The organism is Mesorhizobium sp. WSM4817 (genome assembly GCF_055811135.1).
In genome coordinates, this window is the sequence record NZ_JBVVQQ010000001.1 from 38,149 (window position 1) to 95,819 (window position 57,671).

Below are 57,671 nucleotides of genomic sequence, written 5' to 3' on the forward strand. Positions count from 1 at the left end.
CCCTTTCCGCCCCCCCCCCCCCCCCGGGGGCCCCCCGGGGGGGGGGGGGCGAAAACCATTTTTTCCAACCAATTGTGGTTCGGGGGGGGGGGGCCGCCCCCCCCCCCCCCCGCTCCGCTTCGCGGATCGACCCTCCCCACAAGGGGGAGGGTAAGCTCACTCCGCCGGCCGGTTGTCCGCCGGATACGGCGTGCGGACCAGGATCGCCAGGCCGACGCCGAGGAACAGCACGATTACAGCCATGCCGAGCCGTTGCGAACCGCTTACCCAGCCTATGGTCGACACCAGAAACGGCGCGAGGAAGCTGGTCGCCCGTCCGGCCAGCGCATAGATGCCGAAATAGCGACCCGATTCGGCCGCGGTGACGCTACGCGCCATGTAGGAGCGTGACGAGGCTTGTACTGGCCCGAAGGCAAGGCCGATCAGCAAGCCGTAAAGAATGTAGGCCTTTTCCGCCGCCGTGCCGAACAGGCCGCCCGAGTCGGCGGTGGAGAGCTGTAGCATCCCGAGCAGCGTGAAACCCGGTCCGGTCGAGACGATGCCGATTGTCGCGACAGACAGCATAACCAGCGAAATCATCACCACGGCCTTGGAGCCGAGCGCCGTGTCGAGACGGGCGGCGATCCAGCAGCCGACGATGGCAACGACGTTGAGGATGATGCCGAACAGGCCGATCTCGGTGATCGACCAGGCGAACATCCCTGCCGCGAAAAGTCCTCCCAGCGCAAGCAGCGCATTGACGCCGTCTTGATAGATCATGCGGGCGACCAGGAAGCGGAAGATGCCGCTGCGCTGGCGCACTTCGGCCAGTGTCGACTTCAGCTCCGACAGCCCCTCGCGCACCGCCGGCCCGATCGGAATGCCTTTGGCGGCATCCGGGGTAAAGAAGAACATCGGCAGGATGAACAGCAAGTACCAGCCAGCCGACAGTGGTCCGGTCGCCCGAGCGTCCTCGCCGAAGATCGGGTCGAGACCGAGGAGCGGGTCGAGACCGACGATCGTCTTGCCGGTCTCCGGCAAACCCGCCATGAAGGCGACGACGAAGATCAACGCGATCATGCCGCCGAGATAACCAAGACCCCAGGCCATGTTTGAGATGCGGCCGATTTCGCTCTTCGGAACCAGGCGCGGCATCATCGAATCGTTGAACACCGTCGAGAATTCCGCCGCCACCGACGCCAGCGAAAACAAAGCCGCGATAAGAAACAGATTTGAGCCCGGCGCGGCAAACCAGAGCAAACAAAGACTCGTGATCTTGATCGCAGCAAAGCACGCGATCCACGGCTTTCGCGGGCCGGTCTGGTCTGCGATCGAGCCGAGTATGGGCGACAAAACGGCAATGACCAGTCCCGCCGCGGCGATGCTCCAACCCCAGACCGTCAGGCCAAGTAGATGCTGGGATTCGACGTAAGCTTCAACTGCGGCTGGACCGGCTGCCTCGGCAGCTTGCATGGCAGCCGGATCCAGAACCATGCGCGAAGCGAAATAAGGGCCGAAGATGAAGGTGGTGATGACCGTGAAGAACGGCTGTGCTGCCCAGTCGAACAGCATCCACCCCCAGATGCCGCGTTCCGGCGCTCGCTGCACTGCTACCTCGGCCATATTCCCTCCTGCCCCGTTCGCTTGGCCCGCGACCGGCGCCATGTCTGCATGTTTCCGGTGCTCACGCAAATGACAGGGGTCGCGCCGCCCCTCATTGCCCTGCCGGGCATTTCTCCCCGTATAGGGACGGGGAGAAAGACATTGTCATCGGCGGTTTCGCGAACGGCTGCCGTTGCAGAAAAGGCGCTGGCAGTGCAGCAAGTTCCTTCTCCCCGTCACTATACGGGGAGAAGGTGGCGGCAGCCGGATGAGGGGCAGCGCCGGCCTTGTGAAGCGAACAGCTCACAGCGCTGTCAGGTCGCTGATCAGCCCCGATGCCACCGACAGCCGCGACACGGTGATGTCGCCGCCCTCGGTCAGCGCCTGCAGCCGCTCGCGGATGCGCCCGACCCTCTCGCCGCCGGCCTCCAGCCATGCCGCCACCGGGTCCGCCGCCCCGGCATGGCCGGTGAGCGCCGCCACGGCGATGCCGCGCCTGGCTGCGCCGATCGTGTCGGTGGCGCGGAAAAGCGCCAACTGATCGTAGTAGTCGGACGGCGCGATCGAGCGCGCCGCATCCTCGACGCGCGGAATGCGGAAGGCATCGCTGACCGCGAAAAACGCCTTCGCGGCGGCGATGATGTCGGCATTCGCCGTTCGGGCCGTCAGCGCGATGTCAGGCACGACGCCGGCCACATCGGTCAGCGCCAGATGTTCTGCCAGCTGTTCGGGCGCGCCGCCCTTGGCCAGACCATGCCGCCGCTCCTCTATCCGCTCGCGCGAGAAGGCCGGAAGCAGCGAAGGGAGCTTCGGCTCCAGTGCCTTGCGGGCGTTCTGCAATTCGGCGATCCGTTGGCCCAGCGGAGCGGTGCTGGTATCGTTCTTGAGATACCAGCCGCTGGCGACATAGGTAAGCCGACTGACGGCTTGATAAAGGTCGAGCTGCACCTGCCCGTCGATCTGGTTGTCGAGCGCGTCGATCTGGCGATAGAGCGCCGGCAAGCCAAAGCCGTCGCGCACCACAGCGAAGGTCCGGACCACGTCGGCCGCGCTGCGACCGGTTGCTTCCTGCAGCCTGTTGACGAAGGGTGGGCCGCCGCGATTGACCAGATCGTTGGTGACGACACGGGCGATGATTTCGCGGCGCAGGCGATGGCCATGGATTTCGGCCGCGAATTTCTTCGCCATACGGTCCGGAAAATAGCCCATCAGGTCACGGTCGAAATGCGGATCGTCCGGCACGTCGCTGGCGACGATGTCGGAAAACAGCACGATCTTGGCGTAGGCCAACAGCACGCCGAGCTCGGCCCTGGTCAGCGGCTCGCCGCGCGCCTCGCGCTCGGCAAGGGCTGCCGGCGACGGCAGAGCTTCGACATTGCGGTCGAGCAGGCCGCGCGCCTCGAGCGCTGCCATGAAACGGCTCTGATGGGCGATATCGGCAAGGCCGCGCTTGCGGGCAAGGGACAGCGCCAGCGTCTGCTCGTAATTGTTGGACAGCACCAGCGCGCTCACCTCGTCGGTCATTTCGGCGAGAAGCTTGTTGCGCGCTGGGCGGGTCAGCGCCCCCTTGCGCATGGCGGAAGCCAGCGCGATCTTGATGTTGACCTCGACGTCGGAGCAGTTGACGCCGCCCGAATTGTCGATGGCGTCGGAATTGCAGCGCCCGCCATTCAGCCCGAACTCGATGCGAGCCCGCTGCGTCGCGCCAAGATTGGCGCCCTCGCCGATGACCTTGGCGCGCACTTCGAGCGCAGTCACCCGAATGGCATCGTTGGCGCGATCGCCAGCGTCCTGGTTGGTTTCCGTCGATGCCCTGAGATAGGTGCCGATGCCGCCGAACCACAAAAGGTCGACCGGCGCCTTGAGGATGGCGCTCATGATCTCGACCGGCGAGGCGGTCGTCTTGCCGAGGCCGATCGCCGCGGCCGCGGCCGGCGGCAGCGTGATCGATTTCTGGCTGCGCGAGACGATGATGCCGCCTTCGGACAGTTTTGTCTTGTCGTAGTCCTGCCAGCTCGAACGGGCGAGGGCGAACATGCGCCGGCGCTCGGCCATCGAAACCGCCATGTCAGGAGCGGGATCGATGAAGATGTCACGATGGTCGAAGGCGGCGATCAGCCGGGTCTGCTCGGACAGGAGCATGCCGTTGCCGAACACGTCGCCCGACATGTCGCCGACGCCGACAACGGTGAAGGGTGTGGTCTGGATATCGCGGTTCATCTCGCGGAAATGCCGCTTGACCGCTTCCCAGGCGCCCTTGGCGGTGATGCCCATCTTCTTGTGGTCGTAGCCGGCCGAGCCGCCGCTGGCGAAGGCGTCGTCGAGCCAGAAGCCATGCTTCTCGCTGATGGCATTGGCGGTGTCGGAGAAGGTCGCCGTGCCCTTGTCTGCGGCGACGACGAAATAGGGGTCGTCCTGGTCGCGCCGCACGACCTCAGCCGGCGGAATGACGCCGTCCAGGCCGATATTGTCGGTGATCGACAACAGGCTGGAGACGTAATTCTTGTAGGCGGACGCGCCGGCTTCGAAGATGGCGTCGCGGCCGGCGCCCATCGGCAGCTTCTTCGGATAGAAACCGCCCTTGGCGCCAACCGGCACGATCACCGCGTTCTTGACCTGCTGCGCCTTGACCAAACCGAGCACCTCGGTGCGGTAGTCCTGGGCGCGGTCCGACCAGCGCAGGCCGCCGCGCGCGACCGGGCCGAAGCGCAGATGCACGCCCTCGACCTCGGAGCCGTAGACGAAGATCTCCCGCCACGGCCGCGGCGCCGGCAGGCCGTCGACCGCTTGCGAATCGAGCTTGATCGCCAGCGACTGGCCCTTCTCCTTCAGATCGGGAACGAAATGATTGGTGCGCAGCGAGGCTTCGATCAGGTTGAGGTAGCGACGGACGATGGTGTCGTCGTCGATGTTGGGAACCTCTTCCAGCGCATCCCTGATCTTGGCCTTGAGGTGCCTGGCCGCGACCGCCCCGTCCGTCTGCGCCGTCGGTCCGAGGCGGGCGACGAACAGCTCATGCAGGCCACGCGCGATCTCCGGATAGCGGTTGAGCGCGGCGGCAATGAAATCTTGGCTCTGTGGGATGCCGGCCTGCTGCAGATAGCGGCCGTAGGCGCGCAGGATGGAAATCTCGCCCGACCACAGGCCGGCGGTCTGGGCAAGGCCGTTATAGCCGTCATTGTCGATGTCGCCGCGCCAGACGGAAAGGAACGCGTCTTCGAACAGCGCGCCGCGGTCGCCAAGGTCGATTGGCTTGCCGTAGCTGTTTTCGAGTTCCATGTCGTGGATGAAGACCATGCCCGGCTGATCAGTATTGATCATGTCGGAAGCCTCGTCCCCGACCTCGAAGGTGCGCTCGCTGATAACGCGGAAACCGATGTTCTCCAGCACCGGCACCCGTCGCGACAGCGCCACCGGGCTGCCATGGTGATAGATCTTCAGCGCCGCCTGATGCGGTTCCTGGTTGGCATGACGATAATAGTCGATGGCGATCGGATTGGCCGCGCTGATCCTGGCGATGCGCCCGGCATCGGCCAGCGCCTCCGCCGGTGAGAAGCTGTCGCGATAGCTTCCCGAGAAGCGCGAGGCGATCGCCGTGAGCGCCGCATCGGCGCCGGTCTCTTCGGCGGTCTCGCGCAGAATGTCGTCCCAGGTCCGCACGATGGCGCGGATCGCTGCCTCGATCGTCGCCTGGTCGACCTTCGGCGTCCTGCCGCCGGAACGGCCGATGATGAAGTGGACACGAGCCAGCCCGCCTTCCGGGAAGGCTGGGTAGTAGGCCGAAAGCCGGCCCTGGAACATCGTCTTCAGATAGGTGCCGATCTTCTCGCGCACGACGCTGTCGTAGCGGTCGCGCGGCACGAAAACGAGGATCGAGACGAAACGGTCGAACTGATCGGCGCGCACCAGCGCCCTGACGCGCGGCCGCTCGATCAGCCCCAGAATGGCTTCGGCGTGCTTGCGCAGGATCGGCACCGGAACCTGGAACAGCTCGTCGCGCGGATAGCTCTCAAGCACGTTGATCAGTGCCTTGCCGGAGTGGTCTTCAGGGTTGAAACCGGATTTGGCGATGATGGTTTCGGCTTTCGACCTGAGATAGGGGATCTTCATCACCGAGCGCGTGTAGGCAGTCGAGGTGAACAGGCCGACGATGCGCAGCTCGCCGGCAAGCACGCCCTTGGCGGTGTAGGTCTTGACGCCGATGTAATCGAGATAGATGCGGCGGTGCACCGACGATTTGGCATTGGCCTTGGTGACGATCAGCGGTTCCGGCCCGTGCAGGAAGGCGCGGATTTCCGGCGTCGTCGACACCGCTTCGGTGCCGCGCCGCAGCACCAGCACGTCGGGATCGGAGAGGATGCCGAGGCCGGGCTTTTCGGTGCGCTCCAGGGTGCCGCTCTTCTCGCCGCCGGTATATTTGAACTCGCGCATGCCGAGGAAGGTGAAATTGTCGTCGCGCAGCCATTCGAGGAGGGCGATCGCTTCGGTGACGTTGGCCTTGTCGAGCGGCACCGGAGCGTAGCGGAACTCGGAGATTGCCTGGTCGAGGCGGGCCAGCATCGGCTTCCAGTCGGTGACGGCGGCGCGCACCTGGCCCAATATTTTCTTCAGCCGGTCAGCCAATGCCTCGGCCTGCTCGGACGAAACACGGCCGATATGGACGTGGATGACGCTCAGCCGTTCATGACTGTGATCGCCCTTGGCGAAGCCGCCATCGCCGAGGATTTCGTCGACGCCGCTCTTGTCGTGCCTGACGACGATGACCGGATGGGTAACCAGCAGCGGTTCGCCAGCGCTCTCGGTGATCTCGCCGAGGATGGAATCGAACAGGAACGGCATGTTGTCGTTGACGACGGTGATCACCGTCATCGGCCTGCCCTGGCGCACGACACCGGAATCAACCTCTATGGCGACGACGCAATCGCCCTTCTTGTGCCTGGCGACGGCGCGTCCGGCGAGATCGGCGGCGCGTTCGAGGGCGGTGACCTCATAGGCGGCGACATCTTCGGCCGGCGCACGGGCCAGCAGGTAATCGGCAAGCCTGCCGGGTTTCTCGCTGCCCTTGGCCGTGCTTATCTTTTTCAACTGGCTTGCAGATTTCAGGCCGGCCATGTCGCTAAATCCCTCCCTCATATGTTTTGCGACTATGGTAGCAGATGACCGATATTTGGCGACAAAGGTTTGACCGCTTGCGACGAAATGTCGGGATTCGCCGGTGGGTCACCGAAAATGAGGAGAAAATCCGCCATAAAAGACAAAATCATCGCACTTGACCTCGCGCCTGCGGAACTGAGCGAAGCGACGAAAGCCTATTTCGCCAAATGCGAGGAGAAGCTCGGCCTCGTTCCCAATGTGCTTTTGGCCTACGCTTTCGATGAGACGAAGCTGCGCGCCTTCACCGACATACCACGCGATGGCGCGGTGAGAGCATGGCGGTTGCGAGCCAACCGGACCTCACATTAGTGATTCGCATTCTCGTTGCTTGTTTTTCGGTTTGGTCCGATGATCGTCCTGCGGCGTGACCGCATGTCGGTTTGACGCCCGCCGATCAACGGAAGATCAACGGAGGAGAACATGGCGAAATTTCTCTATGTCTATCACGGCTCCGGCAAGATGCCGACCGACGACGCCGAACGGCAAGCGGCGATGGATGCCTGGAACGGCTGGTACGGCAAGCTTGGCTCGGCCGTGGTCGACGGTGGCAATCCGGTCGGCATGTCGAAGACCGTGCTGCCCGGCGGCAAAGTCGAGAACAATGGCGGCAGCAATCCGACCGCTGGTTACACAATCATCGAAGCGAACGACATCGACGATGCCGTCGCCAAGGCCAAGGATTGTCCTATCCTGAAGGACCCGGGTTTCAGCGTCGAGATCGCGCCGATCATCGAAATGGGCTGACGCACCGGCTCAGGATCGAGCCGCAATCGCCGCCGCGGCACCGGCCATGGTGGTGGCGCTGACGCGGTTGGCGATCTTCATCGCCCGCCTGCTCTTCAAGAGTTTTCGCGCCTGCGCTGCCGCCAGCACCCAGGCCAGATCGATGGCGACCAGAACCACGGCCATGGTCAGCGTCAGCTCGATCCAGCCGACGACCGTCACTGAGGCGAGATCGATGATGGTCGGCAGCAGCGCCAGGTAGAACATCATGATCTTGGGATTGCCGAGCGTCACCGCCATGCCGGCAAAGAACAGTTTGACGGCCGACTCCTCGCGCGGCATCTCGCCTTCGCGCGCCTCGACCGGGGCCGTCCACATCTTCCAGGCGAGGTAGGCGAGATAGGCGACGCCGACCCATTTCAGCACGACGAAGGCAAGATGGAAGGTCTGCGCCACCACCGCCAGCCCGAACACCGCCAGCGACAGCCAGATGGCCTCGCCGATCCACATGGCGAGCAGGAATGGAAACACGTCGCGAAAGCCCTTTGCGATAACCCGCGCCACCAGGGCGGCAATCGAGGGGCCGGGCGAGCCCGCGGCGACGAAAAGGGCGGCGGCGAAGATCAAAAGCGAGGTGACGTGCATGTGAGTGCCTTCGAGCGTCAGAGAGCCCAAGGATACCGGATCAGCGGCGGTTTGGCACCCCCTGCAGCTTGCAGAGAACTTTGCCCTCTGAACAGGCGTCGGCGCTGCCCCTCATCTGGTTGCCGCCATCTTCTCCCCGTCAACGGGGAGAAGGGCGCTGTCATCGACGGTTCCGCCAATTACCAGCGTTGCAAGAAATGAACGCCGAGGGTGCGCTCAGCGGTCTTCTCCCCGTTCACGGGGAGAAGGTGCCGGCAGGCGGATGAGGGGCAGCGCCGACCCCTTCAATGAGACGTCGCCTTACGCCGCGCCGACCACTTTCGCCGATTTCTCAAAACGCTTGCGCTCGTTCGGGTCGAGATAGAGCTTGCGCAGACGAATGGTCTTCGGCGTCACTTCGACCAGCTCGTCGTCCTGGATCCAGGCCAGCGCGCGTTCCAGCGTCATGCGGATCGGCGGCGTCAGCTTCACCGCCTCATCCTTGCCGGCAGCGCGGATGTTGGTCAGCTTCTTGCCCTTCAGCACGTTCACTTCGAGGTCGTTGTCGCGTGAATGGATGCCGATGATCATGCCCTGATAGACCTTGACGCCCGGATCGATGACCATCGGGCCGCGGTCTTCCAGGTTCCACATCGCATAGGCCACTGATTCACCCTGCTCGTTGGAGATCAGCACGCCATTGGTGCGGCCCGGCAGCTCGCCCTTGTAAGGCTCGTAGGCATGGAACAGCCGGTTCATGACTGCTGTGCCGCGGGTGTCGGTCAGCAGTTCCGACTGGTAGCCGATCAGGCCGCGCGTCGGCGCGTGGAAGACGATACGCTGGCGGTTGCCGCCCGACGCGCGCAATTCGACCATCTCGGCCTTGCGCTCCGACATTTTTTGCACGACGACGCCGGCATGCTCTTCGTCGACGTCGATGACGACTTCCTCGACCGGCTCGAGCAACTCGCCGTTCTCGCCCTTCTGCATGACGACGCGCGGCCGCGACACGGCAATCTCGAACCCTTCGCGGCGCATCGTCTCGATCAGCACGGCAAGCTGCAATTCGCCGCGGCCGGAGACGAAAAACGAATCCTTGTCAGGCGATTCCTCGATTTTCAGCGCGACATTGCCTTCGGCCTCGCGCAGCAGGCGGTCGCGGATGACGCGGCTGGTCACCTTGTCGCCCTCGGTGCCGGCCAGCGGGCTATCGTTGACGAGGAACGACATCGTCACGGTCGGCGGATCGATCGGCTGCGCATGCAGCGGCTCGGTCACCGACAGGTCGCAGAACGTGTCGGCGACGGTGCCCTTCGACAGGCCGGCGATGGCGACGATGTCACCCGCCTGCGCCTCGTCGATCGGCTGGCGCTCGAGCCCGCGGAAAGCCAGGATCTTCGAGATACGGCCGGTTTCGACCTGGGTGCCGTCATGATGCAGCACCTTGACCGCCTGGTTGGACTTCAGCGTGCCGGATTCGATGCGGCCGGTGATGATGCGGCCAAGGAACGGATTGGCTTCCAGGATGGTGCCGATCATCCGGAACGGGCCGGGGTGGACGGTCGGCGCCGGCACATGCTTGATGACGAGGTCGAACAGCGGCGCCAGACCCTGGTCCTTCGGACCTTCGGGGTTTTCCGACACCCAGCCGTCGCGGCCCGAACCGTAAAGGATAGGGAAGTCGAGCTGCTCGTCGGTCGCGTCGAGCGTTGCAAACAAGTCGAACACTTCGTTGACCACCTCGACGTGGCGGGCGTCCGGCCGGTCGATCTTGTTGATGACGACGATCGGCTTCAATCCGACCTTGAGCGCCTTGCCGACGACGAATTTTGTCTGCGGCATCGGCCCTTCGGCGGCGTCGACCAGCACGATGGCTGAATCCACCATCGACAGGATGCGCTCGACTTCACCGCCGAAATCGGCGTGGCCGGGGGTGTCGACGATGTTGATTCGGGTGTCCTTCCAGTCGACCGAGGTCGCCTTGGCCAGGATGGTGATGCCGCGTTCCTTTTCGAGGTCGTTCGAATCCATGGCGCGTTCGGCAACGCGCTGGTTGTCGCGGAACGAGCCGGACTGTTTCAGGAGCTGGTCGACGAGGGTGGTTTTCCCATGGTCGACGTGCGCGATGATCGCGATATTACGAATTTTCATGTTGTGGTCTCGGGAGCGTTGCAGGCAGCAGGCCAAAAGGCGCTGCCTCTTTCGGTTGGGCGGCTCATACAGGGTTTTTCGCAATTGCGAAAGAGGAGGCGTGCCACCAAATAGATGGTCACCAAATCTTAAGCGTCTTGGTGTGAAATTGAATTATTAACCAAAGCGGAACCTTTCACGGTCGGGACAGTTCAAATTTCATGAGCAAAACGGGCATCAGATACCGGCCAATCGTTGCATGGGCTGCGCTCGCCGTTCTGCTTGCGGCAGGCGTGGCACAGTCGGCCGCGACGTCGAAGGAGCCTGCCCCGCCGTCCGACACCCGAACGGCGGAGCAGTTGTTTGCCGACGCTCCCGATGGCGTCGACCCGGTGGTGACCGGGCCGGTCAGCGCCGCCTTCAAGCAAAGGCAGGAGGCCGCCAACTGCGACAGCGCTGTTTGGCCCAATATTCCGACCGTTTGCTATCCAGACTGACGACCGCCGACGGCGGTAGTCATCCCGAGATACCGTTCCGCTGCGATCCTTCACGCCCCCCTCTGCCCTGCCGGGCATCTCCCCCACGAAGGGGGAGATCGGACGTCGCCGCCGCTTTCGCCAACCTCCAACGTTGCAGGCGCGAGCGGAGCGCCCAAGCTGCCAATCTCCCCCCATGTGGGGGAGATGTCCGGCAGGACAGAGGGGGGCGCTGTCCCGCCTGCGTTTTGGCCATTGTTGAACCCAGTCCCCTCACGCCGAATGCACCGGGTCGAGCGTGACCTTGTAGAGTTCATTGTCGTCGCGATCCATCAGCCGTACCGTCATCTGTTCAGTGGCGCCATCGATGTCGACGAGGCCGAAGAACTGCAGGCCGGCCGAGGGTGGCAGGTTCTGCCCCTGCTCGGCGGTTGGCGCCTTGATGAATTTCAGCTCCGGGCCGAAGGTCATGTCGAAATCATTGGGTCCATAGGTGCCGGCATGGAGCGGACCCGAGACGAATTCCCAGAACGGATTGAAGTCCTGGAACTGCGCCTTGTCGGGATTGTAGTAATGCGCCGCCGTGTAGTGCACGTCGGCGGTCAGCCAGACGGTGTTGGTGATGCCGGCATTCTTTATGTAGCGAAGGAGGTCGGCAATTTCCAGTTCGCGGCCCTTGGCCGGGCCATTGTCGCCATTGCTGACGGCCTCGGCGCCGGCCTTGTTGGTGGCGTCGTTCCAGACGACGAGACCAAGCGGCATGTCGGCGGCGATGATTTTCCAGGTCGCGTTGGAGTTTGCCAGTTCGCGCTTCAGCCACTTCATCTGCTGTTCGCCGAGGATGCGCGATTGCGGCGTCACCGTATCCTGCATGCCAGGACCGTTGGCGCCGCGATAGGAGCGCATGTCGAGGAAGAACACGTCGAGCAGCGGCCCGTAGGCGATCTTGCGATAGACGCGGCCCGGTTCCGACGGCTCGTAGCGGATCGTCGTCATCTCGTGGAAGGCACGTGCCGCGCGTGCCGCCAGCACATGGATGTTTTTTTCCGAGTAGCGGTCGTCGGCGCTCAGGTTCTTCGAATCCGACCAGTTGTTGACCACCTCGTGATCGTCCCACTGGTAGAAGGTCGGGCAGATGGCGTTGAGCCCCAGCACGTTCTTATCCATCATGTTGTACTTCCACTGGCCGCGGTACTCGTCCAGCGTCTCGGCAACCTTGCGCTTTTCGTCGATGAGGACCTTGTTCTTCCACTTGCTGCCGCCGGGCAGCTCGACCTCGTCCTTCATCGGGCCGTCGGCATAGATGGTGTCGCCGGAATGCAGGAAGAAGTCGGGCGTATGCTTGCCGATCGTGGCATAGGTCTTCATGCCGGTGTCGTCGATGCCCCAGCCCTGGCCGGCGGTATCGCCCGACCAGGCGAAGCGGATGTCGCGTTTCGAGGCCGGCGCCGTGCGGAAGCGGCCGACGATCGGCTCGGAGACGGCGTTGATGTCGGCAAGATCGGCCGCGACCATGCGGTAGAAGATGTCCTGGTCGGAGGTGAGGTCGGTGAGCAGCCGCTTTACCGTGTAATCGCTGGCCGGCGACGTATCGAGCGGCGCAAGGCGCAAGGGATTGGCGAAATTCTCCGTCGACGAGACTTCGAACATGACGCGCGAAGGGCGGTCGGTCCGCGTCCACACCACGCCACTGGCTGCGTCGACATCGCCCGACTGGATGCCATGGGTGAAGGCGGGCCGCTGATTGGCGCGCGAATAATAGGGAAGCGCGAGGCCCGATACGCCGACGAGGCCGGCGGCGCTCGCCGACGTGACAAAAGCGCGGCGCGAAATCTTGTTCATGGCTGTCTCCTGGATGGCTTAAACATCGCCGCCAAGGTCCAGCGTCAATGTTTCACGCACATCTCGAAACCATGAAGGTTTTCTGACGATCAACAGGCTGGCGAATCTCCCCCCTCGAGGGGGAGATGTCGCCGAAGGCGACAGAGGGGGTCGTGTCGCGTGGAGCGCCAACCTCCTGCGTCTGCGATAAGGGGCCGAGCCCGGTCGGACCGACCCCCTCTGGCCGCTTCGCGGCCATCTCCCCCTCAAGGGGGGAGATTAGCGCTCGGCCGTCACAGCTCAAGCCGCCTGCGGGTTCGGCTCGAAGGCCGGACGGCTGGTGTTGATCAACAGCGAGATGCAGGCTGCGGCTATTGCCGTCATGCCGGCGATGAGGAAGGCAAGTTCGTAATTGCCCTGCAATTCACGCATGGTGCCGCCGAAGAAGGCGGCCGCCGCTGCACCCACCTGATGGCCGGCGACGATCCAGCCGAAGACGATCGGCCCGCTGCGGTCGCCGAACGCCTCGTTCGACAGCCTGAGCGTCGGCGGCACGGTGGCGATCCAGTCCAATCCGTAGAGCACGGCGAAGATGATCAGGCTGGTCGACGAAAAGCCGGAATAAGGCAGATAGATCAGCGACAGGCCGCGGATGCCATAATAGACGCCGAGCAGCTTGCGCGGGTCGAAACGGTCGGTGAGCCAGCCCGACAGCGTCGTGCCGATCAGGTCGAAGATGCCCATCAGCGACAGCAGGCCGGCGGCTTGCACCTGGCCGATGCCCATGTCGCCGCAAAACGCGATCAGGTGCGTTCCGACCAGTCCGTTGGTGGTGAAGCCACAGATGAAGAAAGTGGCGAACAGATACCAGAACACCCGCGTGCCGGCGGCACGACGCAGCGTGCTGAGCGTGTGGGTGAGGAAATTGCCCTGCGAGGCCGGCGGAACCGGCGGCACGTCGTCGACGTCCGCGCCGTAGCGCACCATGCCGATCGCGGACGGCCGTTCCGGCACCAGCAGCCAGACCAGCGGCACCAGGCAGGCGGTGGCGACCGCAATGGCGATGGCGACAGGCTTCCAGCCGCCCGACTGCGCGAGCGCGGCGAGCAGCGGCAGGAACACCAGCAGGCCGGTGGCGGCCGAGGCCGACATCAGCCCCATCACCAGGCCGCGATTGGTCTTGAACCAGCGATTGACGATGGTGGCGCCGAGCACCGTGGCGACCGCGCCGGAACCGACGCCGGAGAATACGCCCCATGTGAGAAGCAGGTGCCAGGGCTGGGTCATCAACAGGCTGAGCGCCGTCGAGCCCGACATCAGCACCAGCGACGCCAGCAGCGTGCGGCGCAGCCCGATCCGTTCCATCAGTGCCGCGGCAAACGGCCCGGTCAGGCCGTAGAGGAAGATGCCGATGGCCGCGGCGAGCGAGACGACATCGCGCCGCCAGCCGAAACTCTCCTCCAGCGGCAGCATCATGACGGCCGGCGCCGACCGCAGGCCCGCCGCGATCAGCAGGCACAGGAAAATGACGGCCACTACGACGAAAGCATAGCGCTGGCCAAACGGGCGGGATCGAGCTATCATGTTACTGACCGGTACGTTTCAATGCATGGGAGCATACGTACCGATCGGTAACATTGTCAAGCAGGCAACGGCACGTCCAAGAATGAAAAGCATTGAGCCAACGATCAAAGCGGATGAGCGGCCCCGCGCGGGCGAAAAAATCCTTCGCGTTGCCCGCGACCTGTTCTACCGGCAAGGCATCAGGGCGATCGGCGTCGACGAGATCGTGCGGCGCGCTGGCGTCACCAAGCCCAGCCTCTATCGCAGCTTTCCCTCCAAGGACGAATTGGCCGCGTCCTATCTGCGGCAATACGACCTCGAGTTCTGGGCCCGCTTCGACGCGGCGGTGGCTGCCCATCCCGGCAATCCGCGCGCGCAGATCGCCGCCTTCCTGACCCGCATCGGCAAGCGCACGCAAAAGCCCGACTATCGCGGCTGCGGCATGACCAATGCGGCCGTCGAATATCCCGAACGTGGCCATCCGGCCCGGGTGGTGAGTGAGGCCAACAAGCAGGAATTGCGCCGACGCCTGCGCGCCATGGCGGCGGCGATGGGTGCCGGCGACGCCGAGACGCTGGGCGACGGGCTGCTGCTTCTGATCGAAGGCGCCTACATCAGTGGCCAACTGTTCGGGGCCGGCGGACCGGCGAAGTCCGTGGCCCGCAACGCCGACCTGCTGATCGAAGCGAGCTTGAAGAAATAGCGATTAACGATACCGTGCGGCAGCCCCGAAACGGAGTTGCCCGCGATGCGTGCTCTTTTGCTGATCCCGCTTGCCCTCGCTGGCCTCTGCCAGCCTGCCCGGGCCGGCGACATTTCCAGCGCCTACACCGATCTCGACTGGAAGAAGGACTGCGTGACCTACGCGCAAGCGGAGGAAGGCGACGGCGACTGGGCCAGTCTCGCCTGTTCGGGCTATCGCGGCTACCCGGTGCTGATCGCCTACGACGACGCCCGCGAATCGCTGTTTTATGGTTTTCCGCCCAGCGACATGACCGCAGTCTGGGAAAGTTTTGTCGCCTTCAACACGGCCGCATCCAAACTCGAGTGGCGCATCGAGACGAACGGCGATCGCGCCGTCCCGTTTGCGGTCATCCATCGGCGCTCGATCAGCAATCCCGAGGTGGAGAACAAGCCGACCGACGTGCTGATCGTCGCCAAGGTCGCCCAGCCGGAGACCTATGAAGGCTGCACCGTCGGCCTGGTGCTGGCCACCGGCAACCCCGGCGCCAACGACCAGGCACGCAAGCTCGCCGACGAGAAGGCGCGGACCTTTGCCTGCGGCAAGGACAAGCGCGTGGTTATCGGCAACGCGCCCGCTTTCGGCCGCGTCGACAATTAGGAGCGCGTCGCATTGAAAAGTAACGTCGGTCAGCGCTGCCCCTCATTGCCCTGCCGGGCATTTCGCCCCGTATAGTGACGGGGAGAAAGACGCAGCCATCAATGGTTTCGCCAATTACCACCGTTGCTGAATGGGCGCCAAGGTCGAGGTCAGCGGGCTTCTCCCCGTTCACGGGGAGAAGGTGCCGGCAGGCGGATGAGGGGCGGCGCTACGCCAGCAGTTTGCTCGCAACTTCAGGCGTTCGGCTACTACTTGCTTGCCTTGGCCCGTTCGATCGCCTCGACGATCATCTTCTTGGCGTAGGCGGCATCGTGCCAGCCCTCGATCTTGACCCATTTGCCGGGTTCGAGATCCTTGTAGTGCTCGAAGAAGTGCTGCACCTGCTGGCGGGTGATGTCGGGCAGGTGCGTGTATTCGGTGACGTTCTCGTAGCGCAGCGTCAGCTTGGGCGAAGGCACCGCGATGATCTTTTCGTCGAGGCCGGAATTGTCTTCCATCACCAGCACGCCGATCGGCCGCACATTGATGACGCAGCCCGGCACCAGCGCCCGCGTGTTGCAGACCAGCACGTCGATCGGGTCGCCGTCACCCGACAGCGTGTGCGGCACGAAGCCGTAATTGCCGGGATAGCGCATCGAGGTGTGCAGGAAGCGGTCGACGAACAGCGTGCCGGCCTCCTTGTCCATCTCGTACTTGATCGGCTCGCCGCCGATCGGCACCTCGATGATGACGTTGATGTCCTCCGGCGGGTTCTTTCCGATGGCGATGGCTTCGATACGCATGGCTTTGTCCCTCTTTCGATTGGAAACCGATAGCGGGCAGCGGCGCATGGTGCAATGCGGCGAATGGTACTGAAATCGGCTGAGGGTGCTGGCGAGAGGCGTGTCGAGCCGTCATTCCCAGACGAAGGCGACCTTCTTCAGAGCCTTCTGCTCGAAAACCTCGACTCCCTCGGCGACGTCGCGGCCGCCGGCGCCGGCATAGAAGGTGAGCGCGTTCTGGTTGTCCTCCAGCGCCCACACCACCATGCCTTTCAGCCCGTGGTCTGCCAGTCGCGCCCGTGCTGCCGAGAATAGCCGGCTGCCGAGCCCGATGCCCTGATATTCCGGGCGCACGTAAAGTTCGTAGATCTCGCCCTGCTGCTTGAGCTCGCGGGCGCGGTTCTTGCCGATCGTGGCGTAGCCGGCAACCTTGCCGCCGATCTCGACAACCAGGACGGTGGCGGCGCGGCGGATGGCGTTCGCCCACCAGTCGGCGCCGCGGCGGTTGATCATCGATGTCAGCGTGCGATGCGGGATGATGCCGGAGTAGGCGCCGCGCCAAGCCAGCAGGTGCACGTCGGCGATGGCGCCTGCGTCGCGCGGCTCGGCTTTCCTGATGTCGATGCTCAGCGTCTTCATGATTGGTTAACCATAAACCCGCATCGCCCGATTGCAAGAGTCCGGTCAGCCGCTCCCAAGCTTTCGCACAGACGATAGACGTGCCGTTGAGTGCTGAAAAAACCGTTCGTAGCGACTCAGATTTCGACCAGATGATCGTCGAGTTCGTTGCTGTCGCCGGAAGAAACCGGGAAATGCTCGGCCAGCACCGCACCCGTCGCTTCGATCGCCTTGATAAAGCCGTCGGCGAGACGATGGTCGCGGGCATGCGCGGTAAGGTCGCGGACGACGCCGTCCCAGACATGCTGGCCGACACGGCTGTCGATGCCGCTGTCGGCGATCACTTCGGCGTAGTGCTCGGCGATCGAAACGAACACCAGCACGCCGGTGCGCGCCGTGGTGCGGTGGACGTTGCGGGCGAGGAACTGCTTTATCGCATTGGCGTGCGCGGCCTGGTAGCGCAGCCGTCTCGGCACCAGATGGATGCGCAAGCCGGGCAGCGCCCACAACAGCACAAGCACCGAGGCCATCGCCAGAAGCTGGGCAATGACGAAATGCGGCAAGCGGATCGACAGCCACCACGCTTCCAGCCCGTAGCTGACGGCGAGGCTAACGACGAGCATCGCCAGCGTCGCCATGAAGGCCGCCGGAAAGAAATAGCCGTCGCTGGCATAGGCGACCACGCAGTAGATTTCGCCGTCGGTCTTCGATTCGGCGACGCGGATCGCTTTCGCGATGCGGTCATGGTCCTCGGGGCTGATCGGTCGAGTTGCCATGTCGTGTCTCACCAGCTTCCTGAAGATCCGCCGCCACCGGACGAGCCGCCGCCGCCCGAAAACCCGCCACCGCCTGAGCCTCCTCCGCCCGACGACCAGCCGCCCCCGCCGGACGACCAGCCGCCAGAAGATTGCCGGCCCGGCTCGAAAATCATGCCCAGCCAGCGATAGCGGCCGGGGCCGAGTTTCCGGCCGAAGATCGGCGGCAGGATCGAGGCGGCGATGCTGCCGAAGAAGATGATCGCCCAGATGCTTATGAAGATCGCAAAGAACAGATCGTCGGTGTTGAATGGCGGCTGCTGGTTGCGGGTCCCGCGCGCTTCCAGCTCTTCCGGATTGCCTTCCAGCACCATGACCATGTCGTCGACGGCCTTCATTATGCCGCCGGAGAAATCGCCGGCGCGGAAGGCCGGCACCATGTCGTTTTCGATGATCAGCCTGGTGTGCAGGTCGGTAAGCGTGCCTTCCAGCCCGTAGCCGACCTCAATGCGCATCTTGCGGTCGTCTTTGGCGACCAGCAAAAGCACGCCATTGTCCTCGCCGGCCTGGCCGAGCTTCCAGGCGCGGAACAGCCGGTTGGCGTAGGGCTCGATTTCCTCGCCGTCGAGGCCAGGAAGCGTCGCGACGACGATCTGGTCAGAGCTCTTGGCCTCGAAATCCGCAAGCTTCCGGGTCAGCGCCGCTTCGGTTGCGGCGTCGATGATGCCGGCATTGTCGACGACCCGCCCGGTCAGGGCAGGCAATTCGGCGGCAAGGGCGGTGAGGGGGAGGAAGAGGGCTAAGTAGAGAAAGGCTAGAGCAACCGGCAGGAATGCAAGGCTTGCGTTCCGTCCCACCCCCCTTGAGGGGGAGAGCAGGACAGAGGGGGGTGGGACGGAGTACAAGGTCAATGGAACTGCGCTCGCTAAGCGCCGATCACCCGCCCTGCTGCGTGCCGAAATCGACCTTCGGCGTCTGCATCTTGTCTTCCTCGATGGTGAAATTGGCGAATGGCTGATTGTCGCGGAACCACAGGGTCGCCCAAATCACCGACGGGAAGGTCCGCAGCGTCAGATTATACTCCCGCACCGCCTCGATATAGTCGCGGCGGGCGACCGAGATGCGGTTCTCGGTGCCTTCGAGCTGCGCCTGCAGCGCCAGAAAATTCTGGTTGGCCTTGAGGTCGGGATAATTCTCCACCACCGCCAGCAACCGCGACAGCGCGCTGGTCAGGCCGGCTTGACTGTCCTGGAATCTCTTGACCGCTTCCGGATCGCTCAGCGTGTCGGGCGTCACCGTCACCTGCGTCGCCTTGGCGCGCGCCTCGACCACGGCATCGAGCGTATCCTTCTCATGCGCCGCATAGCCCTTGACCGTCTCGACCAGGTTGGGAATGAGATCGGCGCGGCGCTGGTACTGGTTCAGCACCTGGCTCCATGCGGCCTTGGCGTTTTCCTCCGCCGTCGGAATGGTGTTGTAGCCGCAGCCGGCCAGCAGCGGCAGCACGATCGCCATCATCAGCAAGGCTGGCAGGTTGCGGAAGACGAAAGGGGAGGAAAGGGCAGGCATGGAAAAATCCCTCAACAAGACTGACGGGCGAAGCATTACCACAATCCGCGCGCAAGAACATGACCTCAACCTGGGGCGCTGCTGGTGCTTTGGCATTCACTCTCAGGCCCTGTGATTGACCGGGCGAACAGGTTAAAGTCGCTGCGAAAACAGGGCATAGCCATGGCGGGACGCCAGGACAGCGACGACGAATCGCGCCGCATCATCGAGCGCGTGGCAAGTGAAACCGACCCGGCCTCGTCCGTTGCGCGGACCGCGAAGGGTGCGCGCGATGACGTCACTGCTGCAGACGCCGACCGGGCGGACCCGATCGAATATTGGGGCACGCGCATCGGCCGGGCGCTGGGGCTCATTGTCGGCATTGGCCTGTTGATCTGGCTCGTGCTTTTCATCATCCAGAGTTAGGAACCTCGTGAGCACCGAAGAATACGACGCGCCGCGCGCGGTTATCGTTATTTCCAGCCATGTCGCGCGCGGCTCGGTCGGCAACCGCGCCGCGGTCTTTGCGCTGGAGACGCTGGGCTTTCCGGTGTGGGCGGTGCCGACCGTCATCCTGCCCTGGCATCCGGGCCATGGACGGGCGACGCGCATCGTGCCGCCGCTCGATCAATTCAGGGCGCTGATGGCCGATCTCGAGCGCGCCCCGTGGCTGGGCGAGGTCGGCGCGGTGCTGTCCGGCTATCTCGGCGAAGGCGGCCAGGCCGACGCCGTCGCCTCGCTGGTCGGCGCGGTCAAGGCGAAGACGCCGGACGCCGTCTATATCTGCGACCCGGTGATGGGCGATTCGGGCGGGCTCTATGTGCCGGAGACGACCGCCATTGCCATGCGCGACCGGCTGATGCCGATTGCCAACATCGCCACGCCCAACCGCTACGAGCTGGAATGGATGGCGGGAGCGCCGCTGCCCGACCTCAAAGCGGTGATGGCGGCCGCCCTTCATGCCGGGCCGTCGACCATGCTGGTCACTTCGGCGCCGGCGATGATGGCCGGCGGCACCGGCAATCTGCTGCTCAACGGCAACCAGGCGCTGCTCGCCGAGCATCGCCTCATCGACAAGCCGCCCAATGGGCTCGGCGACCTGACGGCGGCCGTCTATCTAGCGCGCATCCTGTCCGGCCAGCCGGCGATCAAGGCACTGCAGTCGACTACGGCCGCGGTCTACGAGATCCTGGCGCGCACCGCCAAGCGCGGCGGCGACGAATTGCAGCTCGAAACAGACGCACAGAGCCTGTCGCACCCGATGGCCATGGTGCAGCTTCGCCATCTCCTGCATCCGGGGCGGGACAAAAGAGCGTGACTATCGTCGGCGTCGACGGCTGCAAGGCCGGCTGGATCGCCGTTCGCCGCGATCCGGGCGCAGCTCCCTCGGCAGCCGTTTCTCCAAGCTTCGCAGCACTGCTCGACGCATTGCCGGCCGATGCGACAGTCGCCGTCGACATGCCGATCGGCCTGCCCGATGTTTCACAAAAGGGTGGCCGCGGGCCCGAATCGCTGGTGCGGCCGCTGCTCGGCAACAGGCAATCGAGTGTCTTCGCCATCCCCTCGCGTGCGGCGCTTTACACGCATACGGACGGCTTCACCACGATCGAGGCCTGGTATGCCGCGCATCGCCAGGCAAGCGAAGTGGCCAAGGCGACCTCCGATCCGCCGCGCGGCGTCTCGATCCAGGCTTTTGGCATCTTTGCCAAGATCCGCGAGATCGATGCCGTGCTGATCGCGCGTCCCGAACTGCGCCGCCGCGTCTTCGAATCGCATCCGGAAGTCGCCTTCTGCCGGCTGAACGAGGATCAGGCGATGCGCTTGCCGAAGAAGATCAAGGGCGCCGTCAACCCGGCCGGCATAGCGGAACGCAAGGCGCTGCTTTGCCGGCACGGTTATGCCAGGGTCTTTCTCGACCGGACGCCGCCGCGAGGCGCTGCTGCCGACGACTTTCTCGACGCCGCAGCGATGATGCTGATCGCCGGCCGCATCGCCAGCGGCGAGGCAAGGCCATTTCCGGATCCGCCGCTCGCCGACCGATTTGGCATCCCTGTGGCGATCTGGGCATGAATTTCTTGGTCCCGTCTATCGGCGAGGCAATCGCATTGGCGAAAGGCAACCACGTCCTTCGCGATTCAGCATTGCTCGCGACCGGCTTTTGCCGCTAGAGCCTTCCTGACCCAAAGAGCTGCCGCCTAACCCGGAAAGGCTCCAGACGCCGCCAATGCCTCATCTCCCTGACCATCTGCTCACCGGCTACCGCAATTTCATGAACGGCCGCTATCTCGCCGAAAGCGGACGCTACCGCTCTCTTGCTCGCGAGGGCCAGGCCCCCGAAACGATGATCATTGCTTGCTGCGACTCCCGCGCGGCCCCCGAGGCGATCTTCGACGCTGGCCCCGGCGAACTCTTCGTGCTGCGCAATGTCGGCAATCTGGTGCCGCCCTATGCGCCCGACGACCAGTTCCACTCGACCTCGGCGGCGCTCGAGTTCGCCGTGCAGAGCCTCAAGGTCAAGAACATCGTGGTGATGGGCCATGGCCGCTGCGGCGGCATCCGCGCGGCACTCGACAGTACCGCCGCGCCGTTGTCGCCCGGCGACTTCATCGGCAAGTGGATGAGCCTGATTGCGCCGGCGGCCGAGACCGTTTCGTCCAGCACCTTCATGACGGCGACCGAGCGGCAGACCGCGCTCGAGCGCATTTCGATCCGCTATTCGATCGCCAATCTCAGAACCTTTCCCTGCGTCTCGATCCTGGAAGGCAAGCGACGGCTGTCGCTGCACGGCGCCTGGTTCGACATCTCGACCGGCGAACTCTGGGTTATGAACAAGGACACCGGCGACTTCGAGCGGCCGGAGATGACGTAGGAGGGTTGCATGGCATGCCGTTCGATCGCTTTGGCCGCAGCGGCGCTGCTGTTTTCAGTCATATCCGCCGGCGCCGACGACGGCGCGCTCATCGGCCGCTGGTATGCGGCGCTACTGGTCGCCGATCGCACGGAACTGTCGGATCTGCTTGCCGACGACGTCCGGATAAAACTCGACGACCTCGGCGTCGTCCAGACCAAGCAGGAATTCATCGCCTCCATCGACGACTGGGAGGGCGCCGTCGCCGGGGCTGAAATCCGGCATCGGATCGAGAAGACCGAAGGCGGCGTCATCACGGTGATCGCCTGTTATGATTTCCCCAATAACGACGTGCTGATGCAGGAAACCTTCGCGATCGCCGACAACCGCATCACTGCCAGCTCGCAGGCGGCGATCGCAGAAAACTGCGATAGCTACTGACCAGCCGCGATATTGCGTGCGGCAAGCCGGCGCCTTACATCGGTGACGATCCGCCTCATCCCGCCACGCAGCGAAAGCCCCTCGCTTAACGGAAGAATGCCCATGCCGTCCGCCGTCGACCTCGCCGCCCATCCGCTGACCACCTGGCAAGGACCGCTCGGCCTGCCCGATTTCACCCGCATCGGCGACGGCGATTTTTCCGGGGTTTTCGATGCGGCATTGGCGGCGCATGAGGCCGAGATCGAGGCGATATCAGGCAATGCCGAGACCCCGACCATCGAGAACACGCTTGCAGCGCTCGAGCTTGGCGGCGAGGCGCTCGACCATGTCTCGTCGATCTTCTGGTGCCGGGCCGGCGCCCACACCAACGAGGCAATCCAGGCGCTTGAGCGCGACATCTCGCCAAAGATGTCGCGGCATTTCTCGGCGATCTCGATGAACGAGAGGCTGTTTGCCCGCATCGACGAGCTCTACCAGCGCCGCGACGCCCTGAAACTCGATGGCGAAACGCTGCGGGTGCTGGAAAAGACCTGGAAAAATTTCGTCCGTTCCGGCGCCAGGCTCGACGCTAAGGGCAAGAAGCGGCTGGCGGCGATCAATGAGGAGTTGTCGTCGCTCGGCACGAATTTCGGCCAGAACCTGCTTGCCGACGAGCGCGACTGGGCGCTGTTCCTCGACGCGGCCGACCTTGCCGGCCTGCCGGAATTCCTGAAAAGCGCGATGGCCGAGGCCGCCGAGATGCGCGGCCAGAAGGGCCGCTATGCCGTCACCCTGTCGCGCTCGATCTACGAGCCGTTCTCGACCTTCTCCGAACGCCGTGACCTGCGCGAGATTGCCTTCAGCGCCTTCACCATGCGCGGCCAGAACGGCGGCGCCACCGACAACACCGCCGTGGTGCGCGATATGTTGCGTCTGCGTGCCGAAAAGGCGAAGCTGCTCGGCTACGCATCCTACGCCGCGCTGAAGCTCGACGACACCATGGCAAAGACGCCGGAGGCGGTGCATGCGCTGCTCGACCCGGTCTGGGAAAAGGCGGTGGAAAAGGCCGCAAGCGATCAGATCGAATTGCAGCGGCTGGCGGCCGAGGCCGGCAGCAACGAAGAATTCGCCGCCTGGGACTGGCGCTTCTATCAGGAGAAGCTGCGCGCCGAGAAGTTTGCCTTCGACGAGGCCGAGCTGAAGCCCTATCTGCAGCTCGACCGCATCATCGACGCCTGTTTCGACGTGGCGACAAAATTGTTCGGCATCAGCTTCGAGGAGAAGAAGGGCATTGCCACCTGGCATCCGGACGCACGTGTTTTCGTCGTCAGGAATGCCGACGGCAGCGAACGCGGGCTGTTCCTGGCCGACTATTTCGCGCGGCCCTCGAAGCGCTCCGGCGCCTGGATGAGCGCGCTGAAATCCGGCCACAAGCTAGGCGATGGCTCCAGGCCGGTCATCTACAACATCATGAATTTCGCCAAGCCGCCGGAGGGCGAGGCAGCACTTTTGTCGGTTGACGAGGCCAAAACCCTGTTCCACGAATTCGGTCATGCGCTGCATGGCATGCTGACCGAAGTCACCTGGCCGTCGGTCGCGGGCACCTCGGTCAGCCGCGATTTCGTCGAACTGCCCTCGCAGCTCTACGAGCACTGGCTGACGGTGCCGGCGGTGCTGGAAAAGCATGCGCTGCATGTGAAGACCGGCAAACCGATGCCGAAAGCGCTGGTCGATAAGATGCTGGCGGCGCGCACCTTCGGCGCCGGCTTCGCCACGGTCGAGTTCACCGCCTCGGCACTGGTCGACATGGCCTATCACGCGCGGCCGGATGCGCCGGACGAGCCGCTTCGTTTCGAAGCCGAAACGCTCGAGAAGCTCAACATGCCCGACACCATCGCCATGCGCCACCGTACCCCGCATTTCGGCCACATCTTTGCCGGCGACGGCTATTCGGCCGGCTACTATTCCTACATGTGGTCGGAGGTGCTCGACGCCGACGCCTTCGCCGCCTTCGAGGAGACGGGCGACCCGTTCAATCCGGCGCTGGCCGAGCGGCTCAGGAAAAACATCTATGCCGCCGGCGGCTCGAAGGACCCGGAAGAGCTCTACACCGCCTTCCGCGGCAAGATGCCGTCGCCCGAAGCGATGATGATCAAGCGCGGGCTGATCTGAACGCCGAGGCGCCAATCTTGTCCCTCGTAGGCAGGGCAATCGCATTTGGATTCTTGCGAAAGTGGACCCCCACCCTAACCCTCCCCACAAGGGGGAGGGAACGCAGCCGCGCGCCTTTAACTTCCCCTTTGGCGCCGAAAGGCAGGCAATTTGCCGAGGGCAGCGCCAACGGAAGTCTCCCTCCCCCTTGTGGGGAGGGTTAGGGGTGGGGGTACATCGTAGAGCGAAAGCCTCGGCTTTCCACCTGCGACAGCCCTGCCCCTGTGGGGGGAGATGCCAAGTCTTGGCAAAGAGGGCAGGACTGAAACGGTTCAAGCGCTGCAGAGCGCCTCGATCCCTTTCGCCAGCGCAGCCGGATCGCCTGAAATGCGCAGCGTCTTTAGCCGGGCCGTGCCGCCGGCGGCGACCGAGACGGCCGATCGCGGCACTCCCAGCGCCTTGGCGACCAGTCGTTCGAGCGCTTGGTTGGCGGCGCCGTTTTCCGGCACGGCGCGGACCCGCGCCTTCAGGTGGCTTCGCCCGTCTGCCGAGATATCGATACCTTCCAGCCTGTCCATCGCCGCTTTCGGCGTCAGCCGGACGAACAGGTCGACGCCGTCGTTACGCGGGCGAAACGGCCCGATCATGAAACGCCTGGTCAGACCAGCGACAACACCGTGGTGAGCAGGAACTGCCGCAGGAAGAACAGGATCAGAAGCAGGATGATCGGCGAAATATCGATGCCGCCGAGATCGGGCAGGAAGCGGCGGATCGGACGCAGCGCCGGCTCGGTCAGCCGGAACAGCATGTTGCTGACGCTATCGACGAACTGGTTGCGCGAGTTGACGACGTTGAAGGCGTAGAGCCAGGAGAAAATCGCCGAAGCGATGATGATCCACCAATAAATGTCAAGCGCCAGGACAATGGTCTGAATGAGGGCTATCATGCCGGTCTCCGATTGTTGCCGACATGTAGCCATTGCAGGCGGAGGCGGCAAGAGCCAGCTTCGCGGCACGGCAGGCCGGTGGCTGGCCGCTCGGCTTTTGGGCAAAACGCCGTCTTGACAGGAAACCGCCGCGCCCGATAAATGCGCCCATTCCGCTGGACGGGGCTGTAGCTCAGCTGGGAGAGCGCGTCGTTCGCAATGACGAGGTCAGGAGTTCGATCCTCCTCAGCTCCACCAGCGGAAATTTACTCCAGTAAAATCAAGAAGATAGCTGTAGCGGCGCACCCCGAACGCGCTCTGGCGGGCTTTGAGCTTGGGGCTTTTAAACCTGACCATCAAGCCATTCTCGCAGATCGGGGTCCTCGTGACCTTCAGGGATAGGCGGTCTCGTTCTGACGTACCAGATCACGCCAAATCCAACTGCCGCCCACGCGCCAGCAACCACGAATGTGATGATGTCAGTCACTTCAAACCCCTAAGCCCAACCGACATTTAGCTCGACCGAAATCGCTCCACAAGAGCGAAATCAGGTCTTGCCGAAGTGGGCTGGCGCCCGCCTGGGGGAGTCATGCTGTTGTCAGATGCCCAAATCAGCCGCATCTTTGCAGCGGCCCGAGCATGGTCGATCAGTGCTTGCCAGCGGATCGCGCCGGCGACCTGATCCATGGCGAACTGATCGATCTCGCTGCTGTCGGGGGTTGGCAGGCCAGATGAGCTGTAGCGGTCCATCTCCCGGATGTGAACATCGGCATCGCTGACGCGTTTAGTGGCAGGAGGGCGGAGGCACCAGGCAAGCGAAGGAGGCTGGAATGCCGGAAGCGAACGGCCGTTACGCACTGGGCTTCACCACACTCGAACACGAAGTCGACCAGCTGCCATTGAAGGTGGAGGGGGCGTTGCCGCCCTGGCTGACCGGCAGCCTGCTTCGAACCGGGCCGGCGAAATTCGAGGTCGGGCAGCAGGCTTATACGCATTGGTTCGACGGTCTCGCCATGCTCCACGCCTTCGACTTCCGCCATGGCGCGGTCCGCTATTCCAACCGCTTCATTCGCTCGCAATCCTATTGCGAGGCGATGGAGAAGGGCCGCATCGCGCGCGGCGAGTTCATGACGGATCCGTGCCGCACGATTTTTGGCCGCGTCATGGCGATCTTCAGCCCAAAGCTGACCGACAATGCAAACGTCAATGTCTCCGTGCTGGCGGGCGAGGTCGTCGCGCTGACCGAGACGCCGATGCCGATCCGCTTCGATCTGCACACGCTCGAAACGCAGGGCAGGCTCCGATTCAGTCAGGGCATCAAGGGACAGATGTCGACTGCGCACCCGCACAGCGACGGCGAGCGCGGCTATTCCTACGTCATCGAGATGGGGCGCAGCAGCACGTATCGCCTTTTCGTCGACGAGAAGGACGCGCAGCGTGTCCTGGCCGAATTGGCCGTTGATCGGCCGAGCTACATGCATTCCTTCGGCATGTCGGAACGCTATTTGGTGCTGACGGAGTTCCCGCTTCGGGTGAACCCGCTCAAGCTCGCTTTCTCCGGCAAGCCCTTCATCACGAATTATCGCTGGCAGCCGGAGTTCGGCACGTTGTTAACGGTAATCGATAAGTCGACCGGCGCTGTCGCCGTCCGTGCCAGGGCAGCGCCGTGCTTCTGCTTTCATCATGTCAATGCGTTCGAGGCGGACGGCGCGCTGCTGGTGGACCTTCTCGCCTATCCCGATGCGAAGATCATCGATGACCTGCGCCTCGACCGGCTGCGCATCGGGGCGCAAATCAACCCGACCTCGACCTTGACGCGGTACCGCATTCCGCTCGACGGTAACAGCTCTGGGGCTATCGAGATCGTGCCGGAGCCACTCTGCGACACGCGTATCGAGTTGCCGCGCATCGACTATTCCCGCCGCGCAGGCAGGCCGTATCGCTGCGTATGGGGAACAGGGCAAAGTGAATCGGACAGTTTCCTTGACACCATTGCCAAGATCGAGCTTTCAGCAACTGCGCCGGCAACGGTGACGACCTGGGCCGAATCGGGCTGCTATCCCGGCGAGCCTGTATTTGTGGCGCGGCCGGCGGGCGGAGAGGAAGACGACGGCGTCCTCTTGTCCGTCGTGCTCGATACAGGCGCGGGCACGTCATTCCTGCTTGTGCTAGACGCCGCGACGCTTGCCGAACTCGCCCGGGCCTCCGTACCGCATCACGTCCCCTTTGGCTTTCACGGCAACTATTTTGCGCCCCTGGACCGACCTGCGCACTGACCGATGCCAAGTGCCGGCCACCGCCGGCATGGTCGGCGCCTCCCAGGCCTCGCTCGCCGCATCGACAATGGCCTCGACATCGCTTCAAGCGCATGGTTGATCTGCTGGCTTCCATATCTGTGAAAACGGAAACCTTGTCCCGGGAGGAGGAATGGAGTTTCGGTTGGAAGGCAAGGTGGTGCTGGTCACCGGTGCGACGCAAGGCATCGGCCGGGCGATCGCCGAGGCGCTGGCGCGTTCTGGTGCCGGCGGCCTGCTGGTCACCGGCCGCGAGCCCGTGCGCGGCAGCGAAGTGGCGACGTCGCTCTCCCAGGCCGGCACGCCAACCGCATTCGTCGCCGCCGATCTGGCGGATACCACGGCGCCGGCGCGGCTGGTTGACGAATGTATCAGTCGCTTCGGCCGTATCGATGCCTTGGTCAACGCCGCCGGCCTGACCAACCGCGCCTCATTCCTCGATGCCGATTTTGACGACTGGACGGCGCTGTTCGCCGTCAATGCGCGGGCGCCGTTCTTTCTGATGCAGGCGGCCATCAGGCAGATGCGCAAGCAAGGTCAGGGCGGCGCCATCGTCAACATCCTGTCGATCAACGCGCATTGCGGCTCGCCCGAACTCGCCGTCTATTCGGCCACCAAGGGCGCACTCGCGACGCTGACCCGCAACGCCGCCAACGCGCACCGTTTCGACCGCATCCGAGTCAACGGCATCAATGTCGGCTGGACCGACACGCCGGCCGAACGCATCATGCAGGCCGAGACGCTGGGGCATGGTCCGGGCTGGATCGACGCCGCCAATGCATCGCAGCCTTTCGGGCGCCTGCTGGCGGCCGACGAGGTGGCCAACCTCGCCGTCTTCCTGCTCTCCGACGCGTCCGGGCCGATGACCGGCGCGCTGATCGACCAGGAGCAATGGGTCGTCGGGGCGAACCGGTGACGGTTTTCGCATCGCCCGAAACGCCAAGTCCGGCACTGCTTAGCCGGCTTCCTCCCGCCGTGCAGAAGCCGTCCTACGACCGGACGGCGCTGGCCCCCGGGCATCGCCCACATCCGGCGTCGGCGCCTTCCATCGCTGCTTTGCCGGCGGCGGGGGAATGGCCTGGCGGACCGGATCGCCGCCAATGATGATGTCCCACGACGGACTGCTCTGCGACGATCCGATGGCATTCGTCAGACAGGTTTGCGCATTGCCGGCGGCCACACGGTTGAAGCGGCCTGCACAATCGGCATAGTAGGCCGGTCGTGAACCACGGGAGGGCCACATGAAGCTCGGACTGCTCACCGCACCGTTTGCCGACACCCCGCTCGGCGAGGTCGCCGACTGGTCAAGTTCTGCCGGCTTCGAGGCGCTCGAGATCGCCTGCTGGCCGAAATCCTCAGGCGCTGCCCGGCGCTATGCCGGCACCAGCCATATCGACGCCGCCTCCACCTCGGCCTCGCAGGCCAAGGAAATCACTGCTGCACTGGCGGAAGAGAACCTGGCGATCTCGGGCCTCGGCTTTTATCCCAATCCGCTGCATCCCGATGCCGCCCACCGCAAGGCCGTCGTCGATCATTTGAAGAAGGTGATCGTGCTGGCCGGCCATATGGGCGTGCCGGTGGTCAACACCTTCTGTGGCGGCGACGCCTCGAAAACCATCGACGCCAACTGGCAAGAGGCACTCAAACTATGGCCCGCCATCATTGCCCATGCGCGCGACAACGGCGTCAAGCTGGCTTTTGAGAACTGCCCGATGATCTTCAGCTATGACGAATGGCCGGGCGGCCACAACATCGCCTATTCGCCCTATATCTGGCGCCGCATCTTAGACGCCTGGGGCGGCGACGTCGGCATGAACTTCGACCCGTCGCATCTGGTCTGGCAGATGATCGACCAGGCCCGCTTCATCAGGGAATTCGGCCCGTACATGCTGCATGTCCATGCCAAGGACCTGATGATCGACCATGATGGGCTTTACGAGCGCGGTATCCTCTCGGCCGGCATGGGCTGGCAGGTGCCGCGCATGCCGGGGCTTGGCGATGTCGACTGGAATGTGATCTTCTCCGGCCTCTACCGCGCCGGCTACGACGGAGCCATCATCATCGAACACGAGGACCGGCGCTTTGAAGGAAGCGACGATGAGGTCAAGCGAGGCTTTCTGCTCGCCCGCGACGTGCTGCGCCCCTTCGTGAAATGAACCCTCTTTTCGAACAGAACTGAAACAAGGTGGAGGAAGACTGAAATGAAAAAATATCTGGCAATGGTCCCGCTGCTTGCCGGCGCGGCGTTTCTGGCTTCGGTGGGCGTCTCGTCCGCTGAAGCCAAATACACGATCGGCGTCTCCAACACGGTGCAGGGCAATGGCTGGCGCGAGGAGATGATCTGCGCCATCAAGGCGCAGGCGCTCGCCTCCGGCGAGGTCACCAAGCTCAACATCGCCCATCGCAACACCGACGCCGCCGGCCAGCTCGAAGACATCCGCAACCTGATCAGCGCCAAGGTCAACGCCATCGTCGTCAACCCGGCCGATCCCGCCGGCATCAAGTCGGCGCTCGAGGAAGCCACCAAGGCCGGCATCGTCGTCGTCGCCGTCGACCAGGCGGTCACGGAGCCCTCGGCCTACATCATCTCCAACAACCAGGAGCAGTATGCCTATCTCGGCGCCAAATGGCTGTTCCAGCAGATCGGCGGCAAGGGCGACGTCGTCTACATGCGCGGCGCCGCCGGCGCCTCGGCCGACAGCGACCGCGACAAGGGTTTTAAAAAGGCGCTTGCCGAATTCCCCGACGTCAAGGTCGTGCATGAGGTCTTCACCGGCTGGCAGCAGGACCAGGGCAAGCAGCAGATCCTCGATTTCATCGCCACCGGAGCGCCGTTCAACGGCATCTGGACCTCGGGCATCGACAATGTGATCGTCGACGCGCTGGTCGAGTCGCAGACGCCGCTGGTGCCGGTGGTCGGCGCCGACAATGCCGGCTTCGTCGGCCAGCTGAACTCGGTCGAAGGCCTCGTCGGCGCGGCGGTGACCAACCCCGGCTCGATCGGCGGCGCCGGCGTGACCTTGGCGCTGCAGATCCTGAACGGCAAAAAGCCGGCAGAGCAGACCGTTCTCGTCGAGCCGCAGCTGTGGGAGAACGTCACCGCGGAGGGCAAGGCCAAGCTGAAAAGCGCCGCCGATCCGTCGCTGAGCCCGGAATGGCCGGTCTCGATCTCCATTCCGGAGTGGACCACCTACACCAAGGAGCAGATCATCGCCTGCAAGGGCCCGGGCGAGTAATTCGCTGGCTTGAATTGGCTGGCGCTCTACGGCGCCCCCCTCTGTCCTGCCGGACATCTCCCCACGAGGGGGAAGATCAGCCGTCACCAAAGGCCTTGGCCAATCTTCGGCGTTGCAAGAAGAGAGCCGGTGTCAAAGCTGCCAATCTCCCCCCTTGTGGGGGAGATGTCCGGCAGGACAGAGGGGGGGCCGTAGAGCGCCAGCAAGAGAGTTTCTGGAACGAAAGCAACGCGATTTTGAGCACCAACCCTCTCCTCGACGCCACCGGCGTCGTGAAAACCTACGGCGCCGTGGTGGCGTTGCGCAATGCGTCGCTGTCGGTTCTGCCGGGCGAGGTTCACGCTCTGATGGGCGCCAATGGCGCCGGCAAATCGACGCTGGTCAAAATCCTGACCGGCGCCATCCGCGCCGATGCCGGGCATATCCTGATCCGCGGCGAGACGCGCGACGTGCGCTCGCCTGCCGATGCGCGCCGCGCCGGCCTGCTTCCCGTCTATCAGGAACCGTCGCTGATCCCCGATCTCGACGTCGCCTCCAACCTTCGCCTGACCGACACGCCGGTCGAGCCGTTCCGCGCCTGGGTGCGCGAACTCGGCATTCCCGACCTCGACGTCCGCGACACCGCGCGCGACATCCCGCTGGCCGTGCTGCGCGTGCTCGATCTGGCGCGTGCGCTGGCGGTCGAGCCCGACGTGTTGCTGCTCGACGAGATGACCGCCGCTCTGCCGGCAAACCTTGCCGAAAAGGTGCTTGAGGTCGTTCGCCGCCAGGGCGACAGCGGCCGATCGGTGATCTTCATTTCCCACCGCTTTGTCGAAATATCGGCGCTTTGCGACCGTGCCACCGTGCTTCGCGACGGCGAGACCGTCGGCGTCGTCGACATCGAGCCGGGCGTCGAGGAGCGCATCGTCGAGATGATGCTCGGCGCCAAGGTCGAAAAGACGCGAATGGCGGCGCGCCAGGCGAGCCAGGCCGCTTCGCCGAAAATCAGCCGTCCGCGGCTCGGCGTGGCGAACCTTCGTGTCGGCACCAAGCTCAACGACGTGTCGTTCGACCTGGCCAACGGCGAGGTCGCGGGCGTCGTCGCGCTCGAGGGCCAAGGCCAGGACGAGCTCTTCGCCGCGCTCGCCGGCTCGATCCGCCCGTCCGGCGGCACCATCGAAGTGGACGGGCAGCCGGTGAAATTCGCGCATCCGGCCGATGCGATCCGCGCCGGCATCGCCTATGTGCCCGGCGACCGCACCGAAGCTTTGACCATGCAGCGCTCCGTGCGCGAAAACATCGCGCTCCCGTTCAGCGCCGCCTTGCGCAACTGGGGACCGATCAACATGGCGCAGGAACGCTCCAGGGTCGTCAGCGCGATCGAGCGTCTGCAGATCGACACCCGCGCCCAGCGCGAGGTGCAGCGGCTGTCCGGCGGCAACCAGCAGAAGGTGACGATCGCCCGCTGGATCGCCGCCGAAGCACACACCATCCTCTGCTTCGACCCGACGCGCGGCATCGATGTCGGCACCAAGCAGGAGATTTACAAGCTGCTGCGCGAACTCGCCGACCAAGGCAAGTCGGTGCTGTTCTATACATCCGAACTCGAGGAGGTGCAGCGTGTCTGCGATCGCGTCATCGTCATCTTTGGCGGGCGCGTCGTCGACGTCTTCCCCGTCGAACTCGCCGACGAGCCGGCGCTGATGCGCGCCGCTTACGGCTTGCCGCGCGGCGCCAAGGTGGACGTCGGCATCCTTGCCGATATCCACTCGAGCCCGGTGGCGAAGCCTTGACCCGCTTCGTCCGCCGTCAGGGCTGGGTCGCCGGCCTGCTCGTCCTGTTCGTGGTCCTGTTGGTGATCACCAGGCTCATCCAGCCAGGCTACGGCAGCGGCGATTTCGGCTCGCTGGTGCGCGCGGTGCTGCCCTACGCCTTTGCCGTGGCCGCCCAGACGATTGTCGTCATCGCCGGCGGCATCGATCTTTCCGTCGGCGCCATGATGGCGCTGACCAGCGTCACCGCCGCCTCGATGATGGACGGCGCCAGCGAGGAATACGCGCTTTTCGTCGTGCCGTTCGTGCTGGCGATGGGGCTGGTGCTAGGGGCTGTCAACGGCATGCTGATCGTCGTCACCCGCGTGCCCGATATCGTCGTCACGCTGGCCACCCTGTTCGTCCTGCAGGGCGCGGCGCTGCTGGTGCTCGGTGCGCCCGGCGGCGCGGTGGCGGAATGGCTAAGGGCGACCATCGTCGGCACGGTCGCGATCCCGGGCTTGCCAGAAATCTCTGCCTGGATACCGAAGGCGCTGGTGCTGCTGGTCGTCTGCCTGTGCATTATCTGGATACCGCTCAAGCGCTCAAAGCTCGGCCTGTCGATCTACGCCATCGGCAGCAGCGAGCTCGCCGCATTTCGCAGCGGCGTGCCGGTCGCGCGCACCAAAATCATCGCCTATGCCCTGTCGGGGCTTTTCGCTGCCATGGGCGGGCTGGCGCTGACCATGAGCACAGGCATCGGCGCCCCTATTCCCGGCCCCTATCTTCTCGCCAGCGTGGCGGCGGTGGTGCTCGGCGGCGTCGCGCTTGGCGGCGGCAAGGGCGGCCTGCTCGGCCCGATCGTCGCCGTCTTCGTGCTGCGGCTGGTGCGCACCGACCTGACGCTCTTGGCCATCGATCCCAACGTCACCGCAATCATCGAGGGCGCGATCATGGTCGCCGTCGTCATGTTCGGCGCCTTTATTACGATGAGGGGGCGGCAATGATGAGCAATGGCGCAAGGCTGGTTTACGGAGTCGGCGATCCACGGCGCCCCCCTCTGTCCTGCCGGACATCTCCCCCAGTTGGGGGGAGATTGGACGGCGCGACGGCTTTCGCCAATTGTCGACGTTGCAAGAATGAGCGAGGCGCCGAAGCTGCCAATCTCCCCACCCGTGGGGGAGATGTCCGGCAGGACAGAGGGGGGCGCCGTAGAACGCCATCCTCTCCCGGCATCGCGCCACCCCAATCGCGAGCAACCTCATGAGCACAACCGCGATCCAACCCGTCCCCTTCGGCCGCCGCCTCAAGCGCTTCATGGCCGACCGGCCGCTGATCCCGCTGATCATCCTGCTGGTCATCCTGGTGGTGGTCCTGCAGATCCTGCGCCCCGGCATCGTCAACGAGCGCTGGCTCGCCAACACCGTCAAATTCGCCATTCCGCTGGCAATTCTGGCCGGATGCCAGACCATGACCATGTTGACCGGCGGCATCGATCTGTCGGTCGGAACCGTGGCGACGATGAGCGCCTTCATCATGGCGACGCAGGTCGTCAACCATGACCCGGCGGTGGCGATCCTGATCGCCTTGGTGCCGGCGGTGCTGATTGGGCTGGTCAACGGCATCGGCGTCGGCGTGTTTCGCGTGCACCCACTGATCATGACGCTTGGCACCAGCCTGATCGGCACCGGCTGCCTGCAGGTCTATCAGCGCACCGTCATCGCTTCGGGCGCCAAGATTCCGCCCTTCCTGGCCTGGTTGGGCACTGGCCTCACCTATGGCGTGCCCAACGCGCTGCTGCTGTTCGTGCCGATCGCCGTCCTCATCGTCTTCACCTTGAACCGCACCGGCTTTGGCCGCCTGCTTTACGCGGTCGGCGACAATGAAGGCGCAGCACGCCTGTCCGGCGTCCGCTATTGGCAGATCATATCAGCGCTCTACGTCATCTCCAGCGTGCTCGCCGGCATCACCGGGCTGCTCTATATAGGCCTGATCAAGGCGCCGTCGCTGTCGCTGGCCGAGCCGCTGGTGCTGCCTTCGGTAGCAGCCGCGGTGATCGGCGGAACCTCGATCTTCGGCGGCCGCGGCGGCTACACCGGCACGATCATCGGGGCGCTGATCCTTACCGTGCTGACGACCCTGCTGACCATCCTGCAAATGCCGGAAGGCGCGCGGCGGATACTGTTCGGGCTGATCGTGCTGTTCGTCACGGCGGCGTATTTGCGGATTATTGAGGATCGGTAGGGGAAGCGCTGGAGCCGGGGCCTCTTTTGACCGAAGCATAGTCTACGCCGCCTGAACGATCTCGACCAGTTCAACGTCGAACACCAGATCCTTTCCGGCCAACGGATGATTGCCGTCGAGCTTGACGCTGGCGTCGTCGACGCCGACGACCGTCACCTGCATGGGGCGCCCTTCGGGGGTTCTGGCCTGCAATCGAGTACCGATATCGAGGTTGAGGTTGTCCGGCACCCTGGCGCGGTCGACGGTCATGACCGCTTCGGGGCGGTGGGGGCCATAGGCAGCGTCGGCGGGAACGGTGACGGTGCTTTTCGCGCCTACCTCCATGCCCTCGACATAGGTCTCAAGGCCGGGGATCACTTGCCCTTCACCGAGCTTGAATTGCAGCGGTTCGCTGCCGGAAGAATCGAATTGAGTGCCGTCGGCTAGACGTCCAGTATAATTGATGCGCACGGTGTCGCCATTCTTGGCCTGTGTCATGGCAGTCATCCTTTGGGAGTTTTTGAGGGACCGGCCAGAGTTCACGGTCCCGTTTTCGATCATCCACGCACTAAGGTGCGCGGCGCGAAACTCTAAAACTAGGGGCTTGGCTGCCGATGTAAACCCAGAATGCCAATTCAGCCACCTGCGTAAAGACAAGTCGCGGAGGCGGACTGGGATCTGTTCGCCAAGGATCTGGGGCGCGCATTTTCGAGCATGTCGTGGCGACAGAGATTGCGAAGACTCTGATCGGCCACCCACCCCGCGGTTTTTGGCGTTTGCTGATGTTGAGCGACGTCAGCTTTCGCCCAAGCGCATCAACCTTCAACAGCCAAGCTCCCCTGCTCCGCCTCCCCCGCATTAGGATCCCCCGGCGCCGTCGCCGGTCACCTGGCTCGTGTTCCAGCCGCGCAAGCCATGGCGAGTCGCTATGGCATCGTGCACGGAAGACGCCACCGCCTTTACGGCAAGTTCGTGATCAATTGAATGACGCTCTGCCATTGCGGCCCTCATCCTGAAACGCAACTTGCCTTTAGGCAAAACCACGGCCGCAATTCTTTTGCAACTACAGCTTGAGATATGCTTGGTCGATTGATGATCGAGGAGGGGAGCCACTACACTACTTGATCCTGCAGGAAACTGATCGACTATGGAGTAAGATCACTTCCGCCAGAGGCAGCTCTTCTGGGTGCTTTTGAGTTTGCTTCTGTGCAACTTTGAACCGCGAAGGCCCGCCCTCAGCCGGCTCCTTCAGCAATGCCGATGCTAGTCGACGTCGCGTCGGCACGCTCCTAGCTGGCCCAGGCGTAGAAGACGGCGAACAGCAGAAGCCACACCGCATCGACAAAATGCCAGTACCAGGATGCCGCCGTCGGGATGAAGCCGGCGCCGCCGGCTGAGCGCGCGCGGATCACCCGATATGCGGCGATCGACAGCAACAAGATGCCGATAACGACGTGCAGGCCGTGGAAGCCAGTCGTAAGGAAGAAGATCGAGGGATAGACACCGTCGCGGAATCCCACCGAGGCGAGGCTGAATTCCCGAAGCTGGAGGCCGACGAACACGCCGCCGAGCGCGATCGCCACGGTAAGCCCGATAGCCGAAAGCTGCCATCGCTCTTTCAGAAGCCAGTCGTGCGCCGCTGCGACGCAGACCCCCGACGCGACGAGGATCACTGTGTTGAGAAGCGGGCCGCCCCAAGGGTCGTCGGGGCGCATCGGCGTAGGTGGCCATGAGCTGAACCCCGCGACCTCCGGATAGATCGCGTATCGTAGGTAGGCGGCGAACAAGTCGGCGAAGAACGCTACCTCGGACGCGATTAAGGCGATGATCGCGATCCTCGGGCCAAAGGTGTTTTGCGGACCATTCGCACGCTCACCACTCGTCGCCCGCGACCACGCTGTCAGAGCGATGAACAATGGCAGAAGCCCCACCGCGATCACGAGCGGACCGAGTACCGCGATGCTGCCTGCCAGCGTGCCGAACAGCGACGGGTGGAAGAGCGCGAGACCGGCGCACGCTAGCAGGAACAGCGAGACAGCAATCGCGACAGGCCATCGGCCATCCGTGCCGCCGACCTCGGTGACAGTCTTGCTCACGCGCCTGCCTCCGCGCCCGCCGTGCCACGCGCACGCGCCATCTCGGGATCGTCATCCCATTCATGCGTGAAAGCCGGACCCCACACATCGCGCGGGGCCAGCGCGCCACGCCGCAGCGAGACCGCAAGCATCACCAGGAACAGCAGCGTGGAGGCGAGCGCGAGCACAGCGCCGAGCGACGCAATCATATTCCAGCCCAAGAAACCGTCCGGATAATCCGCGATGCGCCGTGGCATTCCTGCCAGTCCGAGGAAATGCATCGGGAAAAACAGAACGTTGGTGCCGATGAAGAAGCACCAGAAATGCAGCCGTCCAACCCACTCCGGGAACATGCGTCCGGTCATGCGCGGAAACCAGTAATAGAAGCCGGCGAAGATCGCATAGGTCGCGCCGAGGCTCAGCACATAGTGGAAATGCGCGACGACGTAGTAGGTGTTGTGCAGCACTTGATCCGCGCCGGCATTGGCAAGCACGATCCCCGTCGTGCCGCCGACCGTGAACATGATGATGAAGCCCAGCGCCCACAGCATCGGCACGGTGAGGCGGATCGACCCGCCCCACATAGTGGCAATCCAGGCGAACACCTTGATGCCGGTCGGCACCGCGATCACCATCGAGGCCAGCGTGAAGAAGGCACGCGGCGCGAAGCCGCCACCGACGGTGAACATATGGTGCGCCCAGACGATGAAACCCAGCGCCGCAATTGATGCCATCGCCAGCACCATGCCGGGATAACCGAAAATCGGGCGACCTGAGAACCGCGAGACGATCTGACTGATGATGCCGAAGGCCGGCAGGATCATGATGTAGACCTCCGGATGGCCGAAGAACCAGAAGAGGTTCATGAACAGCATCGGGTCTCCGCCGCCGGCTGGATCGAAAAAGGCGCCGCCGAAATTGCGGTCGGCAAGCAGCATCGCCAGCGCGGCAGCCAGCACCGGCATGGCGAGAAGCAGCATGAGCGACGAAATCAGGATCGACCAAACGAACAGCGGCATGCCGAACAGCGGCAAGCGATCCTCGCGCATGTTGAGGATGGTAGTGACGAAATTGATCGCGCTGATCACGGAAGAAATGCCGGCCAAGTGCAGCGCGAGGATCGTCATGTCGACCGATGGTCCGGGCTGGCCGTCTATGCCCGACAGCGGCGGATAGAGGCTCCAGCCGGTACCCGTTCCGTCGCCGACCAGCAGCGACCCGATCAGCATGATCAAGGACAGCGGCAGCAACCAGAAGCCGAGACTGTTCAGTCCCGGAAAGGCCATGTCGCGCGCACCAATCATCAGCGGGACGAACCAGTTGCCGAAGCCGCCGATCAACGCCGGCATCACCATGTAGAAGATCATGATCAGGCCATGCGCGGTGATCAGCGCGTTCCAGGACTGGCCGTTGACGACATAGTCCATGCCCGGCTGCGCCAGTTCGAGCCGCATGTAGCCCGAGATCGCGCCGCCCAGCGTCCCCGCCATGATCGCGAATCCGAGATAAAGCGTGCCGATCGCCTTATGGTCGGTGGTGAACAGCCAAGCCGCAATCGACCGGCACGCGCGCCTATGTTTGGTGGCGCTCATTTCGCCACCTGCGCTGATATAGTCGCGGCGCTGACCACCGGATATCGCGTTGCAGCGTCCCGCACCCAGGCGTCGAAATCAGGCTGCGCCATGGCCTCGATCGCGATCGGCATGAAGGAGTGATTCAGACCGCAGATCTGGTTGCACTGCCCGTAATAGACGCCCGGCTTCTCGACGCGTGTCCAGGTTTCGTTGAGGCGCCCGGGCATAGCGTAAATCTGTAGGCCCAGTGCCGGCATGAAGAAGGAGTGCACGACGTCCGACGATGTCACCTGTATGCGCACGACAGCGCCGACCGGGACAACCATGCGATTGTCGACCGCTAGCAGACGCGGTTCACCGGCCGGAACGGAGGCCGGCGGCAACATGATGGAATCGTATGCGAAGCCGCCATTGTCGGGATAGGAATAACGCCAGAACCACTGATGGCCGCTGGCCTTTATCGTCAACTGTGCGTCGGGAATATCGCTCTCATAGGCGAGCAGCTGGAGCGACGGCGCGGCGATCGCGCCCAGCACCAGCACCGGCGCGATAGTCCAGCCGAATTCCAGCCAGGGCATGCGCGTGACTTTTGACGCCGTGGGGTGCCGGCTCGCCCGGAAGCGCAAGAGCGCGAAACCGATCAGCATGGCGACGAGCGCGACGATGCAGACGCCGATCAGCAATATGTGGTCGTGCAGCGCAACGATCCGCTCCTTCGTCTCCGAGGCTGAGACGCCGAAACTTGTCTGCCAGTTCGCCGGCGCCTGCGCCAAGCCGTGCCGTGCGTCGAGCATCATTGCGGAGACAAAACCGAGGAAAACAGTGCCCCGCCCGCGCATGACATCTACGCCTTCAGCAGGGAGATGAGATGCGCGCCGAGGCGCGCACTGAGCGCCGCAATGGTGAGCGTGGGCGCATTCGCCGTGATGGACGGGAAGACGGACGAGCCAACGATGTAGAGGTTTGGATGGTCGTGGCTCTTCAGGTCCCTGTCGACGACCGAGGTGAGCGGGTCATCTCCCATGCGTGTCGTGCCGCCCATGATCGCGCTGTCAGCGATCGGGCCGAGCTGCTTGATCTGCGTGGCGCCGAGTGCAGCCATGAGCTTGTTCTGCACATCGCGCGCGACCGCCAGCCCGCGCGCCGTGTAGTCGTCAGACTTGAAGGCGATGTTCGGCCGCGGAATGCCGATCCCGTCCATCTGATTGCTCAGCGTCACGCGATTGTCCGGATTGGGAAGCATTTCGGCAGAGCTGCCAATGATCAGCTCCCGCGCGACGTGCGAACGGACTGCCGCCTTCAACGCATCGCCGCGCAGGCCCTGTTTGATGAAGGTCGTCGCAGCCTGGAACGGACCGACCGCCCGCGCCCAGCCCTCGTTGGAAGGCGAGATGCCGATGGCCGCACGCTCGTTGCGGAAATCGCCGTCCCGAAGCTCGGCAATGCCACCGGTCGAGACCGGTCCGCGATAGGTGAACACGGGATCCCTGGTCAGTCCCTGAATGCCGACATCGATCTGCGACAGCAGATTGCGGCCGACCTGGTCGGAACTGTTCGCCACGCCCGTCGGCGCATTGTCTCCCGTCGAAAGCAGTAGCAGCTTTGGCGTCTCAATAGTATGCGCCGCGATGACCACAATTTTTCCGGTCGCGCTGCCCTCGCTGCGATCCGGGCGACGGTAACGCACTTCGGCAATGCGTTTGTCCGGACCGACGACTAGCTCGTGCACCACGGCCTGCGGCTCGACATGCGCGCTGGCGCGCTCCGCGATGGCGAGATGATGCGTCGCGTCGTACTTCGCCTGGATGGGGCAGATCGGCACGCAGCTCGCATTGCCGCAGCATTGCGGGCGGCCATCCCGCCACACCGAATTGCGCGCCTGTGGAAATGGCAACACCGAGTAGCCGAGCGCCTTGGCAGCGATGCCGACCTGCTTGTCGGCATAGGTCATGGGGATCGGTGGCATCGGAAACGACTTTGAGCGCGGCGCCCCGAAATCGGCGGTGTCGTCGCCCGCGACGCCGATCTCTTCCTCGGCGGCCTGATACCACGGCTCCATGTCGCCATAGGCGATAGGCCAATCGACGCCGACGCCGAACTTCGAGTGCATCTTGAAATCGTTTGGCCGGAACCGCGCGGCGAGCCCGCCCCAGTGCCACGTGGTGCCGCCGACGATCCTCGCCTGCTGTCCCCTAAACGTGTCCGGCCCAGCCTCGACATAGTAGGCGGAGAAGTCGGATTCTTCCGGCTGCGGCGCATAGGGCTGGTCGGGGTAAGGCGAATTCTGGCCCTTCGCGGACGAGTACTGGAATCGTGTCACAGCGGTGCCGCGATCGACGCGCGGTCCCGCCTCGAGGAACAGCACGCTGAAGCCTGCTTTCGCGATAGCCGCGCCGGCAAGCGCCGCGGCTACGCCTGAACCGACAAACACGACATCGGCGGACGCCGGCGCGGTCATTCGGAAAACCGTCCGGGCGGCGGTGCGTTCGCCCACGCGCCAAAATTCGTGTCGCATCGCGTCGGCGGCTTGGTGTAACCGCAGGCATGCCAGACGAACGCATCGAGATAGGTAAGGACGCGTTCTTCCGAGCCGTGCATGATGCTACCCGTATACCAGGCTTGGATGAGCGATTCCGACAGCGGTTTCAGCCCCGCCGACGCAACCGCGCTGTCCCATTCTGTCTCGGGCTGTTCCGTCACGATCGCATGCAGTTTTCCGAGATCGGCGGCGTCAGCGGAGAATGCCTGCAGGAACAATTCCGGAAGCGTGGCGTCGCTCGGCGACATGCCCGTCAGTATGCCTGTCAATTCGCGAAACGCGCCGAGGTCGATCGCGCTGCTCAAGGCGACCTGGCTACGGGCCGCGGCGGGCAATCCGAAGAATGCGGCGAGCGTCGAGACGGCAATGAGAAGCTCGCGTCGCCGCACTGTTGCCGGCGCAGAATGATGCGGCGCCGGCTCACCTACCTGCTTGGGCGGACGCGCATCGTCACTGCCAGCCATCGGTACCCTCAAGGCGAGCCTCTGCTGAAACAACGAGGCCGCACGCTTATCTGAAGCTACGGCTCAATCTGAGCTTGGTCAATCGACCCTTTCAAGCTCAGAACAGTCGAGCCAGAGAGCTCCACATTTGAGATCAAAAGCGCCGCTTGGGCCTGACTTTGCACGCGGCGACCTATCATGCGGTGGTCGTCCTCAGGAGGGGATAGCTAAGCCGTCGGCCGGAAATAGCCGATGTCGAGCTTGCCTGGCCACCAAACATGCGGTCCGTCAGGCCCCTCCCCAGCGTTAATCATCGCGCACGTTCCCCCTGATCAGCGCGAAAATCAGCGTGGAGCGATCTCTGCGACGAGATCGTTCGTCGTCTTGACCCCCGCCATGAAGCCGGCGGCATTGAATTCGTTCATGACGAAGAAAGCGCCGACGCCGCGTGTCGGTGCAATCGCAACATAGAGAAACATCCCTTGCAGGCCGCCGCTCTTCTGGAGGATGAGCGGGCTATGCTCGGTGGGGAGCATGATGACCCATCCGAGACCCATGGCGTCCATCGGGCCGCCGTCATCCAGCCCCACCACCGACGCGAGCCCGTCCCGGTACAAAAAAGCCGCGTGGTTCAAAAGCCGCAGCTCGGCATCGGCCGCAGAAGGCTTGTTCTCGACATGCCAGTTCATCCAGCGCAGCAGGTCGTCCGCGGTCGAGTACAATCCACCGGCGCACTCCATGGCTGTGCTCGTCGGCACGATGGGCATCGCGCTGCCGTCGAAGTTATGGCCCTGCATCAGGCGCGGCTCGTCCTCCGGTCTTGCGTTGAAAACCGTGTCTTTCATGCCGAGAGGATCGAGGACACGCTCCCGAAGGAGCTCGGCATACGGCTTTCCAGAGACATTCGCGAGCGCCGCTCCAAGGAGGTCGTATCCGAAGTTCGAATAGAGAACGGCGGTGCCCGGCGCGAACAGCAGCGGATTGTCCTTGAGGGCGGCAATCTGCGCCTCTTTGGTGTTCGTAGAGAAGGGGTCGGAGGGGGGCGCCTCGGCCACTGGCACCTCCCGCGGAAGGCCGGAAGCTTGCGCGACGAGATCGATCAGGCGAAGGGCGCGGCCATCCTTCTCAGGGAGCGTGACGTCCCAGCCAAGGCGATCCTGCAGCCGGTCGGTGAGCTGTACCTTGCCGTCGATCGCCAGCGAGGAAAGCACACTGCCGCAGAACACCTTGCTCACGGATGCGATGCGGAACATTGTGTCGCCGTCGGGCACTTTTTCACTCCCGTCGGCAATCTTGCCGAAACCGGCCAGGGCCGTCTCGCCGTTGCGCACGGCGCCGAAGATCAGGCCAGGCACTTCGGTGGAGAGATACAGGATCGTACCGTTGAACTGCACCGCTTCCGTCAGCAGCTTGTCCTCGGTATGTCCATAAGAGGGAAGGGTGACGGCTGCGATTGCCGTCAAAGCGATGGCCATAAGTCGGCGCGATCGAGACAAACGCATTGCCGAAATCCTTTGAGGAAGCTGCAGAATAAAATCTTCGGAAAAAGGGCCGCCGCGTAGTATCTTACCATCTCTCCAGAAGCAGGAGATGTCAACAGAATGAACCGAAGGGGGTAATCGGCGGCGGTAGCGTAGTTTCGGCGGCTATTTGCGCTACAGTCCTGCCGTATTTCTTGTCCTTCGTCAGTTGATCGGGGCTGATCTCTTCATTAGCAAACCGACTCGCGGTAATTTAGAAGATATGTGAAGCGCCGTCGGCAGGAGGGAGTGCTGTAGCGTCGAACAATTTACAATAGGCGGATCTGCGTCGCGCCAATCGTCGGCGTATGATGAAGACCGGGCAGAAGAGCTGTGGCGGGCCAGGGCCCTAGCTGCGCAAAAAAGACTCGCCGCTGTACCTGCCGCTTGGCCATACATCGCCTTGATGCGTGGCATTTCCCTTGCGCGCTCGGCCGCCGCCTCACACAGCCAAACGCCCCTGCTCCACCTCCGCAGCACCGGGATCCCCCGGCGCCGTCGCCCAGGCCAGTTCGACCAGCGTTACTGTCCGCCTTCCAACCCCGTCGAGCTGGCAGACGATCAGGCCTTGCTCCTCGATATAAGTCAGCAGGCGCCGGGCGCGGCGCAGCGAGTGCGAGCCGTAGGCGCGGGCGATCGCCGCGTCGCTCGGGCAGGGCCAGCCCTCCTTCGCCGCGCGGGCGATCATCATGAACACGCCCTGCATATCCTCGGGCAGCAGCGAGGCGCGCGCCGAGACGTCTTGCCAGGCGTCATCCCCTGCCATGTCGGAGCCGAGGCCGGCGCGGGCGCGCGTCAGCATGCGGCGAAAGGCGGGCAGGTCCGGCACCACCGAGGCGAGGCCTTCTATCCGGCAGCGGACCACGAACTCCTGATAAAGCACGCCGATGACCCGGAAGCCCGCGTCGGGCTGCGCCAGAACGGCGTGCAGGACACGGTCGACGCGCTCACGCCGCTCCGCCAGATCCTCGGCGCTGATCGGCGGCTCCGACGGTTCGGGGCGGATTTCCAGCGCCGCCGACTTCGCCGCCATCAGCTGATCGAGAAGGTCCGGCGACGACCGGCGCTGCGGCCGGACAGTTTCCGGCGGCGGTGCTGCCAGGATGATGGCGCGGGCGTCCTCCAATGCCGCTTCCGGCAGCGGCATCAGCCGCGGGGTGCCGTTGCGCGGACTTGTATCGGTCGGGCCGATGCGCAAGCCGAGCGGACGGCGCGACAGCGCCGGGCCGAGCGCCATGAACTGGCCGCGCTCCAGGTCGCGAAAAGCCTCCGCCTGTCGCCGCTCCATGCCCAAAAGGTCGGCGGCGCGCGCCATGTCGATGTCGAGAAAGGTCCGCCCCATGAGGAAATTGGAAGCCTCGGCGGCGACGTTCTTGGCGAGCTTGGCCAGCCGCTGGGTTGCGATGATACCGGCAAGCCCGCGTTTGCGGCCACGGCACATCAAATTGGTCATAGCGCCGAGCGAGAGTTTGCGCGCCTCGTCGGAAACCTCGCCGGCCACTGCCGGCGCGAACAGCTGCGCCTCGTCCACCACCACCAGCATCGGATACCAGTGGTCGCGGGCGACCTCGAAAAGCCCGCCGAGGAAGGCGGCGGCGCGCCGCATCTGGTTCTCAGCGTCGAGCCCCTCGAGATTGAGAACCGTCGAGACGCGGTGGATGCGAGCCCGCTCGCCGGCGCTCTGCAGGCCGCGCTCGGTATGCTCCTCGGCGTCGATCACCAAATGGCCGAAACGGTCGCCCAGCGAGACGAAGTCGCCTTCGGGGTCGATGATGGTCTGCTGCACCCAGGGCGCACTCTGCTCCAGCAGCCGGCGCAGCAGATGGGATTTGCCGGAGCCCGAATTGCCCTGCACCAGTAGGCGCGTCGCCAGCAGCTCCTCAAGATCCAGTGCCGCCGGAGCGCCTGCGGTCGTGTGGCCCATCTCGATCGCAACGGTCATGTCTCGACTCTCCTTGAGGAGAGGGCTTATCAACCGCATCACAGCCCGTCGAGCGCCGATGGCCGGCGGCTCGGTGTTGCGCACAGCTCGACGCGGCGCGCGGCGTCAGTTCGTTGACGTAAGCATCACAGGCGCGAGGGGCTGCCGTCTGATCAGGATGATGGCGAAAAAAGCCAGTATGCCGAGCATGCCTGCTGCAGCGGTGAACCAGAGCGATGGCTGGACGCCCAAGCCTGCCATCGCCATGGCAAGGGCAAATGGCGCAAGGGCTGAAGAGAACTGACGCGCGGCCGTCACCCAGCCGAGCCGGGCGCCGTAGCGCTCCCGTCCGAACAGTTCCAGCGGCAGCGTGCCGCCGACGATGCTGGCGAGGCCCGAGCCCAATCCAAACAGGATGACGAAGGCGATGGCGCCGGCCACCGACGGTGTCGTCGCCAGCAGGACGACAAGGCCGAGCGGCAACGATGTCGCGCCGATCACCGCGAGCCAGGTCTGCGCAAGCCGGCCGCCGAACAGCATGTTGATCAGCCGGCTTGCCACCTGGGACGGGCCGAAAAGCGTGGTGACGACAAGCGCGGCGGAGCCAAGCCCGAGCGCCGCCGTCAGCGGCACCATGTGAACGAGGATCGACGACAGCACGAAACCCTCGATCGCGAAGCCGCCAAGCATGAGCAGAAACACTTTGCTGCGGTCGCGCGCGGCGAAGGCAACCGGTCCGCCCGCCGGGCCGGCGGCAGCAGGTGTCGCCGAAGCGTTTTTGTCCGCCCGACGAGACAGCCGCGCCAGCCAGGCATGGATGGGCAGGCAGATGGCGACATTGATGAACGCAAAGGCCAGATAGACCTCGCGCCAGCTCAGGTATTCGTGCAGTGCTGCCGTCAGCGGCCAGAACAGGGTGGAGGCGAAGCCGGCGATCAGCGTCAGATGGGTGATGCTGCGCTGCGCCCTGGCGCCGCCGATCTGGACGATCGCGACGAAAGCGGCGCTGTAGAGCACGAAGGCAGACGCCAGTTCCATCGCCATCAAGGCCAGCACGAAGCTCACCCGGCCGGGTGCAACCGCGCAAGCCACAAGCGCTGCTGCGGCAGCAAGCGAGCCAAAGGTCATCACGCGGCCGGCGCCGAAACGATCGGCCCAGCGCCCCGCTGTCGGCGCAAACAGTCCACCCACCAGCAGCGACGCCGACAAGGCGCCGAAAACCCATTGTTCCGGCCAGGCGAGCTCACGCGCGATCGACGGCACCAGGATGCTAAAACTGTAATAGAGCGTACCGTAGCCGATGATCTGCGTCAGCCCCAACGCCCAGAGCGCGGCAGCCGGGATTTTCCGGTCGCTCATTGAGCGGCGATCTCGAGATCGTCGCTGCGCACTGCTTGCGTGCTGCCGCAGCCGCAGCCCGACTTGCCGCTCGCCTTTGCCTTGGAATCGTCGACACAGCAGGCGTCGACAGCAGCCGGCGCCGGTCCGCCGCAGCAATTTTGGGACGACACGCCTGACAGTGATACCGGCACCGTGCAGACGCCGGTTTTGGGCAACACCAGCTGCACGGCATCGGCGGCCGCCATGTCGCCGGCGAGCGCCGCGGCGACCGAGCGGACCTGCTCATAGCCGGTCAGCAGCAGGAATGTCGGCGCCCGGCCGTAGCTTTTGACGCCGACCGTGTAGAAATCGGGCTCGGGGTGGCTGAGCTCGCGATGACCATGCGGCGGGACATCGCCGCATGAGTGCTCGTTGGGATCGATGAGCGGTCCGAGCGCCTTGACGCCTTCGAGCCACGGATCGAGGTCCAGCCGGAGCTCCCGGGTCAAGGCGAGATCGGGGCGCTGCCCCGTCGCGGCGATGATCCGGTCGACGGGTCCGAGCGTGCGCAACCCATCCTTTGTCCGGCCTTCGACAGCGAGACGGCCGTCGACCTCACGGATTGCAACAATGGCAAAGCCGGTCACCAGCCGCACGCGGCCGCTCTCAGCGAGTTGTCGCACATCGGAGCCAAGTTCGCCGCGCGCCGGCAGGGCGTCGGCATCGCCGCCGCCATAGATGCGGACAAGGTCGGTGCTGCGCGTCACCCATAGTGCCGAAGTGCCCGGTTCGGTTTGCGCAAGCTCCGCCAATTCCAGCAAGGCATTGGCAGCGGAATGGCCGGCGCCGACCACCAATGTCGTGCGACCTGCATAGAGATGACGGTCGCGGCCGAGAACATTTGGGATGCCGTAGGCGAAGCGGTCGCCAAATTCCCTCTCGCCTTCGGCCGGCAAGCCGCCGGCGCCAAGCGGGTTCGGCGTCTGCCAGGTGCCGGACGCATCGATGACGGCACGCGCGCTGTCCCGGCGCGTGCCGTTCGCCGTTTCGACCAGCAGCATGAACGGCCGCGTCTCCCGCGCCTTGCTCAGAACCTTGTCGGCTCCCCAGCGGGAAATGGCGACAACGCGGGCACTGGTCTCGATCGACGGCGCAAGTTCGGCAAGCTTTGCCAGCGGCGCGAGATATTGGTCGACGATTTCATCCGCTGTGGGGAACGCCTCCGGCTCGGGCATTTGCCAGCCGTGGCTCTCGAGAAGTTTTCGGGCGACCGCATCGACACAATAGCGCCATGGCGTGAAAACCCGGACATGACCCCAATCCCGAAGGTTCGAGCCGACAGAAGAACCAGCCTCGTAAACCCTAACCGGAAGGCCACGGCTGACCAGTTGGGCGGCCGCCGCCAGGCCAACAGGTCCGCCGCCGATGATAGCGATCGGGAGATCGTTTTCAGAAACCATGACACCCCTTCTATGTTTCTAGGATTATAGAAATACCAGTCAAAAAAAGAGTTATGCAGCCGCCTCACCGACAGCCGGGCCGCATGCGGCATCGGCACAACATTCATCGGCAAGAAAGCCAAGGAGATCGTTCATCACAGGGTAATTGGCACGGCAAATCAGCGTCGTTGCCTGGCGTTCCTGGGTGACCAGGCCGGTCAGTATGAGCCGGTGCAGATGATGCGACAGCGTCGACGCAGCGATGCCGAGGCTTTCCTGCAGATAACCGACCGGTCTCCCGGTTTCGCCTGCCCGCACCAGCGTGCGATAAAGCTTCAGCCGCGTCGGATTGCCGAGCGCTTCAAGCTGTTTTGCTGCTTGTTCGAGCTTCATGGAAATAAGGTAGCGCTGAGACAACGCCGCGTCAATATTATTTCGAAAATTTTCGAATTAATGCATGTCGCGCAAAAGTGTGCAGCGGTTTTGCGATAACGACATGCATAAAACAAGCAACCACACCCGCTCTCAAATCGACCGCTGATTGACCCGCTCGGCAACCGCTTCGGCGCTTTCGACACGCTCTGAATAACGGTCCGTGAGATAGGCGGACCGATCGCGCAGCAGCAGCGTGAACTTCATCAGCTCCTCCATGACGTCGACGATCCTGTTATAGTACGACGACGGCTTCATCCGGCCGGCCTCGTCGAACTCGTTGAAAGCCTTGGCTACCGACGACTGGTTGGGGATGGTGACCATTCGCATCCAGCGGCCGAGGATACGAAGCTGGTTGACGGCGTTGAAACTCTGCGAGCCGCCAGACACCTGCATCACCGCGAGCGTGCGGCCCTGCGTCGTCCTGACGCCGCCGGCCGACAGCGGCAGCCAGTCGATCTGCGCCTTCATCACTCCGGTCATCGAGCCATGCCGCTCCGGCGAGCACCAGACCTGCGCTTCCGACCAGATCGACAGGTTTCGCAGCTCCTGGACTTTGGCGTGGTCGGCCGAGGTCGAATCCGGCAGTGGCAGGCCGGAGGGATTGTAGATGCGCACCTCGGCGCCCAGGCGGCGCAAAATGCGAGCCGCCTCCTCCGTCGCGAGCCGCGAATAGGACCGCTCGCGCAGGGAGCCGTAGAGCATCAGCACGCGAGGTTTGTGGATCGACCGCGGCACGTCGAGCAGCGCCGGCAGGTCGATCGGCCGGAACTGGTCTTCGTCGACGTTCGGAAGCGAGTCTTCGGGCACTAGGTCAGGCAACGCGCTTGCCCTGCGCATCGATGACGACTTCGCCGTCTTCCTTGGCGAACGGCCCGATCTCAGGATTGGGCAGGATGTCGAGAACCGCTTCGGACGGCCGAGCAAGCATAGTGCCAAGCGGCGTCACCACGATCGGCCGGTTGATCAGGATCGGATGCGCCAGCATGAAATCGACGATCTCGTCGTCGGTCCATTTGGGGTCGCCGAGATTGAGCTCGGCGTACGGCGTGCCCTTCTCGCGCAGCAATTCGCGCGGCGTCATCCCCATCGCCTTGATCAGCTCGACCAGCCGCTCGCGCGACGGCGGGTTTTTCAGATATTCGATCACATCAGGCTCTTCGCCGGACTGCCGAATGATCGCCAACGTGTTGCGCGAGGTGCCGCAGTCGGGGTTGTGGTAGATGGTGATGGTCATTTCGCGGCCCTCATCTGTCTGATTGGTTTGGGCTCAGCGAGCAGCCATCCTGCCAAGCCCATGGCAAGCAGCGCGCCCAGCAGCTCGGCGACGATGAACGCCGGCAGGTCTATCGGCCGGATGCCCGCGAAGGTGTTGGAAACCGCCCGCGCGATGGCGACTGCCGGATTGGCAAACGAGGTCGAGGCCGTGAACCAATAGGCCGCGGTGATGTAGAGGCCGACCAGCCAGGGGATGGCATCCGAATGGAAGCGAAGGCCGGCCAGAATGGTGAAGACCAGGCCGAAGGCGGCCACCAACTCCGCAATCCATTGTCCGTTTCCGGTCCGCACGGTTTGCGAGATTTGTAGGATCGGCAGTTCGAACATGGCGTGCGCCAGCAGCGTTCCGGCGGCGCCGCCGACAATCTGGGCGATCACATAGGTCAGGGCAGCGTTCGCTTCGATTTCCCGCCGCAGCGCAAAAACCAGCGTCACCGCCGGATTGAAATGCGCCCCGGAAATCGGTCCGAGTATGGTGATCAGCACCACCAAAATCGCTCCAGTCGGCAGCGTGTTGCCGAGCAGGGAGAGACCCACATCATCCGTCAGACGATCCGCCATGATGCCGGACCCGACGACCGTCGCAACGAGCATCGCCGTGCCGAGCGCTTCCGCGACGATGCGGCGGGACAGGTCGGCCGCCATGATATCAGCCGGCCTTCGGCAGATCGCGGCCGATTTCATCGAGCCGTTTCTGCAGGGCGAGCTTGTCGATGGTGTTCATCGGCAGGCTGACGAAGATCGAGATCCGGTTGTTGAGCATGCGATAGGCTTCGGCAAAGGCCAGATGCTTTTCGGCGTCGGTGCCGTCCACGACGGCCGGGTCGAGCACCCCCCAATGCGCCGTCATCGGCTGTCCCGGCCAGACCGGGCAGGCTTCATTGGCCGCGTTGTCGCACACCGTGAAAACGAAATTCATCTCCGGGGCGCCAGGAGCCGCGAATTCCTGCCAGTCTTTTGAGCGGGCGAAGGACGGGTCGTGGTTGAGGGTTTTCAACAGCTGGAGCGCGTAGGGATGGACATCTCCCTTCGGCCGAGATCCGGCCGAATAGGCCCTGGACGTGCCGGCGCCGACACGGTTGAGGATCGCTTCGGCGAGGATCGACCGTGCCGAATTGCCGGTGCACAGGAAAAGCACGTTGTATGGGTCATTCATGGGGTGGTCCTCCCTTCTAGCAGCAAGTCACGGCCTGAATGACCGGCTGGCAGAGTTCCGGCGCGCCGTTGCAGCAATCCTCCATGAGATAGGCAAGCAGATCGCGAAAGCCGGTCATGTCGGCGACGTAGCGGATCGTTCGGCCATCGCGCTCGGCGCGGACCAGGCCGGCATGGTCGAGAACCTTCAGATGCGCCGACACGGTGTTCTGCACCGCACCGAGGCGCGCGGCGATCTCGCCGGCGGGAACACCATCTGCGCCCGCCCGCACCAGCAGGCGAAACACTTCGAGCCTTGTGTCCTGGCCAAGCGCTGCCAATGCGAGAAGAGCGGTGTTCTTATCCATGTATCCTGGAATCCGGAATTATCGATGTATATGGCCGGCATGTGACAGTCAGATGACATAGGCAAGAGGCCGGCCACTTCTGAGCCGCTGCATTCTTCGGCTGATGTCACGGAATGGATCCCAGGGTCTGCGCCGCGTCGCTTCGCTCCTTGCTCCGCCCTGGGATGACGAAGTGGAGGATGATTCGGCTAATCCTAGAGGTTGGCGGTTTGCCACTGGACCGAATTGTCGACGTTCGCTGCCGGCCCAGACCTGTCAAAATCACTGTGCCGAGGAACTTAGTTGCGCAGGGCGAACGAGAATGGCGCGGTGCGGGTTATGCGGGAGCCGAGTTCCGGCGGCGGCTCCGGCACCGACGCGCCCTGTAATGCGCTGAGCGCCGCGCTATCGAGGTCTGGATCGCCAGAGGAACGAGCCAGCCGGGCGGACAGGACCCGGCCGGATCCGTCGATCGTGAAGGTCACGCTCGGACTGCCTTCAGCGCGCCGGGCCTTCGCCGCCCTTGGATAGTTTGTGTGCCGTCTTATCCATGCACGCAACCGCGAATTCCACCTGTCCGGACTCACGCCGGATCTCGCAGCCGCTGCTTTGGTCGATTTCGGGGCGGCCGCCCTGGCTGCGGATGTCGCAGCGACACTGGCAGTCGTCCGCGGCAGTGCGGCCTTTTCCTTTTTCGGACGCTTTTTGGCTTCTTTGACAGGCTTCTTCGCCTTGACCTCAGCCGGCTCCTTTACCTCAGTCTTTGCCTGTTTCTTTGGCTTGGCCTCGACGGGTTTGTCGACCGGTTTCGGCTGCGGCAGCGGAACGACCACTTCCGGCGTGACGGGTTCGGCAATTTCGGGCACGACCTCCTCGAGCGGCGGCTGGTCGACCCGTTCGGCCACTGTCGGCGGGGTCGGCTCGACCGTGTCGGCCGGAGCGGCCTCCGATGGCTCGGTGACCGGCTCGGCCTGCTCGACGGGCGGTTCGGGCGGAGGCTCCGTTTCGGTTATCTCGGGCTGCTCGGCCGGGTCCGGCTGATCGGGCGCTATCTCATCCGATATCGGCGCCGGCTCGGCCGGCGTGAGCGCCATTGGCGACAGCTCGATCACCTGCGCCTGCGGCGGCCCGCCATCGGGCTCGGCCGGGCGCCAGCTCTGCATCGCATAGCCGACCGCGGCATGCGCCATCAGGACCAGCGCAGCCGCGCCCGCCCACCAGGCGATCTCGCGCGCGCCGAAACGCCGCTGATCGGCCATCGGCAGGGCGGCCGCCGGCGACATTATTGGCCGGTTCCGACTTGCGGCGCCGCGGCATCGCCGGGCGCGGTCTCGAGGCCAACCAGCGCGATCTTCAGATAGCCGGCGCCGCGCAAAAGGTTCAGCACCTCCATCAGTTCGCCGTAGCCGACCGCCTTGTCGGCGCGCAGGAAGATGCGCGTCTGCCTGTCGCCTTTTGTCCTGCCGACCAGCGCGGCGGCGAAGGCTGCGCGCGGCACGCTGTCGTTGCCGATCGCCAGGCTGAGATCGTTCTTCAGCGTCAGGAACAGCGGCGTCTCCGGTCGAGGCGCAGGCGTTGCGGTCGAGCCCGGCAGGTCGACATTGACATCCACGGTCGCCAGCGGCGCCGCGACCATGAAGATGATCAGCAGAACCAGGATCACGTCGATGAACGGCGTGACGTTGATCTCGTGATTTTCCTCGAGATCGCCGTCGACGTTCTCTCGAATTCTAGCCGCCATGGCGTCGCTCCGTGTTTATTCCGCGGCCATCTGCTTTGCCGGCGCGACCGTGCGCAAATCCAGATCCCGGCTGACCAGCCGCTCGACCCCTGCCGACGCATCGGCAAGGATCTGCCTGTAGCCGGCTATCGATCGCGCGAAGACGTTGTAGATGACCACCGCAGGGATCGCCGCGACAAGGCCCATCGCCGTGGCCAGCAAGGCTTCCGCAATGCCCGGGGCAACGACGGCGAGGTTGGTGGTCTGCGCCTGCGAGATGCCGATGAAGGCGTTCATGATGCCCCAGACGGTGCCGAACAGGCCGACGAAGGGCGCGGTCGAGCCGATTGTCGCCAGCACGCCGGTGCCGCGCGACATGCGCCGCGCCGCCGCCGCCTCGATACGCGACAGGCGCGAGGTGACCCGTTCCTTCAGCCCGTCGCCGGACACATGGTCGAGCGAGCCGGCCGAAAGCGCGGTCTCTTCCTCGGCTGCCCGCACCAGCAGGGCGCCAGGACCGTTATTATGGCCAAGCGCGCGCCCGGCCTGGTTCAACGTCGCGGCATTGCCGATCGCTTGTGCCGCGCGGCGGGCGCGCAGCTTGCCGCCAAGGATCTCCAGCGATTTGGCCAGCCATATCGTCCAGGTGACGAAGGACGCAAAAGCCAACCCGATCATCACCGCTTTCACGACGATGTCGGCCGCCATGAACATGCCCCATGGCGACAGGTCACGCGGCAGGGTCAGGGACGTTGCCGTCGAAGGGCCAGTCTCGGTAGGCGTTGTCTCGATAGGTGTTGTCACGCCGGGCTGCGTCGCCGGTGGCGCGGCGGCGTCTGGCGCAGCCTGCCCAGGCACTGGAGCCGGCGCCTCGATCGCCGGGGCCGCGCCCGGTTGCTCCTGGGCGGCTGCCTCCGGTTGCTCCTGGGCGGCTGCGCCGCCGGCCGACAGGATGGCGGATGCGAGCAACGCCGCGAACAAACCATGTCTGGACAAGGGCTTCTTCCTTATTCTCACAGTGGCCTCATTGCACATAGCCGATGGGCTGGCCGGTGACGGGGTGCGCAAACACGCCCATCTCGACACCGAAAATTCCTTTGAGCACGTCGCCCTGCATGATCTGGTCCGGCGTGCCGCGCGTCAGCAGCCTGCCGTCCTTCAGCGCGATCAATTCGTCGCAGTAGCGCGCCGCCATGTTGGGATCGTGCAGCACGACGACGACGCACAGGTCGCGCTTGCGGCTGAGGTCCCTGACCAGCCCCAGCACCTCGACCTGATGGGCGATGTCGAGCGCCGAGATCGGCTCGTCGAGCAGCATGACGCCGGCACTCTGCGCCACCAGCATGGCCAGCCATGCGCGCTGGCGCTCGCCGCCGGATAATTCGTCGACCAGCCGGTTGGTGAAGTCAGCCATATCGGTCAGGACAAGCGCCTCCTCGACATGGCGCCTGTCCTCATGCCCGAAACGACCGAGCGCGCCATGCCAGGGATAGCGGCCGAGCGTCGCCAGTTCGCGCACCGTCAGGCCGGTCGCCGCCGGCGTCGTCTTCGGCAGATAGGCGAGCGCGCGCGCCAGTTCGCGCGCGCCCCACTGCACCAGCGGCCGCTGCGCGAAGGTTATGCCGCCCGAGCTTGCCGGCTGCTGGCGCGCCAGGAGCTTGATCAGCGTCGACTTGCCCGAGCCGTTGTGCCCGATCAGCCCATAGACGCGCGAGCGTTGAAACTCGAGTGTAACCGGACCGAGCAGCGTCCGCTCGCCGATGGCGAACCGCACCGCTTCGACATGGAAGGCAGTCTGGGCATGAATTCCTGCCACGGTCTCGGCCTCACTCCAGCTTTGCGCGCATTTCGAAATCCGTTTTCGGCAATCCGGTTTGCGGGCGCCGATGTCCGGTTGACTATGAAACATGAGTTTACTAGTCAACAATGAAGATGACTTTTTGAATCAACAAAATGTCGTGACGCGCCGGATTTGCGTCGAAACCCGATATGTGGAGCGCGCCGAGATGGCCGTTGGTTCAGGTCGCGGAAGAACTCAAAGCGAAGTGACTGCGCGCCGAAACCTGCTGGTCGCGGCGATGTCGCTGCCGGTGCTGCTTGGCGGCGGTCACGCCGTCGCGCAGGAGGCGACCACCACTCTCGACCCGATCAACATTCAGGAACGCGTCGAAAGCGCCTTTGGGACGGTCGACGGCTATGTCGCCACCCAGGGCTCCACCGCTACCAAGACCGAAACACCACTGATCGAGACGCCGCAGTCGATATCGGTCATCACCAAAGACCAGATGGAAGCGCAGGCGGTGGACAGCCTGAACAGCGCGCTGCGGTATACGCCAGGCGCAACCGGCAATCTCTACGGCACCGACAATCGTGGCCACGGCTTGCAGATACGCGGCATTTCGAACTCCAGCGGCGTCTTCTACAAGGACGGGCTGCAGCTCAAGGAAAGCAATTTCACGCTGTTCACGGCGCTCGATTCCTACGGTGCCGAACGCTACGAAATCCTGCGCGGGCCGGCATCGGTTCTTTACGGCCAGGCAAGTCCCGGCGGCATCATCAACTATGTCAGCAAGCGTCCGACCGAGGAGAACCTCCGCGAGGTTGAGCTCGGCGCCGGAAGCTTCGACCGCTATGAAGGAAAGTTCGACTTCAGCGGGGCTGTCAACGCCGACAAGTCGCTGCTGTTCCGCCTCACCGGCGCCGCCCACACCGGCGATACGCAGACAGACTTCGTCGAGGACGACCGCATCTTCATCGCGCCGGCGCTGACCTGGCAGCCCGATGCCGATACCAGCCTGACCATCCTCGCCAACTATCAGCGCGACCGGTCCGGCTGGGCGATGCAGTATCTGCCGGCATACGGCACGATCAGGCCGGGCAGGGACGGAAAATACCTGCCGAACAGCATGTTCGTCGGCGAACCGGGCTTCGACACCTACGACAACGACCAGGCGTCGATCGGTTACGAGTTGGATCACCGCTTCAACGAGACGTGGCAGGTTCGCCAGCATGCCCGCTACGTCTATCTGAAGCACTATGAGGAAGGCGTCTTCGGCGGCGGGCTTCTGAATGATGAGGGCGACTATTCCCGCTATGCCGATGCCGGCGGCAGCAGGCTCAGCGGCGTGACCATCGACAATCAGGCGCAGGCCGATTTCGACACCGGGCCGCTCGCCCACACGCTGCTTCTCGGCCTCGACTACAAGCGCTACACCTACCGCGACTATGCCGCCAGCAACGATATGATCGACGATCATTTCAATATTTTCGACCCGGTCTATGGCTATCCGGTCGGCGAAATGACGCCCTATACAGATACCGACACCACCCAATCGCAGGTCGGCCTCTACGCGCAGGACCAGATCAAGCTGGGCAACTGGCGGCTGACGCTGGGCGGCCGCCAGGACTGGGCCGACGCGAAAGTCCACGACAATCTGGCCGGCGCTTTCGATCCTCGCCAGAAGGACGACGCCTTCACCAGCCGCGCCGGTCTGCTTTATCTCGCCGACAACGGCCTTGCCCCTTATGTCAGCTATTCCGAATCGTTCCAGCCGGTGTCCGGCCCCGACAGCAACGGCAATCCGCTCGTGCCCGAAACCGGCAAGCAGTACGAGGTCGGGCTGAAATACCAGCCTGTCGGCTGGAACGCTTTCGTCACCGTTTCGGCGTTCGACCTGGCCCGGCAGAATGTCGTACGCTATGGCGGTGTTGGCGCGCCCAACGACATCTTCCAGACCGGCGAGATCAGGTCGCGCGGCATCGAGCTGGAAGCTGTTGCGAGCCTCGATTCAGGCTTCGATTTCCGGGCGGCCTATACCTGGCTCGACACCGAGATCACCAAGGCCACCTCGATCACCGTTGATGACGATAGTGGCGAGACGGTCAGCGATGAAGGCAACACGCCGTTCGGCGTGCCGGAGCATGCGGCTTCGCTGTGGGCGAATTACACTGTCGGCAGCGGCAAATTGGAAGGCTTCGGGCTCGGCGCCGGCATCCGCTATGTCGGCTCGACCTTCGGCGACGACGCCAACACTTTCAAAGTGCCGGCAGTCACGCTTGTCGATGCCGCACTCCACTACGAATGGAGGAACGCCGAGCTGAACCTCAATGTCAGCAATCTGTTCGACAAGCGCTATGTCGCCTCCTGCTACGCGGAAAGCTTCGGCTGCTTTTATGGCGAGGGTCGCCGGATCAACGGCTCGGTGAAGTACACATGGTGACCCGCGCATGCAGGCCCGGACCCAATTGGCGCCACTGACGCGGCGCCGGTGCCTGGCCGGCTTGGCCGCGACGAGCCTAGGCCTGCGCGGCGACCCGGCGCATGCCGCTCCGCTGCCGCGCATCGCCTGCCTCGAATGGACCTCGGCCGAGATGGTCGTCTCGCTCGGGATCGGCCCGGTGGCGGTCGCCGACTCAAAAGGTTACCGCGACTGGGTCGCGGGACCGGCTCTTCCTGCCGGCTGCCTCGATCTCGGCTCGCGCGGCGAGCCCAATCTCGAACTGCTCCTGGAACTCAAGCCCGATCTTATCACCGGCGCCTATGGCTATGGGCTGGACGAAGCTCCGTTCAGGCGGATCGCGCCGCTGCATACGGTGCCCTTCTACGATGGCACCGAAGCGCCTTATCGCCAGGCCGAGAATGAGACGCTGAAACTTGGCTCACAGCTCGGCCGCGAGGCTGAGGCTCTGCGCCTTGTCCAGGAAACGGCGGCGGCAATCGCCCAGATCAGGGCACGATTTTCAGGGCGGGCAGACCAGCCGCTCGCGGTGGTCAGCATGTTCGACGATCGTCACGTCCGTGTCTACGGCAAGGGCAGTCTGTTCCAGGACGTGCTCGACAGGTTGAGCCTCACCAACGCCTGGACGGCGCCGACCGATAGCTGGGGCTTTTCCATGCTGGGCATCGAAGAGCTGGTTGCGATCGGCGAGGCCCGCGTGATTTCGCTCGATCCGATCCCGCCGCATGTGAAGATCAGGATCGACCAGAGCAGCCTCTGGGCCAA

Annotated in this window: 52 protein-coding genes, 1 tRNA gene and 1 pseudogene (1 of these 54 running past the window's edge); 21 read left to right on the forward strand and 33 right to left on the reverse strand. The window is 64.1% G+C overall.

The window, feature by feature from the left end:
- Positions 1-156 precede the first annotated feature (156 nt).
- Positions 157-1,602, reverse strand: coding sequence for an MFS transporter (locus AC0L2K_RS00165; protein ID WP_473530294.1), 1,446 nt, complete (start codon positions 1,600-1,602; stop codon positions 157-159).
- Between the two features lie 282 nt (positions 1,603-1,884).
- Entirely contained in the window at positions 1,885-6,693 is a 4,809-nt protein-coding gene (locus tag AC0L2K_RS00170; protein ID WP_473530295.1) for an NAD-glutamate dehydrogenase, read from the reverse strand.
- Positions 6,694-6,828: 135 nt separating this feature from the next.
- Between AC0L2K_RS00170 and AC0L2K_RS00175 the strand changes: the two are divergent.
- Both AC0L2K_RS00175 and AC0L2K_RS00180 read left to right on the forward strand, forming a co-directional pair.
- Positions 6,829-6,996 (forward strand): annotated as a pseudogene (locus tag AC0L2K_RS00175) (peroxidase-related enzyme); the annotation flags it as partial.
- Between the two features lie 159 nt (positions 6,997-7,155).
- Entirely contained in the window at positions 7,156-7,479 is a 324-nt protein-coding gene (locus tag AC0L2K_RS00180) for a YciI family protein (protein WP_023800470.1), read from the forward strand.
- Positions 7,480-7,488: 9 nt separating this feature from the next.
- Here AC0L2K_RS00180 and AC0L2K_RS00185 read toward each other — a convergent pair whose 3' ends face one another.
- Positions 7,489-8,103, reverse strand: coding sequence for a LysE family translocator (locus tag AC0L2K_RS00185; RefSeq protein WP_023800471.1), 615 nt, complete (start codon positions 8,101-8,103; stop codon positions 7,489-7,491).
- 300 nt (positions 8,104-8,403) lie between these two features.
- Complete coding sequence (gene typA / locus AC0L2K_RS00190) at positions 8,404-10,233, reverse strand: translational GTPase TypA (RefSeq protein ID WP_473530296.1); 1,830 nt, start codon at positions 10,231-10,233, stop codon at positions 8,404-8,406.
- Positions 10,234-10,433: 200 nt separating this feature from the next.
- On the opposite strand from typA, the gene AC0L2K_RS00195 reads away from it, so the two are divergent.
- A complete protein-coding gene (locus AC0L2K_RS00195; RefSeq protein ID WP_473530297.1) occupies positions 10,434-10,709 on the forward strand; it encodes a hypothetical protein in 276 nt (91 codons plus the stop codon).
- Positions 10,710-10,961: 252 nt separating this feature from the next.
- On the opposite strand, the gene AC0L2K_RS00200 is transcribed toward AC0L2K_RS00195, so the two are convergent.
- Both AC0L2K_RS00200 and AC0L2K_RS00205 read right to left on the reverse strand, forming a co-directional pair.
- On the reverse strand, positions 10,962-12,530 hold the full coding sequence (locus AC0L2K_RS00200) for an alkaline phosphatase D family protein (protein ID WP_473530298.1): 1,569 nt from the start codon (positions 12,528-12,530) through the stop codon (positions 10,962-10,964).
- Between the two features lie 279 nt (positions 12,531-12,809).
- Positions 12,810-14,093, reverse strand: coding sequence for an MFS transporter (locus tag AC0L2K_RS00205; protein ID WP_473530299.1), 1,284 nt, complete (start codon positions 14,091-14,093; stop codon positions 12,810-12,812).
- Positions 14,094-14,175: 82 nt separating this feature from the next.
- Between AC0L2K_RS00205 and AC0L2K_RS00210 the strand changes: the two genes are divergently transcribed.
- Together AC0L2K_RS00210 and AC0L2K_RS00215 are read left to right on the forward strand one after the other, a co-directional pair.
- Positions 14,176-14,775, forward strand: coding sequence for a TetR/AcrR family transcriptional regulator (locus tag AC0L2K_RS00210; protein ID WP_473530300.1), 600 nt, complete (start codon positions 14,176-14,178; stop codon positions 14,773-14,775).
- Positions 14,776-14,820: 45 nt separating this feature from the next.
- Positions 14,821-15,414 (forward strand): hypothetical protein, encoded by a 594-nt coding sequence (locus AC0L2K_RS00215; RefSeq protein WP_128248088.1) that lies wholly within the window; start codon positions 14,821-14,823, stop codon positions 15,412-15,414.
- A gap of 248 nt (positions 15,415-15,662) precedes the next feature.
- Here the strand turns inward: AC0L2K_RS00215 and ppa are convergent, their stop codons facing one another.
- From ppa to AC0L2K_RS00240, 5 genes are all read right to left on the reverse strand, one after another.
- Entirely contained in the window at positions 15,663-16,196 is a 534-nt protein-coding gene (gene ppa / locus AC0L2K_RS00220; RefSeq protein ID WP_023800478.1) for an inorganic diphosphatase, read from the reverse strand.
- 111 nt (positions 16,197-16,307) lie between these two features.
- Entirely contained in the window at positions 16,308-16,814 is a 507-nt protein-coding gene (locus AC0L2K_RS00225) for a GNAT family N-acetyltransferase (protein WP_128168610.1), read from the reverse strand.
- Between the two features lie 116 nt (positions 16,815-16,930).
- Complete coding sequence (locus AC0L2K_RS00230) at positions 16,931-17,569, reverse strand: TPM domain-containing protein (RefSeq protein WP_473530301.1); 639 nt, start codon at positions 17,567-17,569, stop codon at positions 16,931-16,933.
- An 8-nt stretch (positions 17,570-17,577) separates the two neighbouring features.
- Positions 17,578-18,405 (reverse strand): TPM domain-containing protein, encoded by an 828-nt coding sequence (locus AC0L2K_RS00235; RefSeq protein ID WP_473530302.1) that lies wholly within the window; start codon positions 18,403-18,405, stop codon positions 17,578-17,580.
- 79 nt (positions 18,406-18,484) lie between these two features.
- Positions 18,485-19,117, reverse strand: coding sequence for a LemA family protein (locus AC0L2K_RS00240; RefSeq protein ID WP_023800481.1), 633 nt, complete (start codon positions 19,115-19,117; stop codon positions 18,485-18,487).
- A gap of 162 nt (positions 19,118-19,279) precedes the next feature.
- Here AC0L2K_RS00240 and AC0L2K_RS00245 point away from each other — a divergent pair, with 162 nt between their 5' ends.
- The 6 genes from AC0L2K_RS00245 to AC0L2K_RS00270 all read left to right on the forward strand — a co-directional run bounded on the left by AC0L2K_RS00245 (position 19,280) and on the right by AC0L2K_RS00270 (position 24,536).
- On the forward strand, positions 19,280-19,522 hold the full coding sequence (locus AC0L2K_RS00245) for a hypothetical protein (RefSeq protein WP_128168613.1): 243 nt from the start codon (positions 19,280-19,282) through the stop codon (positions 19,520-19,522).
- Between the two features lie 7 nt (positions 19,523-19,529).
- The gene (pdxY, locus tag AC0L2K_RS00250) at positions 19,530-20,414 is read left to right on the forward strand and encodes a pyridoxal kinase PdxY (RefSeq protein WP_473530303.1); all 885 of its coding nucleotides are present in this window, start codon (positions 19,530-19,532) and stop codon (positions 20,412-20,414) included.
- Positions 20,411-21,166, forward strand: coding sequence for a DUF429 domain-containing protein (locus tag AC0L2K_RS00255; protein ID WP_473530304.1), 756 nt, complete (start codon positions 20,411-20,413; stop codon positions 21,164-21,166). Before pdxY ends, AC0L2K_RS00255 begins: the two co-directional genes overlap by 4 nt.
- A gap of 154 nt (positions 21,167-21,320) precedes the next feature.
- A complete protein-coding gene (locus AC0L2K_RS00260; RefSeq protein WP_128248093.1) occupies positions 21,321-21,965 on the forward strand; it encodes a carbonic anhydrase in 645 nt (214 codons plus the stop codon).
- Positions 21,966-21,974: 9 nt separating this feature from the next.
- Complete coding sequence (locus AC0L2K_RS00265) at positions 21,975-22,385, forward strand: nuclear transport factor 2 family protein (protein ID WP_128168617.1); 411 nt, start codon at positions 21,975-21,977, stop codon at positions 22,383-22,385.
- Between the two features lie 96 nt (positions 22,386-22,481).
- Entirely contained in the window at positions 22,482-24,536 is a 2,055-nt protein-coding gene (locus AC0L2K_RS00270) for a M3 family metallopeptidase (RefSeq protein ID WP_473530305.1), read from the forward strand.
- A 311-nt stretch (positions 24,537-24,847) separates the two neighbouring features.
- Here AC0L2K_RS00270 and AC0L2K_RS00275 read toward each other — a convergent pair whose 3' ends face one another.
- Both AC0L2K_RS00275 and AC0L2K_RS00280 read right to left on the reverse strand, forming a co-directional pair.
- Positions 24,848-25,162 (reverse strand): DUF167 family protein, encoded by a 315-nt coding sequence (locus AC0L2K_RS00275; protein WP_473530306.1) that lies wholly within the window; start codon positions 25,160-25,162, stop codon positions 24,848-24,850.
- An 11-nt stretch (positions 25,163-25,173) separates the two neighbouring features.
- On the reverse strand, positions 25,174-25,461 hold the full coding sequence (locus AC0L2K_RS00280) for a YggT family protein (RefSeq protein WP_287260472.1): 288 nt from the start codon (positions 25,459-25,461) through the stop codon (positions 25,174-25,176).
- 161 nt (positions 25,462-25,622) lie between these two features.
- On the opposite strand from AC0L2K_RS00280, the gene AC0L2K_RS00285 reads away from it, so the two are divergent.
- The 8 genes from AC0L2K_RS00285 (at position 25,623) to AC0L2K_RS00320 (ending at position 34,947) form a co-directional block, all read left to right on the forward strand.
- Positions 25,623-25,698: transfer RNA gene (locus AC0L2K_RS00285), tRNA-Ala, on the forward strand.
- A gap of 572 nt (positions 25,699-26,270) precedes the next feature.
- Positions 26,271-27,716: a carotenoid oxygenase family protein gene (locus AC0L2K_RS00290; protein WP_473530307.1), complete on the forward strand. Its 1,446-nt coding sequence runs from the start codon at positions 26,271-26,273 to the stop codon at positions 27,714-27,716.
- A 151-nt stretch (positions 27,717-27,867) separates the two neighbouring features.
- Positions 27,868-28,650: an SDR family oxidoreductase gene (locus AC0L2K_RS00295; RefSeq protein ID WP_128168621.1), complete on the forward strand. Its 783-nt coding sequence runs from the start codon at positions 27,868-27,870 to the stop codon at positions 28,648-28,650.
- 325 nt (positions 28,651-28,975) lie between these two features.
- Positions 28,976-29,890: a sugar phosphate isomerase/epimerase family protein gene (locus AC0L2K_RS00300; RefSeq protein WP_128245886.1), complete on the forward strand. Its 915-nt coding sequence runs from the start codon at positions 28,976-28,978 to the stop codon at positions 29,888-29,890.
- Between the two features lie 45 nt (positions 29,891-29,935).
- Positions 29,936-30,970: an ABC transporter substrate-binding protein gene (locus tag AC0L2K_RS00305; protein ID WP_473530308.1), complete on the forward strand. Its 1,035-nt coding sequence runs from the start codon at positions 29,936-29,938 to the stop codon at positions 30,968-30,970.
- Between the two features lie 236 nt (positions 30,971-31,206).
- Positions 31,207-32,745 (forward strand): sugar ABC transporter ATP-binding protein, encoded by a 1,539-nt coding sequence (locus AC0L2K_RS00310; RefSeq protein ID WP_128168624.1) that lies wholly within the window; start codon positions 31,207-31,209, stop codon positions 32,743-32,745.
- Positions 32,742-33,710 carry an ABC transporter permease gene (locus AC0L2K_RS00315; RefSeq protein ID WP_473530309.1) on the forward strand — a complete coding sequence of 323 codons (969 nt, stop codon included), beginning with the start codon at positions 32,742-32,744 and terminating at the stop codon, positions 33,708-33,710. Before AC0L2K_RS00310 ends, AC0L2K_RS00315 begins: the two co-directional genes overlap by 4 nt.
- A gap of 256 nt (positions 33,711-33,966) precedes the next feature.
- Positions 33,967-34,947, forward strand: coding sequence for an ABC transporter permease (locus AC0L2K_RS00320; protein WP_473530310.1), 981 nt, complete (start codon positions 33,967-33,969; stop codon positions 34,945-34,947).
- Positions 34,948-34,989: 42 nt separating this feature from the next.
- Here the strand turns inward: AC0L2K_RS00320 and AC0L2K_RS00325 are convergent, their stop codons facing one another.
- The 20 genes from AC0L2K_RS00325 to AC0L2K_RS00420 form a co-directional block, all read right to left on the reverse strand.
- Positions 34,990-35,424 (reverse strand): FKBP-type peptidyl-prolyl cis-trans isomerase, encoded by a 435-nt coding sequence (locus AC0L2K_RS00325; protein ID WP_473530311.1) that lies wholly within the window; start codon positions 35,422-35,424, stop codon positions 34,990-34,992.
- Positions 35,425-36,215: 791 nt separating this feature from the next.
- Complete coding sequence (locus AC0L2K_RS00330; RefSeq protein WP_473530312.1) at positions 36,216-37,022, reverse strand: cytochrome c oxidase subunit 3; 807 nt, start codon at positions 37,020-37,022, stop codon at positions 36,216-36,218.
- A complete protein-coding gene (locus tag AC0L2K_RS00335; protein WP_473530313.1) occupies positions 37,019-38,593 on the reverse strand; it encodes a cytochrome c oxidase subunit I in 1,575 nt (524 codons plus the stop codon). Before AC0L2K_RS00335 ends, AC0L2K_RS00330 begins: the two co-directional genes overlap by 4 nt.
- A complete protein-coding gene (gene coxB / locus AC0L2K_RS00340) occupies positions 38,590-39,414 on the reverse strand; it encodes a cytochrome c oxidase subunit II (RefSeq protein ID WP_091592347.1) in 825 nt (274 codons plus the stop codon). The genes AC0L2K_RS00335 and coxB overlap by 4 nt, the downstream gene beginning before the upstream one ends.
- A 5-nt stretch (positions 39,415-39,419) precedes the next feature.
- Positions 39,420-41,033 carry a GMC family oxidoreductase gene (locus AC0L2K_RS00345; RefSeq protein ID WP_473512361.1) on the reverse strand — a complete coding sequence of 538 codons (1,614 nt, stop codon included), beginning with the start codon at positions 41,031-41,033 and terminating at the stop codon, positions 39,420-39,422.
- Complete coding sequence (locus AC0L2K_RS00350; RefSeq protein WP_473530314.1) at positions 41,030-41,578, reverse strand: sugar dehydrogenase complex small subunit; 549 nt, start codon at positions 41,576-41,578, stop codon at positions 41,030-41,032. The genes AC0L2K_RS00345 and AC0L2K_RS00350 overlap by 4 nt, the downstream gene beginning before the upstream one ends.
- Before the next feature lie 323 nt (positions 41,579-41,901).
- Positions 41,902-43,059, reverse strand: a complete 1,158-nt coding sequence (gene ampH, locus AC0L2K_RS00355) for a D-alanyl-D-alanine-carboxypeptidase/endopeptidase AmpH (RefSeq protein WP_128168633.1) — start codon at positions 43,057-43,059, stop codon at positions 41,902-41,904.
- 460 nt (positions 43,060-43,519) lie between these two features.
- Positions 43,520-45,019, reverse strand: a complete 1,500-nt coding sequence (locus tag AC0L2K_RS00360; protein WP_473530315.1) for a helicase HerA domain-containing protein — start codon at positions 45,017-45,019, stop codon at positions 43,520-43,522.
- A gap of 105 nt (positions 45,020-45,124) precedes the next feature.
- A complete protein-coding gene (gene arsK / locus AC0L2K_RS00365) occupies positions 45,125-46,357 on the reverse strand; it encodes an arsenite efflux MFS transporter ArsK (RefSeq protein ID WP_473530316.1) in 1,233 nt (410 codons plus the stop codon).
- A complete protein-coding gene (locus AC0L2K_RS00370) occupies positions 46,354-47,778 on the reverse strand; it encodes an NAD(P)-binding domain-containing protein (RefSeq protein ID WP_473530317.1) in 1,425 nt (474 codons plus the stop codon). The genes arsK and AC0L2K_RS00370 overlap by 4 nt, the downstream gene beginning before the upstream one ends.
- Before the next feature lie 51 nt (positions 47,779-47,829).
- Positions 47,830-48,150: an ArsR/SmtB family transcription factor gene (locus AC0L2K_RS00375; RefSeq protein ID WP_091592333.1), complete on the reverse strand. Its 321-nt coding sequence runs from the start codon at positions 48,148-48,150 to the stop codon at positions 47,830-47,832.
- A 132-nt stretch (positions 48,151-48,282) separates the two neighbouring features.
- Positions 48,283-49,011 carry an arsenical resistance protein ArsH gene (arsH, locus tag AC0L2K_RS00380; protein WP_473530318.1) on the reverse strand — a complete coding sequence of 243 codons (729 nt, stop codon included), beginning with the start codon at positions 49,009-49,011 and terminating at the stop codon, positions 48,283-48,285.
- Positions 49,004-49,426: an arsenate reductase (glutaredoxin) gene (gene arsC / locus AC0L2K_RS00385; protein ID WP_128168638.1), complete on the reverse strand. Its 423-nt coding sequence runs from the start codon at positions 49,424-49,426 to the stop codon at positions 49,004-49,006. The genes arsH and arsC overlap by 8 nt, the downstream gene beginning before the upstream one ends.
- Positions 49,423-50,112 carry an aquaporin gene (locus tag AC0L2K_RS00390; RefSeq protein ID WP_473530319.1) on the reverse strand — a complete coding sequence of 230 codons (690 nt, stop codon included), beginning with the start codon at positions 50,110-50,112 and terminating at the stop codon, positions 49,423-49,425. Before AC0L2K_RS00390 ends, arsC begins: the two co-directional genes overlap by 4 nt.
- Positions 50,113-50,116: 4 nt before the next feature.
- Positions 50,117-50,623, reverse strand: a complete 507-nt coding sequence (locus AC0L2K_RS00395; protein WP_473530320.1) for an arsenate reductase ArsC — start codon at positions 50,621-50,623, stop codon at positions 50,117-50,119.
- Positions 50,624-50,639: 16 nt separating this feature from the next.
- Complete coding sequence (locus AC0L2K_RS00400) at positions 50,640-50,969, reverse strand: ArsR/SmtB family transcription factor (RefSeq protein WP_128168641.1); 330 nt, start codon at positions 50,967-50,969, stop codon at positions 50,640-50,642.
- A 278-nt stretch (positions 50,970-51,247) separates the two neighbouring features.
- Positions 51,248-52,231 (reverse strand): TonB family protein, encoded by a 984-nt coding sequence (locus AC0L2K_RS00405; RefSeq protein WP_473530321.1) that lies wholly within the window; start codon positions 52,229-52,231, stop codon positions 51,248-51,250.
- Complete coding sequence (gene exbD / locus AC0L2K_RS00410; protein WP_473530322.1) at positions 52,231-52,689, reverse strand: TonB system transport protein ExbD; 459 nt, start codon at positions 52,687-52,689, stop codon at positions 52,231-52,233. The genes AC0L2K_RS00405 and exbD overlap by 1 nt, the downstream gene beginning before the upstream one ends.
- A 15-nt stretch (positions 52,690-52,704) precedes the next feature.
- Positions 52,705-53,664, reverse strand: coding sequence for a tonB-system energizer ExbB (gene exbB / locus AC0L2K_RS00415; RefSeq protein ID WP_473530323.1), 960 nt, complete (start codon positions 53,662-53,664; stop codon positions 52,705-52,707).
- Between the two features lie 28 nt (positions 53,665-53,692).
- Entirely contained in the window at positions 53,693-54,484 is a 792-nt protein-coding gene (locus tag AC0L2K_RS00420) for an ATP-binding cassette domain-containing protein (protein WP_473530324.1), read from the reverse strand.
- Between the two features lie 229 nt (positions 54,485-54,713).
- On the opposite strand from AC0L2K_RS00420, the gene AC0L2K_RS00425 reads away from it, so the two are divergent.
- On the forward strand, positions 54,714-56,888 hold the full coding sequence (locus AC0L2K_RS00425; protein ID WP_473530325.1) for a TonB-dependent siderophore receptor: 2,175 nt from the start codon (positions 54,714-54,716) through the stop codon (positions 56,886-56,888).
- Between the two features lie 7 nt (positions 56,889-56,895).
- Positions 56,896-57,671 carry the 5' portion of an ABC transporter substrate-binding protein gene (locus AC0L2K_RS00430; protein WP_473530326.1) on the forward strand. 106 nt of this gene lie beyond the right edge of the window, so 776 of the gene's 882 nt are visible here — the first part of the coding sequence; the start codon lies at positions 56,896-56,898; its stop codon lies beyond the right edge, outside the window.

Coding starts and splice junctions, on each gene's coding strand:
- AC0L2K_RS00320 (WP_473530310.1), top strand. CDS start 33,967: ATGAGCACAACCGCGATCCAACCCGTCCCCTTCGGCCGCCGCCTCAAG.
- arsC (WP_128168638.1), bottom strand. CDS start 49,426: ATGACCATCACCATCTACCACAACCCCGACTGCGGCACCTCGCGCAAC.
- AC0L2K_RS00390 (WP_473530319.1), bottom strand. CDS start 50,112: ATGGCGGCCGACCTGTCCCGCCGCATCGTCGCGGAAGCGCTCGGCACG.
- AC0L2K_RS00230 (WP_473530301.1), bottom strand. CDS start 17,569: ATGGCAACTCGACCGATCAGCCCCGAGGACCATGACCGCATCGCGAAA.
- exbD (WP_473530322.1), bottom strand. CDS start 52,689: ATGGCGGCTAGAATTCGAGAGAACGTCGACGGCGATCTCGAGGAAAAT.
- AC0L2K_RS00360 (WP_473530315.1), bottom strand. CDS start 45,019: ATGACCGTTGCGATCGAGATGGGCCACACGACCGCAGGCGCTCCGGCG.
- AC0L2K_RS00210 (WP_473530300.1), top strand. CDS start 14,176: ATGAAAAGCATTGAGCCAACGATCAAAGCGGATGAGCGGCCCCGCGCG.
- AC0L2K_RS00400 (WP_128168641.1), bottom strand. CDS start 50,969: ATGGATAAGAACACCGCTCTTCTCGCATTGGCAGCGCTTGGCCAGGAC.
- AC0L2K_RS00305 (WP_473530308.1), top strand. CDS start 29,936: ATGAAAAAATATCTGGCAATGGTCCCGCTGCTTGCCGGCGCGGCGTTT.
- AC0L2K_RS00240 (WP_023800481.1), bottom strand. CDS start 19,117: ATGCCTGCCCTTTCCTCCCCTTTCGTCTTCCGCAACCTGCCAGCCTTG.
- AC0L2K_RS00370 (WP_473530317.1), bottom strand. CDS start 47,778: ATGGTTTCTGAAAACGATCTCCCGATCGCTATCATCGGCGGCGGACCT.
- coxB (WP_091592347.1), bottom strand. CDS start 39,414: ATGCGCGGGCGGGGCACTGTTTTCCTCGGTTTTGTCTCCGCAATGATG.
- AC0L2K_RS00345 (WP_473512361.1), bottom strand. CDS start 41,033: ATGACCGCGCCGGCGTCCGCCGATGTCGTGTTTGTCGGTTCAGGCGTA.
- AC0L2K_RS00280 (WP_287260472.1), bottom strand. CDS start 25,461: ATGATAGCCCTCATTCAGACCATTGTCCTGGCGCTTGACATTTATTGG.
- AC0L2K_RS00205 (WP_473530299.1), bottom strand. CDS start 14,093: ATGATAGCTCGATCCCGCCCGTTTGGCCAGCGCTATGCTTTCGTCGTA.
- typA (WP_473530296.1), bottom strand. CDS start 10,233: ATGAAAATTCGTAATATCGCGATCATCGCGCACGTCGACCATGGGAAA.
- ampH (WP_128168633.1), bottom strand. CDS start 43,059: ATGCGTTTGTCTCGATCGCGCCGACTTATGGCCATCGCTTTGACGGCA.
- AC0L2K_RS00170 (WP_473530295.1), bottom strand. CDS start 6,693: ATGGCCGGCCTGAAATCTGCAAGCCAGTTGAAAAAGATAAGCACGGCC.
- AC0L2K_RS00300 (WP_128245886.1), top strand. CDS start 28,976: ATGAAGCTCGGACTGCTCACCGCACCGTTTGCCGACACCCCGCTCGGC.
- AC0L2K_RS00295 (WP_128168621.1), top strand. CDS start 27,868: ATGGAGTTTCGGTTGGAAGGCAAGGTGGTGCTGGTCACCGGTGCGACG.
- AC0L2K_RS00275 (WP_473530306.1), bottom strand. CDS start 25,162: ATGATCGGGCCGTTTCGCCCGCGTAACGACGGCGTCGACCTGTTCGTC.
- AC0L2K_RS00185 (WP_023800471.1), bottom strand. CDS start 8,103: ATGCACGTCACCTCGCTTTTGATCTTCGCCGCCGCCCTTTTCGTCGCC.
- AC0L2K_RS00325 (WP_473530311.1), bottom strand. CDS start 35,424: ATGACACAGGCCAAGAATGGCGACACCGTGCGCATCAATTATACTGGA.
- AC0L2K_RS00350 (WP_473530314.1), bottom strand. CDS start 41,578: ATGGCTGGCAGTGACGATGCGCGTCCGCCCAAGCAGGTAGGTGAGCCG.
- AC0L2K_RS00225 (WP_128168610.1), bottom strand. CDS start 16,814: ATGAAGACGCTGAGCATCGACATCAGGAAAGCCGAGCCGCGCGACGCA.
- AC0L2K_RS00335 (WP_473530313.1), bottom strand. CDS start 38,593: ATGAGCGCCACCAAACATAGGCGCGCGTGCCGGTCGATTGCGGCTTGG.
- AC0L2K_RS00180 (WP_023800470.1), top strand. CDS start 7,156: ATGGCGAAATTTCTCTATGTCTATCACGGCTCCGGCAAGATGCCGACC.
- AC0L2K_RS00265 (WP_128168617.1), top strand. CDS start 21,975: ATGGCATGCCGTTCGATCGCTTTGGCCGCAGCGGCGCTGCTGTTTTCA.
- AC0L2K_RS00245 (WP_128168613.1), top strand. CDS start 19,280: ATGGCGGGACGCCAGGACAGCGACGACGAATCGCGCCGCATCATCGAG.
- AC0L2K_RS00165 (WP_473530294.1), bottom strand. CDS start 1,602: ATGGCCGAGGTAGCAGTGCAGCGAGCGCCGGAACGCGGCATCTGGGGG.
- AC0L2K_RS00290 (WP_473530307.1), top strand. CDS start 26,271: ATGCCGGAAGCGAACGGCCGTTACGCACTGGGCTTCACCACACTCGAA.
- AC0L2K_RS00215 (WP_128248088.1), top strand. CDS start 14,821: ATGCGTGCTCTTTTGCTGATCCCGCTTGCCCTCGCTGGCCTCTGCCAG.
- AC0L2K_RS00270 (WP_473530305.1), top strand. CDS start 22,482: ATGCCCATGCCGTCCGCCGTCGACCTCGCCGCCCATCCGCTGACCACC.
- AC0L2K_RS00260 (WP_128248093.1), top strand. CDS start 21,321: ATGCCTCATCTCCCTGACCATCTGCTCACCGGCTACCGCAATTTCATG.
- AC0L2K_RS00395 (WP_473530320.1), bottom strand. CDS start 50,623: ATGAATGACCCATACAACGTGCTTTTCCTGTGCACCGGCAATTCGGCA.
- arsK (WP_473530316.1), bottom strand. CDS start 46,357: ATGAGCGACCGGAAAATCCCGGCTGCCGCGCTCTGGGCGTTGGGGCTG.
- ppa (WP_023800478.1), bottom strand. CDS start 16,196: ATGCGTATCGAAGCCATCGCCATCGGAAAGAACCCGCCGGAGGACATC.
- AC0L2K_RS00195 (WP_473530297.1), top strand. CDS start 10,434: ATGAGCAAAACGGGCATCAGATACCGGCCAATCGTTGCATGGGCTGCG.
- AC0L2K_RS00375 (WP_091592333.1), bottom strand. CDS start 48,150: ATGAAGCTCGAACAAGCAGCAAAACAGCTTGAAGCGCTCGGCAATCCG.
- AC0L2K_RS00405 (WP_473530321.1), bottom strand. CDS start 52,231: ATGTCGCCGGCGGCCGCCCTGCCGATGGCCGATCAGCGGCGTTTCGGC.
- AC0L2K_RS00200 (WP_473530298.1), bottom strand. CDS start 12,530: ATGAACAAGATTTCGCGCCGCGCTTTTGTCACGTCGGCGAGCGCCGCC.